This window comes from Oceanisphaera avium (genome assembly GCF_002157875.1).
GTDB classification, from domain to species: domain Bacteria; phylum Pseudomonadota; class Gammaproteobacteria; order Enterobacterales; family Aeromonadaceae; genus Oceanimonas; species Oceanimonas avium.
The window spans coordinates 2,755,515-2,813,185 of the sequence record NZ_CP021376.1; the positions used below are offsets into that span (position 1 = coordinate 2,755,515).

Sequence of the window (57,671 nt, forward strand, 5' to 3'; positions counted from 1 at the left end):
ATCAAGCGGAAATCGATCAAATTATGATCGACTTAGATGGCACAGATAATAAAGCTAAGCTTGGCGCGAATGCCATTTTAGCGGTTTCTCTGGCGGTAGCTAAAGCGGCGGCGCTGTCTAAAGATATGCCTTTGTATGCATGGATTGCCGAGTTATACGGCACTCCAGGTAAATACTCTATGCCGTTGCCGATGATGAATATCATTAATGGCGGCGAACATGCCGACAATAACGTCGATATTCAAGAGTTTATGATCCAGCCAGTAGGCGCGAAAAACATTAAAGAAGCGCTACGCATGGGTGCCGAAGTTTTTCACAGCCTCGCTAAAGTATTAAAGTCAAAAGGCTTAAGTACCTCTGTAGGTGATGAAGGTGGCTTTGCGCCAAACTTAGAGTCTAATGAAGCAGCATTAGTGGCCATTAAAGCCGCCGTTGAGCAAGCTGGCTATGAGCTGGGCAAAGACATTACCTTAGCCATGGACTGTGCGGCGTCTGAGTTTTATGACAAAGCGAAAGGTAATTACAACTTAAGCGGTGAGGGCAAAGTCTTTAGCGCCAATGAGTTTACTCATTATCTTGAAGATCTAACGCAGCGCTACCCCATCGTGTCTATTGAAGATGGCTTAGATGAGTCAGATTGGGAAGGTTTTGCTTACCAAACTAAAGTGCTGGGCGATAAAATCCAACTGGTGGGTGATGACTTGTTCGTGACCAATACCAAGATTTTAAAAGAAGGTATCGATAAAGGCGTTGCTAACTCAATCCTCATCAAGTTCAACCAAATTGGTACCTTAACCGAGACGCTGAACTCCATTAAAATGGCACAAGATGCGGGCTACACAGTGGTTATTTCACATCGCTCAGGCGAAACGGAAGATACCACCATTGCTGACTTAGCAGTGGGCACCTGTGCCGGTCAAATTAAGACTGGCTCTATGAGCCGCTCAGATCGCGTTGCTAAATACAACCAGCTGATCCGTATCGAAGAAGAGCTAAACGGCCAAGCCCCGTTTAATGGCTTATCTGAGATTAAAGGCCAAGCGTAAGCTCTTTGCTTAGCTAAAGGCATAGCGGTGCTTAATAAAGCCGCCAGAATAACAAACCCCGCCATGTGCGGGGTTTCTTTTGTTCAGCGCTCGAATATGGGAAACTAGCCGGCTATTCGTGGAGGAATAATGCGCACTCTTACCCTGATCCTGCTCGCCGTGCTCTGCAGTTTGCAATATCACTTATGGTGGGGCAAAAATGGTTTAGCCGAATACCATGAGGTGCAAGCTTCTGTCGAACGGCAAATGGATGATAATGAACAATTAGTGAGTCGCAATGCCTTGTTATATAGAGAAATTGAAGACTTAAATAAAGGGTTAGCGGCCGTGGAAGAGCTAGCGCGTAATGATCTGGGCATGATAAAACCCGGTGAAACTTTTTATCGCCTGCTATTAACAGAAAAGCTTAAGCCATGAGTGCGCCTAATTTCAGCGTGACTGCTATCGTACCGGCCGCCGGCATTGGTAGTCGCATGCAAGCAGACCGCCCTAAGCAATACTTAACGCTCGCCCAGAGTACAGTTATTGAGCATACCCTCACTTGTTTATTAGCCGAGCCTGATATCGAGATGATTATTGTGGCGCTTGCTGCCCACGATAGGTGGTTTGCACAACTGCCCTTGGCTACACATCCTCGCATTAAGACAGTAGTAGGCGCAGCTGAGCGGGCTAATACGGTACTCAATGCCTTACAAGAGGTCACCAGTGAGTGGGTGCTAGTACATGATGCCGCGCGTCCTTGTTTACATGCTTGTGATTTAGCGGCGGTGCTTAAGGCCGGGCAACAAGCAGACGGCGCCATCTTAGCCAGTCGCGTGGTCGATACCATGAAGCGCGGTGATGGCGAGGGGCTCATTGCTGAGAGTGTTAGCCGTGAAGAGCTATGGCATGCCCTAACGCCTCAATGTTTTGCAACGCAGACACTGCTAGAAGCGTTAAGTGCGGCGCTGGCCGCTGGCGCCACCATTACTGATGAAGCCTCCGCTATGGAATGGGCCGGTTTTAAACCACAGTTAGTCGCGGGGCGAGCCGATAATATTAAAATTACCCGCCCAGAAGATTTAAGCCTAGCGCAGTTTTTTTTAGAGAAAAAATAACAGCCTAGTTGCATGCTGCTTAGTTAGTGACAAGCACCAAAGTAATATAAAAATTAAACTGAGATAAAAACGCTCAGTGACTAAACACACTGAAAAGTGTTGCTAGTTGCCTAATTAGAATAAAAGTTTAGCTTTTAATCAGTAACGTGAGTTTTACGTGAAGCAGTCCTACGGTGCGCTTTGGTCTGACTTTGGTACTAAGAGGCGCGGCAAAAGTTGTTTAGCGGGTCTTTAAAAGATAAGCGCGCCCTGCTTAATAAATAAAAGAGAACACAATTATGATGCGAATTGGACACGGTTTTGATGTACATAAATTTGGCGGCGAAGGGCCTTGTATTTTAGCCGGCGTGGCCGTGCCCTACGAGCAAGGCTTGTTAGCGCACTCTGACGGGGACGTAATTTTACATGCGCTCACCGATGCCTTGCTCGGGGCCATTGGCGCGGGTGATATTGGCCGCCATTATCCTGATACCGATGCTGCCTATAAAGGCGTTGATAGTCGAGTATTGCTGCGCGATGTAGCTAAAAAAGTGACCGCGGCGGGATTTTCTCTTAATAATGCCGATGTGACCGTATTAGCCCAAGCTCCTAAGTTATCGCCTTTTATTGACGCTATGGTGGCGAATATTGCTGCGGATCTGCAAGTGTCAGCTGAGCAAATTAACGTAAAAGCTAGCACCACTGAACAATTAGGCTTTGTCGGGCGAAAAGAAGGCATAGCGGCAGAAGCGGTCGTGTTGCTCACTAAAAATACCTAATAAAAGCGAACCATAATGACAGAACAAGACGCCAATATTTCTCAAGAACACTCTGCTCATTCTGAGAGTGCCGCTAAGATAGCGACGCCTGAGTGGGCGTATTTACACGGTGAGCCCAGTGCTTATGGCGGCTTAAAAAGGACGCCTGAAGATTTTAAAGTGCGAGAAGACTTAGGCTTTGCTCCGTGCGGCGAAGGAGAGCATATTTTTTTAAATATCCGAAAGCGTGGACAAAATACTCAGTGGATCGCACGCGAGCTGGCAAGAGTCGCTAAGGTTACGCAACGAGAAGTGAGTTGGGCGGGCTTAAAAGATAGACACGCGGTCACTGAGCAGTGGTTTGGCGTGCATTTGCCTGGCAAGGCGGAGCCGGATTTTTCGAGTTTAGAAAATAGCGATGTACAAATATTAGCGCGGGCTCGTCATAACAAAAAATTAAAAATCGGCGCCCTAAAAGGCAATTGGTTTGAGTTGGTGATCACGGACTTATCTCACACTGCTGACTTAGAAACACGTTTAAACGCCATTGCCAGTCGAGGTGTGCCTAACTATTATGGCGACCAGCGCTTTGGTCATCACTTTGGCAATATTACTCACGCACGCGCCATGTTTAATGGGCGCAAAGTAAAAGATCGCACTAAGCGCTCACTTTATTTATCGGCGGCGCGCAGTTATTTATTTAATTTAGCCGCTAGCCACCGTTTAAGTGCAGGTTTAGGCGAGCAATTATTAGCGGGCGATTGCTTAATGCTGGCCGGAACTCAATCATTTTTTACCATTAATGAAGACAACCCCCTTGATGCCACCTTACAAGCGCGTTTTGCGAGTGACGATGTGCGCTTAAGTGCACCACTTTGGGGGCGGAGCCGCTTACCAAGTATAGAGACTGCTGCACAGCTGGAGCTCAGTGCGCTTGCTGAACACGCTGATCTTTGCCAAGGATTAGAAAACCAAGGACTCAAACAAGAACGTCGCCCTTTATTGCTAAAACCTCAGCAGCTTACTTGGCAGCTAGCAGAGGATCGCTTGTGTTTAGCCTTTTGGTTGCCAGCAGGCAGTTATGCAACCAGTGTGGTGCGTGAGCTGGTTAAAGACGGGGTAGGTAATGAAGATATTAGTAAGTAATGATGATGGGGTGAACGCGCTAGGCATTCATACTTTGAGCCGAGCGCTGGCTGAGTTTGCTGAAGTGGTGACAGTCGCGCCCGATCGCAATCGCAGTGGTGCGAGTCACTCCTTGACGCTTGAAGTGCCGCTGCGTATCGATAAAATTGATGCTAGTGGCTTTTATTCGGTTAAGGGTACCCCGACCGATTGTGTGCATTGGGCGGTCAATGGCTTATTAGATCCCGATCCCGATCTGGTGGTGGCAGGCATTAATCATGGTGCCAATTTAGGGGATGATGTGCTTTACTCGGGCACGGTGGCAGCGGCAACCGAGGGGCGCCATCTTGGTTTACCCTCTTTAGCAGTGTCTTTATGTGGACAACGCTACTTTGAAACGGCCGCACACTACGCTTGTTTATTAGTACAAGGGCTGCTGCGGGCCCCTCTGGCTACCAACCAAATACTGAATGTCAATGTTCCCGACTTGCCCTTAAGCGAAATTCAAGGTATCAAAGTGACTCGTTTGGGTAATCGTCATCGCTGCGATCCAGTATTAAAAGAATTTGATCCTCGAGGGCGCGAAATTTATTGGATAGGCCCCCCCGGTGCCATGCAAGACGCAGGAGCAGGGACCGACTTTGATGCAATAGAAAGGGGATATGTGTCTATTACCCCGCTCACCATAGATATGACTGCCCATGGCAAGATGGCGGCGCTCGCCTGCTGGATAAAGGAAGTAGAGTAAAGGTGCTTACGTTAGCAGGACAGCGGCTTTATGATTTGCTGCAACAACAAGGAATTAGTAACGAAAAGGTGCTGCATGCTATTGCCAGCTTACCGCGTGCGCAATTTGTCGATGAAGCTATGTCCCATAAAGTCTGGGATAATAGCGCCTTGCCCATTGGTTTTGGTCAAACTATTTCGCAGCCTTATATAGTGGCGCGCATGACGCAAACCTTGCTTGAACAAACTCCCTATCCTAAGCGGGTGTTAGAAGTAGGCACCGGCTCTGGTTTTCAAACGGCGGTGTTAGCGCAATTAGTAGAGCAAGTCTTTACTATAGAGCGGATTAAATCTTTACAATACCAAGCGCGGCGGCGCTTACAGCGACTGGACTTATACAATGTCGCCACCAAACATGGTGATGGCTGGCAAGGTTGGGCAAGCAAAGCTCCCTTTGACGCTATTATGGTGACGGCGGCAGCCCAAGAAACACCACAAGCGCTGTTATCACAGTTAGCTGAGGGAGGACGCATGGTGATCCCTGTTGGCCAAGCCCAACAATCATTATGGTTATATCAGCGCCATGGCCACCAATTTACCCGTACCGAGCTTGAAGCGGTGCGTTTTGTTCCGTTAGTGAAAGGCGATCTTGAGTGAAAATTTTTTCTCGGTTATATCAACAGGTGATGATTTGGGCTTTGCATCGTCACGCGCCTGTGTATTTATCCGCTAATAGTTTTATTGAGTCTATTTTTTGGCCGATTCCTGTGGATGTAATGCTAGCGCCCATGACGCTCGCTAAACCACAACGAGCTTGGTTTTACGCCGCTTTAGCTACTTTTTTCTCGGTATTAGGCGCCGGCTTTGGTTATTGGCTGGGCTATGCCTTATGGGATCCGATTGTGGCGCCTTTTATTACCTCTATGGGTTATGAAGAAAAAATTGAGTTAGCAAAAGCGTGGTTTAATGAGTGGGGCATATGGGTTATTTTTATCGCCAGTTTCACCCCTATTCCTTATAAAGTGTTTACCGTTACCGCCGGTATGCTCAGCATGGCGTTTTTACCCTTTGTGTTAGTGTCTTTAGTGGGACGGGGCTTGCGCTTTTTCTTAGTGGCGGGCTTGATGAAGTGGGGCGGCGTTAAGATGGAAGCAAAGCTTATCCGCTATATCGATATTTTAGGTTGGCTATGTTTAATTGCCGCCGTGGTTGCTTACTTGTTGCTACGAAACTGATGGGTAAGCAGGGCCGCATTTTCACGCTATTGGGTATCAATGTCTTGTTGATCACCTTGCTGAGTGCGTGCTCTGCTTCTCGTCCTGCGCCGGTAAAAGGCGTGCACGCCAGAGGCCAAATTGCCGCTAATGGTAATCAATATGTGGTTGCTAAAGGCGATACTCTCTATTCTATTGCTTGGCAAGCCGGCACCGACGTACTAAGCCTAGCGCGTCATAATCGTATTCACCCCCCTTATTCCATCTACTCAGGGCAAACACTGCGCATCGATGTACCCGGAGCTAAACGTGCTCACTATAAAGTACGCCGTGGCGATACGCTTAATAGCATTGCTCGAAAAACTAACCACAAGGTGGCTGACTTAGCGAGTTTAAATGGCTTAAGACCGCCTTATCGTATTTATGTCGGGCAAAGTTTAACGCTGCATGGGCATGCTAGTCCTGCAACTCGCGCGCCCACTCGCAAAATAACAGTCGCGAGTACTACTGGCGCTCCCACCGCTAAAAAGACTGAGATCGCAAAACCTAAGACCTCGGTTGCACCTAAACCCGGAAAGGTATACGTTGGATCTGCTGCTCAAAAACAAGCAGCTACTAGCGGTGCCATTCAATGGCAATGGCCCACGAGTGGGCAAGTGATATCAGGCTTTTCATTAGCGGAAACCGGTAATAAAGGCATTGATATTAAAGGCAGTAGAGGGCAAGCCATCAAAGCCTCTGCAGCAGGAAAAGTCGTTTATGCAGGAAGCGGGCTACGTGGCTACGGCAATTTAATCATTATTAAACACAATGACGATTATTTGTCTGCTTATGCTCACAATGAGGTGCTTAAAGTAAAAGAGCAGCAAGTGGTGAGTGCAGGGCAACACATAGCAGATATGGGAAGTAGTGACACCACAGATGTACGGTTACATTTTGAAATCCGTCATCAGGGTTCATCGGTGAATCCAATGAGCTATTTGCCAAAAAGATAACACCCGGGAGACAGGTAGTCCCCGGAACTAGGGAGAGTTACCATGAGTCACAGTAAAGCATTAGCCCAAACAGATGACATGGAATTTCAGATTAATAGCGCAGTGGAAGCGAACATTAATCCGGATAAGCAAAGCATTGAAGCACCCGAAACCTCAAGTGCGACCAATAATCGAGCCCTTGATGTGACTCAGCTATATTTAGGGGAAATAGGTATCTCCCCTTTACTAACTGCCGAAGAAGAAGTGCTTTATGCTCGACGCGCCTTGCGCGGGGATTTAGTGGCGCGAAAGCGCATGATAGAGTCTAATCTGCGATTAGTGGTCAAGATCTCTCGACGCTATAACAATCGCGGTTTAGCGCTGTTGGATCTGATTGAAGAGGGCAACCTTGGTCTGATCCGCGCCGTAGAAAAATTTGATCCTGAACGCGGTTTTCGTTTTTCTACCTATGCCACTTGGTGGATACGCCAAACTATAGAGCGTGCCATCATGAACCAAACTCGCACTATTCGCCTGCCTATACATGTTGTTAAAGAGCTTAATGTGTATTTACGCACCGCCCGCGAATTAGCACAACGCCTTGATCATGAACCCACCGCCGAAGACATTGCCGCTGCGCTCGATAAACCAGTAAGCGATGTCTCTCGTATGCTAAAGCTGAATGAAAAAGTGAGCTCGGTAGACACGCCTATTGGGGGTGAGGGTGACAAGGCGCTGTTGGATGTGATTGCCGATGAGAATGACAGCAATCCCGAGACTGAGCTGCAAAATAACGATATTAATAATAGCTTAGTAGACTGGTTAGGTGAGCTGAATGCGAAGCAGCGAGAAGTGTTAGCGCGCCGCTTTGGCCTATTAGGCTATGAAGCTTCCACCCTTGAGCATGTAGGCCAAGAAATTGGTCTAACTCGTGAGCGAGTGCGCCAAATTCAAGTAGAAGCGCTGCGTCGTTTAAAAGAAATAGTGACCCAGCAAGGGCTGTGTGTAGATACTCTCTTTTATACAGAGTAATGCACTTCCCCTTTTAGCCTAATATTAAAAAGCCCATCCTAGTGAGGGGCTTTTGCTGTAATGGCGTTGAGTTTTTAAGCTAATTTGCGCTGTTCTTTTAATTGATAAAGTAAAGTGAGCGCTTGGCGGGGAGATAAGTCATCCGGCTCTATGTCATCGAGCAAGGCCAGTGCTGCATGTAGCGGTGGCTCTTCAAATAATGCTAACGAGCCTTGAGCTGCGGTTGCGCCACCTTTTTTACTTGGCTGTACTTTCTTTGCCTTAGTGTGTTCAGCCGCGACTAAGTGGGTGCCTGTTTCTAGTTCCGCTAACTTAGTGCGTGCTAAAGCCAGCACTTTTTTGGGCACACCGGCCAGTGCCGCTACTTGTAATCCATAAGAACGACTAGCTGCACCCTCTTGTACTGTGTGCATAAAAGCAATGCTATCTTCATGCTCTAATGCATCCAAGTGGACATTAACCACGCCTGCCCACAGTCCCGCCAGCTCAGTAAGCTCAAAATAATGAGTCGCAAACAGAGTATAAGCATGCAACTGATTAGCTAAAGCATCCGCACAAGCCCAAGCGAGTGCTAGGCCATCGTAAGTGCTGGTGCCTCTGCCAATTTCATCCATTAATACCAAACTGTCTGCAGTGGCGTTATTTAAAATATTTGCCGTTTCGGTCATTTCTACCATAAATGTAGAGCGACCAGAGGCGAGATCATCCGAGGCGCCAATACGGGTAAAAATTCTATCTATATTACCAATGCGCGCTTGCTCTGCCGGTACAAAAGAGCCCATATAAGCCATTAATACGATCAGCGCAGTTTGGCGCATATACGTGGACTTACCACCCATATTAGGACCCGTGATCAGTAGCATCTTGCGTTGCTCAGACATCTGCAAGGGGTTAGCAATAAAGGGTTCGCTCATCACTTGCTCCACCACAGGGTGGCGACCAGCTTGAATATCAATAACGCGCTCTGTGGTCAGTGTGGGTCGACAGTAGCCTAAGTTTTCGGCGCGCTCGGCTAAGTTAGCAAATACATCCAGCTCAGCGAGTGCATGAGCTGTGTGCTGCAAGGGCTTAAGCTTGGCTAATAAGGTGTCTAGCAGTTGCTCGTAAAGCTTCTTTTCTAAGGCTAATCCTTTACCCTGAGCATTAAGTACTTTGTCTTCATATTCTTTTAATTCGGGAATAATAAAGCGTTCGTTATTTTTTAAGGTTTGGCGACGGACATAATGCAGCGGCACTTGCTCGGCACTGGCGCGACTCACTTCAATATAAAAGCCATGCACGCGGTTATAGGCCACTTTTAAAGTGCTGATACCGGTGGCGGCTTTTTCTCTGGCTTCTAAGGCGGCTAAATAACGGTGGGCGCCGGCGGCTAATTCCCGTAATTCATCAAGCTCTGCATTAAAGCCATCGCGGATCACGCCGCCATCGCGAATTAATACCGGCGGCGTGTCTACTATGGCGTGTTCTAATAATTCGGCTAAGTCAGGATATTGGCTAATAGTGTGAGCGAGAGCCGTTAAGCAGGCGCCATTGGCGCCGATAAGTTGCTGTTGAATATCTGGCAGTGCTTGTAGTGCACTGCGCAAGCGACTTAAGTCCCTAGGGCGTGCTGAGCGTAGTGCGAGTCTTGCCAAGGCACGTTCCATATCACCCACTTGGCGAAGTGGCGCGCGCAAGTCTTCAAAACGGGCTTGTGCTATTAATAATGCAATGCTGTCTTGGCGGCGAGTGAGGGTGTCTAAATTACGACTGGGTTGATGGATCCAGCGTTTTAATAACCGACTGCCCATTGGGGTGGCGGTATTATCTAAAACTTCGGCCAGCGTATTTTCTAGAGTGCCTGAGAGGTTGAGAGTCAGCTCTAAGTTGCGGCGTGTTGCGGCATCCATCACCACCATATCTTGGCTGCGCTCTAAACTAATGTGGTTAATATGGGGCAGGGCGCTACGTTGGGTGTCTTTAACATATTGCAACACACAGCCTGCCGCACCCAGCGCACTACAGGCTTGCTCGACGCCAAAGCCAATTAAATCCCGAGTACCAAATTGTTGGCATAACAGCGTGCGTGCCGTCTCTAAATCAAACTCCCAAACGGGTCGTCTGCGTAAGCTTTTTCGACTTTCTATGGTGCTAAAATAGGCAAAATCTTCTGGGTATAAGAGCTCTGCGGGCTGAGTGCGTTGTAATTCTGCGGCTAAGGCTTCTACTGAGCTAAATTGATTTAGTACAAAGCGCCCCGTGCTCACATCTAATATGGCATAACCAAACTGCTGACCATCGTGATAGATAGCGGCTAAGCAATTATCTTGGCGCTCAACTAATAATGCTTCATCTGATAGCGTGCCCGGCGTAATAATGCGCACCACCTGGCGTTCCATTGGTCCTTTACTCGTTCCTGGATCGCCAATTTGCTCACAAATAGCCACCGACTCACCCATTTGTACTAGCCGTGCTAAATAGCCCTCGGCGGCATGGTGAGGCACGCCTGCCATAGGAATTGCTTGACCACCGGATTTACCCCGCTGAGTGAGCGAAATATCCAGTAAGCGTGAGGCTTTTTTTGCATCATCAAAAAATAACTCATAAAAGTCACCCATGCGATAAAACAGCAAAATATCCGGATGCTGCGCCTTTAAGGCGAGGTATTGCACCATCATGGGAGTATGAGTAACTTTTTCTTGATTCATATTAAAATCAATGCCTTATATCTTGATGATTCGAACATAATGACTAAATTTTAAATTGTTTTTTAGTCGATAGCATCAGCCAAACGAGTGCGCATTGTAGCAGTAACCGAGTTTGAAGGCATAGCCAGTCCAAGGCGCTAACACAACCTCGTCTCTCTCATCATTTACTATTGCGAGCGATGCTTTTAAAAAGTAGTATCCATAATGCATGATATAAGTGGTGAGTCCTCTTACTTTATTGCTGACACAGTGGGTTCATCTTCTTTACTTCGCTTTAAGGTATCGCCATGACTATCGAAACAGATTCCCCTGAATACGATTTTTATCCGTTTGATGCTCGCGCTATTAGTCCTCGTTTTCGCCACGCCGCTATTTTCGGTGCGCTAGAAGCCTTGCAACAAGGTGAGGCGATGCGCTTTGTTAATGATCACGACCCCATTCCCTTGCTTGGACAAATGAAGCAGCGCTATGGCGATGCCGTACAGGTGATTTATCAGCAGCGAGCCCCGGTGCCATCATGATCGATTTTTTAGTAGTCGGTAACGAGGAGGCAAGATGACAACTCCCGCGTTTTTGCACAGGTCCCCCCCCTTCGCGTATATGATGGCCTAGCCCAACTACTGGGTGCATCCAGTGATGGGGTGCTTGAATATTGCTATCTTGATGCCGTGCGACTCGCCGGACATTCTTGTCCAACGGTGGCCGGGGCTTGGTTGTGTACGGTGGCCGCATTAAAAAATTTATATGGTGAGCAGCTGCCAGAGCGTGGCGGTGTTAGTGTATATATGGATGAGGTAGAAGACGCAGGCGTGACCGGTGTTATCGCTCAAGTTGTTACTCTGCTTACTGGGGCCACGGCTGCTAATGGCTTTAAAGGCTTAGCCGGTCGCTATGCCCGTAATAATTTATTGCATTACGCCAGCGAAGGCGTGCAGGGCATGGTATTTCGTCGTAACGATACCGGCCAACAAGTGGCCGTGAGTCTAGATCTTAGCTCAGTACCTGCCGAGCCTGCACAACACACTTTGATCCCCTTAATCCTCTCGGGCCAAGCCACCAGCGAGCAAGAACAAGAATTTGGCCGACTCTGGCAAAATAGAGTCCAGCGGTTACTGCTCGAACACGCCAATGATCCTGAAGTGGTACAAGTCACAGCACTCGCTTAATCGCTCAACGGTAACCAAGACGCTCCCGCCACTAGTTTGTACGCCACCTTATTTAGCGTGGCGTGCAGCATCAGCCAATACTCAAATTTAGGTGTTAGCGCTGTTAGTTTTTAGCTCGGTGCTCTCATACAGCTCGCGCATTTGCTGCGTTTGCTCGATGATAGCCTCGCGCCAGCTACTGGGTTTCAATACTTGAATGCGCGCACCAAAGCCTAAGATCCACCATTGGGTTTGTTGATCGTTGGGCACAGTGGCGGTAAGAGTGACCCAGCCGTTAGCGTCAGGTTTAGATAATACTTGCTGTTGGCTAATGGGCGTTTCTGCTAATAGCCATGCCATTGCCTTATCAATTTTTGCCACTAGTTCAGTAGCTTGCTCTGCTAGCGGGTAACCAAAAGCGCCTTCGGCAATATACTTTTCCACACTAAAGTTAAGCTGGTTGTTATAGGGCACAGCGCTAGCACTTAGCGCTTGAATACGATGCAGTGCGAATTGACGAACATCGTCATAATCATTCACGGTCGCTAATAAATAACTGACACTATGGCGTACCACTAAGCCTTGCGGGTGTAGGGTAAATGATTTCACTTCCTCTTGCTGGCGGCTTAAATACTGTACCTCTATAGCATGGCGCTCTAGCAGCGCATCGCTCACGCCTTGCCAGATAGCGGGCAAGATAACGGCGGGTAATAATGCTTTGCCATTAGGAATAGCGCGCACTTGGTGAGGCCAGTTAGCGTAGCCATTTTCTTGGAGACCATTAAGTAGTTTACGCGCACCTTCAAATTGCGCGCTCAAACGGTCAATGGCAATTTGGGGCAAAAGGCTTTTTAAATATTCTTCAGCTAGCACCAAAGTGAGTGCTGTGGCCGTATCGAGCGCAGGTAAATTACTTTTGTAGTTGGCATCAAATGACCAGCGATAAGGGCGCGACTGGTCGTTACATTGCAACGGAAAATAGAGCGACATTTTGTCGAGATCGCGCTGAATTGAACGTAAATTTACTTGAAATCCGCGCTCAGCGAGTAAGTCACGCAGTGTGGTGGTGGCTTTAAAATGCGGTGCTCGTGGGATCAGCTGCAACATAGTGATATAGCGAATGAGCGTGTCGTGTTGCGAGGCCATCATTTTCCTTAGACAAGCGTGAAGGGGAGCGCGCTTTTAACTATGAATAGTCACTATTGCTTTGGGGCTCGAACTTATCGGTGTTCTTCTGTGACCCACATAATAAAGCTGCGCAGCAAACAGGTGTTTGGCTGTAGTTATCTTTAATACTGCGTTAGATTTTGGCTTAAGCTCTTTGCTGCCCATTATTTAGACTAGAAAATCTAGCGATTTATTTTGAGTGACAGTTTTTAAGCTGTGCTCTTGTTGTAAACCCGCCAATAAGCTCTCTGGGCTAAGGGGTTTACCTATAAGCTGATGCTGGTGCACTACTTTGGCAAAATCTCTAGGCGTTAAATTTCTTAATGTTTCTAACGTACAATAAAGATGGCTGACCCTTTGCTCATAAAAGTGTTGCTGCAAACTCAAGCCAAGTTGCATATTAAAATAGCGCCATGCTTGTTCTGCATTAAAGTAATGAAAGCCAATCTTAAAATCAAAGCCAGATAAAAGGGCGCTATTTATCGACGTCATATCATGAGCCGTCATTACTACCACAGTGTTAGTTTGCGCTACTTGTATTAATAACTCGTTGATCTGGCTCACTGTATCGTGACCACTTTGACTCGCATAATTAAATAAACATTCTGCTTGCTCAATTAACAATAAAGCATCGCTTGCTTCAGCTAGTGCCATAGCGAGTTTTTCCACGCCTGCGCCTAAGTGAGGTTCAATAAGAGTAGAAGCATGTTTAGTAATAAATGGCGTATTAAGAGCGGCGGCTAAATGATGAGCCAAGGCCGTTTTGCCAGAGCCAGCAGCGCCAAACAAACAGAGTCGCCCCCTCTTACTACGAGTGATGTGCTCTATCATAGGAGCTAATGGCATATCTGTGGCACACAGTGCGGGATTGAATAAGCAAGGCGTAATGGACTGATTTAAACGCCGCCAGCGAAAACCTAGTGCCTGATATAAATTAGCTGATAAGTCTTTCATTACCACCTCTTGTTTGTGATTTGCTAACTGGGTTGCTAAAGCCTTAACGGTGCCCTACCTGAATAAGGCAAGGTGCGTGTAGTCAATATTTAGCAAGGGTGATGGCGTTAAGCATTGATGAGCGCCAGTGAGTGAAGCTATTACCATACCGCCTCATGCGACAGCTGGTGTCGCCAGTTAATATGAGCAAACTCACTGCTAGGGGAGGGGGCTGCGAGCGCAAAAGAGAGTGAGCAATGCTAAACTGACGCTTTTTCACGGGATAACCAGATGCTGTATTCTTCGCTCGATATATTGGCGCTAGTGATCGTTACCGTCAGTATTATGGTGCAGGCGTGGGTAGGGATTGGCTTTGGTTTGCTAGCCGCCCCTTTATTATATTTAATTGATCCCGCCTATGTGCCTGGGCCTGTGCTGGTACTGGGATGGTTGTTATCCTTGGTGGTAGTGTTTAAACGTCGCCACAGTTTAAATTTCTTACGCGTGCTGCCTGCTATTTTGGCGCGCCTGCCAGGCTCGTGGTGTGGCGCTGTATTATTATTAAGTATTGCCTCATGGCAGTTAAGTTTATTTTTTGGAGGCGCCTTATTATTGGCGGTGTGGTTGAGTTTACGCCGTTATTCCTTGCCCCTAAATTCTCTGAACTTAACACTGGCCGGCTTTTTATCAGGCGTACTGGGCACCTCTACTTCGGTGGGCGGCCCGCCACTGGCGCTGTTATATCAACATCAAGCCCGCTTGACCGCGCGTGACGAAATTGCGGCTTTTTTCTTAGTCGGCACTCCTATCTCGCTCTTAATGTTGGTCTGGCAGGGGGGAGCGAGTGTGTTAGCGCTAGGCTTAATTGTAAAAATGCTGCCTGGTGTAATGTTGGGTTTTTGGTTATCGCGCCATGTGGAGCGTCGATTTAACGTAGACAGTGCTCGTCCGGCTATCTTATTTATTTCAACACTCTCAGCGTTAGTGGTATTAACCCAAGGCATTATTGGCGGGGTGGCGGCGTACTAATGGATAAAGTGCAACACAAGGAAGCATCAATGAATACACAACAAGAAATTCTGCAGTTAGCACACCAATTGGGTGAGCGCTTAATGGCGTTAGATTGCACTATTACTACCGCTGAGTCTTGTACTGGTGGCGGCATTGCCTATGCCATTACAGAGGTAGCGGGGAGCTCAGCTTGGTTTGAACGTGCCTTTATTACCTACTCAAATGGCGCTAAAAACGAGCTAGTCGGCGTCAGTAGCGAGCTTATTGATCGCGAAGGGGCGGTGAGCGAAGCGGTAGTGAAAGCCATGGCGAAGGGAGCCTGTGCTCAAGCGGGGGATCAATTAGGGGTGGCGGTAAGTGGGGTGGCGGGGCCAAGTGGCGGCAGTCCAGAAAAACCAGTAGGCACGGTATGGCTCGCCTGTTATTTCGCTAAACAAGATAAAATGCATACGCGCTTATTACACTTATCAGGAGATCGCTTTGCTATACGCCAACACACTATCTTGGCGGCCTTAAGCGATTGTGTGCGCATTTTAAGTTAATAACCGCGCAAATTTGCACTATTATTGTATTCTTATGAGTCTAAAATTTACGCTGTTAACTCAATCACTGAAGGTGATTGGCTAGGGTTGTTCTAGCTCACTCAACTATCATCAGGCGTTGCAGTGCAGCGGATTAACTCCTAGCCTCACAGATTAAGTTATTAGCGAAACAGTGTTGATACTGTACGAATAACCAGTATAATCGCGTTATCAGTTTTTAAACGCATTAGCATACCCTGCGGAGCAATTATGGATCCAAATAAAGAAAAAGCCCTCGCCGCCGCCCTTGGCCAAATTGAAAAGCAGTTTGGCAAAGGCTCCATCATGCGCTTAGGGGATAATAAGGCGTTAAACATTGAGTCTGTGTCTACTGGCTCTTTATCACTGGATATAGCACTGGGCATTGGCGGCCTGCCCATGGGGCGAGTGGTAGAAGTTTACGGCCCAGAGTCTTCAGGTAAAACCACACTTACGCTACAAGTGATTGCAGAAGCACAGCGTGCTGGCAAAGTGTGTGCGTTTGTCGATGCCGAGCACGCCTTAGATCCTCTTTATGCCGCTAAGCTAGGCGTTAATGTTGACGATTTGCTTATCTCTCAGCCTGACACCGGTGAGCAAGCATTAGAAATTTGCGACATGCTAGTGCGCTCTGGTGCAGTTGACGTCATTATCATTGACTCGGTAGCAGCCTTAACGCCGCGCGCTGAAATTGAAGGCGAAATGGGTGACTCCCATGTGGGCTTGCAAGCTCGCTTGATGTCACAAGCACTACGTAAGTTGACCGGCAATATTAAAGCAGCAAATTGCTTAGTTATTTTCATCAACCAAATTCGTATGAAAATTGGCGTCATGTTTGGTAGTCCAGAAACGACGACCGGCGGTAATGCACTTAAGTTTTATGCCTCTGTTCGCTTAGATATTCGCCGTATTGGCGCCATTAAAGAAGGCGATGAAGTAGTAGGTAATGAAACTCGCGTGAAAGTGGTGAAAAATAAAGTGGCACCGCCTTTTAAGCAAGCAGAGTTTCAAATTATTTATGGCGAGGGCATTTCTAAAGAAGGTGAATTGATTGAACTTGGCGTTAAGCATAAGTTTGTTGATAAAGCCGGAGCTTGGTATAGCTATCAAGGTGAAAAAATTGGCCAAGGTAAAGCCAACTCTATTAAGTATTTGTTAGAGCATAAGCATATCTCAGATGAAATAGAGGCTAAATTGCGTGAGCAGCTACTATTAAAACCTGGTGAAGAAAAAGTGAAAGTGGATGAAGCGCCCGGCGCCTTAGGTAATCCTTTACCTAAAGATGACACAGAAGAAGACTTCTAAGCTTCTTTATTATATTCACTATTGAAGGTCGGGATTTCCCGACCTTTTTTATGGGCCTGAACTGCGTGAAGGCGCGGTGCTTGGCTCTTAGCTATAATGCGCTTAGTTTTTCAGGCCTGCTCCCTCTTTCTCCATGTTCTTTTGTGGCAAAAAATAGCTCTAGCTTTATCTTGAGCGTGGCGCTGTTTTCTCCTTCATTCTTTGCGGTTCAGCCCTTACACTTTAATGATGCAAAAAGATCCAGAAAAATTAACCCCCCAAGCGCTGTGGCACAGTGCACTAGGTCTGTTATCTCGCCGTGATCATAGTCGTCTTGAGCTTGCGCAAAAGCTGCGCTTACGCCAATTTGATCAAGCGCTTATTGAAGCAGCACTTGATAAATTAGTTGAACAGCAATGGCTGTGCGATGCGCGTTTTGCGCGCGTTCAAGTGCGCCAGCACGTCTTTAAACGCCATGGCCCCATGCGCATTCGTATGGAGCTAAAACGCAAAGGGGTAGCCGAAGCGCTGATTGAACAGGCGCTGGAGGAAGAGGAAACCGATTGGTTTTCTTTGGCCAAAGACTGTTACCAGGCGCGGTTTAGAAACTCTGACATTAGCGATATTAAAGACAAGGCGAAGCGCGTGCGTTATTTACAAAGTCGCGGCTTTAACAGCGATCAGGTGCGCTACGCACTAGAAGAATAGCGCGTAAGCAGCCAGTAAATTATAGGCAACCCAGCGAGTATTCTAGAATAGCAGTGCCGATAAACCGCACAAGACTGGAGCTTTTTGGCTGATGGTGTTGAGGGCAATGTTGAGCTTACTATTTGGGCTTAGCCTATGGCGCTGCTATTGTGGCTAATTTCTTAAATCCCAGCAAAAGCGCAGCGTCGTTTTACATTAGCGCCAATACCTTTTAAATTAGCTAGCTTAACGCCTATGAACCCAGTGATAGAACAGGATTCCCCATGCAGATGAGCACATCTGAGTTACGCACCGCGTTTCTCGAGTATTTTCGCCAACAAGGCCACCAAGTGGTGAGCTCCAGCTCACTGGTTCCCCATAACGATCCTACCTTGCTGTTTACCAACGCCGGCATGAACCAATTTAAGGATGTGTTTTTAGGAGTAGAGCAAAGAGCTTATACCAAAGCGACCAGCTCGCAGCGCTGTGTGCGTGCCGGTGGTAAGCATAATGATTTAGAGAATGTGGGTTATACCGCTCGCCATCATACTTTCTTTGAAATGCTAGGTAACTTCAGCTTCGGTGATTATTTTAAGCAAGATGCGATTCGCTTTGCGTGGGAGTTTTTAACTGAGGTCGTCAAGCTACCTAAAGATAAACTGTGGGTGACCGTCTACGCCACCGATGATGAAGCCTTCGAGCTGTGGTCAAAACAAATAGGTGTGCCAGAGTCACGTATTGTGCGTATTGGCGATAAAGGCGGTGAGTTTCAATCTGATAATTTCTGGACCATGGGCGATACGGGTCCTTGTGGTCCTTGCTCAGAGATATTTTACGATCACGGTGAGCATATTTGGGGGGGCCCACCGGGCAGCCCAGAAGAAGATGGCGATCGCTACATCGAGATTTGGAACCTAGTGTTTATGCAGTTTAACCGTCATAGCGATGGCACCATGGAGCCACTGCCTAAACCCTCAGTAGATACCGGCATGGGCTTAGAGCGCATCGCCACCATTTTACAAGGTGTGCATTCTAACTACGACATCGATTTATTTCAGGCACTGATCAAAGCGGCTGCGCAAGCGGTGGGTACCACCGACCTTAGCAGCCAATCTTTGCGTGTTATTGCAGATCATATTCGCTCTTGCTCATTTTTAATTGCCGATGGCGTTATGCCCTCTAATGAAGGTCGTGGTTATGTGCTGCGCCGTATTATTCGCCGCGCCGTACGCCATGGCCGTAAACTGGGAGCGGAGCAGTCGTTTTTCTATACTTTAGTCGGTGCTTTATGTGAGCAAATGTCTGATGCTTATCCGGAGCTTAATAGTCAGCGCGCCATTATTGAAAAAGTATTGCGCTTAGAAGAAGAGCAATTTGCGCGTACTTTAGGCCGAGGCTTGCAGTTATTAGAAGAAGCGATTGCTGAGCTAGGTGATGCCAAAGTATTACCCGGCGAGGTGGTATTTAAGCTTTATGATACTTATGGCTTTCCGGCAGACTTAACGGCCGATGTATTGCGCGATCGCGAGCTAAGCATCGATGAAGCTGGCTTTGAAGTGCTGATGCAGCAACAGCGTAATCGTGCCAAAGAAGCGTCTAACTTTGGGGTGGATTACACTAAAGCCATTAAAATAGACGGCGAAACGCAATTTACGGGATATGAGCAATTAGCTGAGCCGGCAACGATTAAGGCTATTTATAAAGAAGGCGAGTCGGTAGCGGCATTAATTGCCGGAGAAGAAGCGGCGCTAGTACTGGATAAAACACCTTTTTATGGTGAGTCTGGCGGACAAGTAGGAGACAGTGGCGTCATTAAATTAGAAAATGGCCTGTTTGTCGTCAAAGATACTAAAAAAGCGGGTAAAGGCGTATTGCACTTAGGTATGCTGGAGCTGGGGACACTGGAAGTGGGCGAGACTGCCACTGCAGCGGTAGACAGTTATCGCCGCCAAGCGATTGCCCTTAACCATTCGGTGACCCACCTTTTACACGCTGCGTTACGAGCATTGCTCGGTGAGCATGTGACGCAAAAAGGCTCCTTAGTGGATGCGGAGCGCTTGCGCTTTGATTTCTCTCATTTAGAAGCCCTTACTGCGGCTGAGCTGCGTGAAATTGAAGACAGAGTAAATAAAGATATTCGTGCTAATTACTCAGTCGCCACTGAATTAATGGATTTAGAGGGCGCAAAAAACGCCGGCGCCATGGCCTTGTTTGGTGAAAAATATGATGATGAAGTGCGCGTAGTATCTATGGGTGAGGCTTCTACTGAGCTGTGTGGTGGAACCCATGTGCAGCGCACTGGTGATATTGGCTTATTTAAAATCCTCTCAGAAAGTGGCATTGCCGCCGGTATTCGCCGTATTGAAGCGGTGACCGGTGAGGCGGCACTGACTTACTTACATCAACTTAATAATGAATTAGGGCAAACTGCCACTTTGGTTAAGGCTGATGTGTTTTCGGTGGCGGATAAAGTAAAGCAGGCGCTAGAGCGTAACCGTCAACTAGAAAAAGAAGTAGAGCAGCTTAAAGCCAAATTAACCGCTCAAGCAGGGACCGCCTTATTAGAGCAGGTGGTCGAGATCAATGGCACTAAGGTGTTAGTGGCTGATTTAGGGGGGGCTGAAAGTAAGTCATTACGTGGCTCACTTGATGATCTAAAAATAAAACTAAACTCTGGCATTGTGGTATTAGCCACCGTTAATGAAGGAAAAGTGAGCCTTATTGCAGGAGTCACTAACGATCTCACTGTTAAGGTGAAAGCAGGGGAGTTAGTTAACATGGTGGCTCAGCAAGTGGGCGGTAAAGGCGGTGGCAGACCCGATATGGCACAAGCGGGGGGCACTGAGCCTCAACAATTAGCCTCGGCTCTGGCTTCAGTAGCGCCTTGGTTAGCAGAACGCTTATAAAATTCAACTGTTTACCCTAAATTTGTAACATTCAGAGGCCTGTCAGTGACAGGCCTCTTGCTTTTGTAACAAATACCGCCAATTGCTAGGTAAGCAGGCTAGGTTTTTGCCCCCTTTAGCGGATAATAAATAATGATATTTTCTATATACATAGACCGACACAGGAGCAGCTAGATGCTGATATTGACCAGAAGAGTAGGTGAAACCTTAATGATAGGCGACGAAGTGACTGTGACCGTGTTAGGAGTTAAGGGAAACCAAGTTCGCATTGGGGTAAACGCGCCTAAAGAGGTGTCTGTGCACCGTGAAGAAATTTATATGCGTATTCAGGCCGAAAAAGGCAATGCCGGTGATGAGAGCTACTAAGCTAGTTCGGTGCAATTTTCGTTCGACTTGCTGGCTTTAGCCGCACAATGCACAAAGTCTGTGCAAACGAACAAAACAGATAAGAAAAGGGTTTGACTTATTTTGGGCGGACGGTAATATGTGCCCCACAAACACGGTGAGGTGGCCGAGTGGCTGAAGGCGCTCCCCTGCTAAGGGAGTATGCGTTTATACCGCATCGAGGGTTCGAATCCCTCCCTCACCGCCATATTTAGCATCCTTAGCTCAGCTGGATAGAGTACTCGGCTACGAACCGAGCGGTCGGAGGTTCGAATCCTCCAGGATGCGCCATATTATAATCAGCAATCTAAGTTGGTGGTTATCGTAGCGTAAGATGTTTCAGAATTGCACCCTTAGCTCAGCTGGATAGAGTACTCGGCTACGAACCGAGCGGTCGAAGGTTCGAATCCTTCAGGGTGCGCCATCTGAAGCCCATAAATATCAATACTTTCACGCATCCTTAGCTCAGCTGGATAGAGTACTCGGCTACGAACCGAGCGGTCGAAGGTTCGAATCCTTCAGGATGCGCCACTTTTAAAAAGCCTGCTTAATGCAGGCTTTTTATTTGCTAGTAAAAAATTCTCCGTAATTTTTAACCTCTCCTTTTTAATGAGTCGTACTTTTGCTCACCGTACCTAAAGCAAGCGACTGCCCTTGTCTTAGCATCCAAGTCACACGTTTACTCTCAATTTTACTTAACGTAGACTAGCCGCTCTAAATTTGTGAACGTTAATATTAAAGCGCGATATTGTTTAAAATAAATTTGTTTTACTTATTAAAAGTTGAGCAAATAATTTATCTATCGAGCGTCATTGGTAAATAGCAATATAAACGTCGTTGAGTGTCTTATATTAATTAAGAATAACTCTGTATTAGCGCCTACAAATAATTGCCAACATGGCTGCAAGTTGCTCTAAATGAGTACTTGTATTACTCTAGCTGCTCTTTAAATTAGGACCTTCTAAGTAACGGAGTTTTAAGTTAAATAAAAGTTAAATCTTATTGTGCTAGATTTCTTATATTTTTTAACACCAATATTTAGGATAAGGCAAATAGGGACTATGATGCTGTTCACTTTTAAAAGAAAAGTTTCGCTAATATTTTGCTTAGTAGGCAATGCTTTATATTGTAATTCAGCGATTGCAATCACCCCTAATGCCGTCGATTTAAATGGTGTTTATTTCACACCTATTTTGACGCTCAATGAAACCTACGATGATAATATTTGGAACGCCTCAGGGATTGAAGGCGACCCTGTGCAAGCTTCTTGGGTAACGACGATACAGCCGCAACTCAATTTGTCCGCCATTGATAGACTAAATGTCTATGAGATCGACTATAGGTTGAAGCACAGTGAATACCATTCCAAAGACGACGAAAACAAAACCGAGCACTTTTTAAGTACCAGTGCCGATATGGAGTTTACCACTCGTCATAGGTTAAAACTCAGCGCCAAGCATACTAAGCAGCAAGAAGATAGAGACAGCACTAACCGTAATCCTCTAAATAATGAGTCAGCGAACAAATACCAATACAGTGAGTTAGCGGCTTTATATGGCTTTGGTGCTAAAGCTGCCAAGATGTATATTGATCTTGGTCTAGAAGGCCAAAACTATAAGTACCTTAATAACCGCTATAGCGCATCGCAGACCCATTTAAGGGATCACGACACCCTCTCCGCGCTGATCCGTGCTAACTACAACTACAGCGCTAAGACGCGATTCATTCTAGAAACGCAATATAGTGATTACAGCTATAAAAGCAGTAATCTCGATAATGAGGTATGGCGCTATCTTGCCGGCGTTAATTGGCAGCCCTCGGCTAAGCTTGGCACCTTAGCTAAGTTTGGTGTGCAGGATAAAACCTTCTCTGACGCTGGTATTGATGATGCTAGTAATCAGGTGTGGGAAGCCGCGATTAACTGGAGCCCTAAAACTTACAGTCTCTTTACACTAAGTACGAGTAATAAGACGGAGGAGGGCAGCGCGACTGAATCTTTCATTAATACCGATCAATATAATATTGCTTGGCAACATGAATGGCTGACAAGACTTGTCACTAACCTTAAATATACCTTTGAAAAAAATAAATATGGCTTGCTTAATGATCTAGGCACAGCCAGACAAGATGATGTGAATAAATACTTAGTGAGTATTAGTTACGCATTTAGAAATTGGTTAGGGTTTGAATTAGGTTATGAGTATGTTAATCAAAATTCTAATTTTGATATAAATAGTTATGACAGAAATCAGATTTACCTTAATACTAAAATGAGCTTATGAAAATGAACAAACGAAATAAAATTTTACAGATGCTAAGTGCCATGTTCAGAATGTGCTTGGTGTTTGGATTATTATCGTCTAGTGCAGCCATGGCCGAAGTGGACTCAAGTTACACACTCGATGCCGGTGACTTATTAAAAGTCAGTGTCTACGGTGAGCCTGATTTGAGTTTTGATAAAATTCAATTAAACGATGCCGGTACTTTCTCTTTTCCTTTTATCGGAACGGTAAGAGCAAAAGGTCAAACTGCCGCTGCAGTAGAGCGCCAAATTACTCAAGGGCTAAAGGGAGATTATCTGGTCAATCCTAGAGTAACGGTCAGTATCTTAGAATATCGTGGCTTTTATATTAATGGCGAAGTGAGAAGTCCAGGCGGGTATCCCTTTATCCCTGGGATGACCTTGCGCAAAGCCGTTGCCTTAGCCGGTGGCTTTACGGAGCGCGCCTCTAAGCGCAGTTTCAATATCATTCATGAATCAGACGCCAATAAAGTACCCAATAAAGCAAATTTAAATACCAATATTATGCCGGGTGACATTATTACCATCGAGCAAAGTTTCTTTTAAATGTGATGACTATGAAAAAATATGACAAGTTTGAACTGGTTGAAAATAACCACGCTGATGAGGCAAACGTATTAGCTTTATTGAAAAGCATCTTCCGCCACAAGTGGAGCATAGCAGCATTTGTGTTTGTGGTTGCCTTATTCACTACCTTGATTGTAAGTAATATACAAACTACCTATCGTGCAAGTAACACCTTATTGATAGAGCAAAGTTCTAATAACTTACTCTCTATTGAGCATATCTATGGCACGGAAGTGACCAGTACTGACTATTTGCAAACTCAGTTTGGGATTTTACGCTCTCGCAGCTTAATTGAGCGAGTGGTAAGAGAGCTCGATCTCACTACGCATCCAGAGTTGGATCCTCGTCAAGAGCAAAAGCCGCTCATTGATTGGAAAGGCATGTTTTCCTCAAATAAAGAAGCAGAGGAAGACAGCCAAGATGTAGTGGCAACATTACCCGAGCCTACGGGTGAGCACATTATTCATGAAGGTTTCACGCGTACCAACGAAGAAGTATTTGATGACGTAGTTAATAACTTAAGCAATAAAGTCTTTATTAGCCCAGTGACCAAGACTCAGCTGGTTGAAGTACATGTAGAAATGCATGATGCAGCTGCCGCTGTTGAGATCACTAACGCCTTAGCCAAAGCGTATATCGAGAGTGAGCTGGATGCTAAACAGGCCACTGCTAAAACCGCCACTATTTGGATGGAAGCGCAGCTTGAAGAGCTTAAAGAGCACTTGCACGACTCAGAGCAGGCGTTACAAGACTTTTTAGAAGAAAAAGGCTTAGTAAATCTAAACGGTATTACCACTATTAGTGCGGATCAGTTAACGAATAACAGTACTCGTTTAAGTGATGGTCGCCGTGCTTTCTATGAAGCGGAAAGCATGTATCGCCAAGTCGCTAATATTAGAAAGTCTGATTATATGCGCCTAGCAAGTGTGCCGGCGGTGATGGCAGATCCGGTAGTAACGCAATTTAAAGCTGCAGAAGCGACGGCTAGCTCTAAAGTTGAAGAGTTAAAAAAGCGCTACGGTAATCAGCATCCATTAATGATTGCTGCTACTACTGAGCTGGCGTCAGCTCAAGCTAATTTGCGCGCTCAGGTTGAGCAAGTGGTTGCCAGCATTGAAAATAGCTACCAATTAGCTAAGGCGAATAATAATGCCCTAACTAATACTTACGAAGAAAACAAAGACAATATTCAAGATATTACGCGTAATGAGTTTAAGGTTCGTGAATTACAACGGGAAGTGGAAACGAACCGTAGCTTATACGACACCTTCTTAACGCGCTTAAAAGAAACCACGGCTCGTCAAAGCTTAGAAACGGCCGGTGCGCGTATTATTGATGAAGCGGTATTTCCTAAGTACCCGATTAAGCCTAAGAAAAAGCTGATAGTGGCATTAGCTTCTGTGGTGGCGCTAATCATAGGTATTGGCTTTGCACTGCTCATTGAAGCACTAAGCAATCGCTTTAGAAGTACGGCAGACTTAGAAACTAAGTTACGTCGTCCTGTGATGGGCGTGTTGCCAGCGGTTAAAAATAAGCGTAGCGGCATTTACCATGCTTATTTAGACCCACAAGAAACTAGCTTTGCCGATGGCATAAGAAATATCAGAACCAATCTGATCTTATCTCAAGCCAAAGAAGCCTATAAGACGATATTTGTCACTTCCACGGCGGTGAATGAAGGTAAGTCGACGGTGGCCAATAACTTAGCTATCGCCTTAGGAAGCATGGAGCGGGTACTTCTGATTGACAGTAATTTACGCGACCCCATTGTTGCTAAAAATTACCAAATCAGCGCCAATCATGCCGGCTTAATAGATTTAATTAGCGGTAAAACAGCACTAGAAAACTGTGTCGTTAAGCACGATGGCATCGATATTATGCCAACGGGTGTGATGCAAGCTAATGCGCTAGATGCCTTGTCTTCCCCGCGCTTTGTACAAGTGCTAAATGCACTGGCCGCTCAATATGATCGCATTGTGATCGACGGCCCAGCTGCTCAAGAAGTAGGAGATGCACTCATTCTTAGCCGTAATGTGGATGCGGTTATCTATGTGGTTAATCCTGATGATGTTCGTATGTCACAAGCACAAACATCACTCGATAAGCTCATCCAAATAGGAGCGCCAGTAAAAGGTGTGGTAATGAACACCTAACAGCTCGTCCTTTTATAGCGCTTAGTTACTTTGACTCAGTGTGCGTGCGTGGAATTAACGTACGCACACCTTACTTTGAGTGAATGGTGAATAAGTATTGTTATAAAGGCGTGCTTTACATTTACTAGCGATAGCATAGATATGTTGGAATTTACCTTGGCTCAAGAGAATCTAGTCGTATGAATCTCATTCCTATTTTAATATTTTGGGGGCTCGCTATATGGGGAGTATCCGGCCCTCCTTATAGGCTCTTATATTTGTTTTTTGGTTCTTTAGCATTTGGTTCTTTTGCTGTTGTCAGCCCCTCTCTTACGGCAGGGTTAACGCTAACGCCGACTTACATCATAATGCTGATGACCATAATTAAAGTACTCCTTAATAAAGACGGTATGGTGTTTTTTCTTGCTCAAGCAATGAAAAGAAATCGCTTGTTGCTGCTGTTTTTATTTTGGGTCGTGGCCGTGGTCATCACTTTGTTTATGCCGCGATTATTTGCCGGTGAAGTGAGTATTATCCCGGTGCGATTTACAGGTTTTACCTTAGGTGATCCGCTTACTCCTACTAGTCAGAACTTTTCGCAATTAGCCTATCTTTCTATCTCAATTGCGTATGTGTTCGCCACTTTCAGACTGCTACGAAACGCTGAGTACTATGGGTATCTTATTAAAGCCATTTTGCTGGGTGCTGTTTTAGTAGTGGTAACGGGTGCGCTAGATTATCTGGATTACTTTGTTGATATTGACCCCCTATTAGCGCCCTTTAGAACGGCAAGTTACGCCTTATTAGTAGAAGTTGAGATTATGGGTGGCAAAAGGGTGGTGGGATTAATGCCCGAAGCCTCGGCCTATGGCTCACTGTGTGTGTTTTTCTTATGTTTAGTGCATTTCTTTCGAGATGCGATTCCACAAACGTGGGTAAGAGAAAGATTAGCTCCGGCTCTGGTCTTGTTATTGATTTTGTTTATTTGGATGTCTACTTCCTCGGCAGCGTATGTGGGACTGGCGGCGTTTCTGTTGGTCGCGGTCAGTGAGTGGTCCGGTAGAAGAAGCACCCTTTATTTGAGCATGCACAAAAACCGCCGCTTTGGTTTTGAATTTTGGACCGCGTGGTTATTACTGAGCATGTTGGGGATGATTGTTTTATTTAGTCCAGATTCACTGGATCCTGTAGTCGATAAAATGGATCAGCTGGTTTTTAATAAAACAGAGACCAGTTCATATGAAGAAAGAAGTATGTGGACCGCGGTAGGTTGGCAAGCGCTAAGAGACACCTGGGGATTAGGGGTGGGCATGGGCGCGACGCGAACCTCGAGTTTTATTGCGGCGGTATTTAGTAACGTAGGAATATTAGGCGGCGTATTATATTTTGGTTTTGTTGCTCAAATATTGCTGCGTAAAAAAACGCTTTCTACCGATAAAAAATATAGCATTTTACTCCGAGGGGTCAGATATGCTTACATACCCAGCTTTATTGTGGCCATTCTCGTGGGGACCACGGCGGATTTTGGTAGTTATAACGCCATTCTTTATGGATTAGCGCTCGCGTTAGTCTCCATCCCCGATAAAAAAGAAAATGCGGTTAGGGAAAATATATATCACCAGATATAAATTTTATTTGAATAAATAATTGGAATAACATGGCAGCCTCAGCTTCAATTGATAAAAAATCACGTGGCGATTTAGTCTTCGTCTATGCAGCCTATACCTTACGGTATTTATATTTATTACTCTTAATCCCTTTTTATGGGCGAGTGTTAGGTGTAGAAGGCTATGCCGTAGTACTGGCTGCTATGTCGTTAATGGCGATTGTATGGCGGTTTGTTGACTGGGGCTTTTCTACGGTGGGCATGCGCTCTATAGCGGTGCTTAAAAATTCGCAATACGCGGATTTATTTGGTGAGCATTTCGTCGCTAGGGTGATGCTGAGTATTTTAGCCATCATTGGCGGGGTAATCGCCGTATTTTCCTCGCCATTATTACTCGCTAATCCTATCGCATCCGGTGCAGCCGTGATGTTAGGCGCCTTATCTGCCTTTAACCTAGGTTGGTATTACACAGGCAGTGGCCGAGCGCGTAATGCGGTTAAATTAGAAGTGATTGGCTTTATCGTTAGCCTAGTGTTGATCTTAAGTTTAGTAAGAGACTCTGATGATTCAGATATTGTCTTACTTTCTTTGCTGATGTCCTCCATCATTTCTCTTGCCTTCGCCCATTTTTGGATTAGAGCAGAAATACGAGGTGCAAAGTACAGCGCTAAACATGGCGTTAAATTAATAAAAACCTCCAGTGTGGTGTTTTTATATACGGGGAGCTCTGCCTTACTCGTTTCATCTTCTACTTACATATTAAGTATTCTGGCAAGCTCTTCTGATGTGGGTAATTTTGGTGCCGCTGAACGCCTAGTGTCGGTGGGCTTAAGTTTAATGGGGCCTGCCGGACAAATATTTTTACCTCGCATTACCGCCTTATTTTTAGAAGATAAGGCCTTGGCCTATGAGCTTATTAGAAAAGTCATGGTTTATATGCTTGGTATTGGCTTTATGGGCTTAATTTGTAGTTTAGTGATTGGTGACTTTGCGGTTACTTTAATATTTGGTGAAGGCTTTGAGGAAAGTATTTATATTTTAAAATGGCTAGCCTTACTTTTTCCTTTAAAAGCGCTCAGTCTTATTTTAAGTAGCTATGTTTTATTCCCTCAGCATCAAGAAAAAATACTCGCTAAAGTGGTCCTAGTGTGTGCCTTAATCAGTTTAGTCGTGTCTATCCCCCTAAGTTATCAATTTGGGGCTATGGGCATGGTTTCTTCACGATTAATTGGCGAAGCCTTAATATGCACATGTCTTCTTTATTCATGTTGGAAGCTCGGATTTTTAGCACAAGTTTTTAAATTTACTAATGGGTTACATAAATGAAAGCATTTGTAGTAGTGGCGACAAAAGGAAGAGCAAAAGAAACATTTGTGTTGTTAGATTACTTACAACAACAAAGCTTACTTCCTAGTTATGTTGTTGTTATTGGTAGTGAAGAAAGCGATATTGCCGGGCTAAATGAGCACCCTCTGATATTAAGTCAGCAAGGCGAGTTGGTGGTGACCACCGCCGGCTCATGCCACCAACGAAATGTGGGACTGGATGTCATCCAGCAACGTACCTTAGAGCTGGATGCTAGCCAGTGGTTTGTCACTTTCTTTGATGACGACTTTAGGCCCGCTACCGATTGGTTAGCTAAGGCTGGCGAATTTTTAAGGGCAGATAGTTCGGTAATGGGCGTTACCGGTCATGTATTGGCGGATGGCGTGGGCACTGAATTTGGTATCTCAGAGCTAGAAGCCCAGCTTTATCTCAATGGTAGCCGCGCTTGTGAGCCGCACTGGTCTCATGTTGATAAGCCACAAGAGCTTAATGGCTTATATGGCTGCAATATGGTGATCCGTGGTACGTCTGCTAGCCATGTACGCTTTGATGAAAACTTGCCTTTATATGGCTGGCAAGAAGATTACGACTTTGCTAATCGCTCTAAAGAAGCGGGCCATTTATATGTTATTCCTGGATGTAAAGGGGTGCACTTAGGGACCAGCTCTGGCAGAACGAGCGGTGTTAAGTTTGGTTACTCACAAATAGCTAATCCTATTTATTTGGCCAAAAAGGGCACTATGCCTTGGCATTTTGCCAGACGAATGATGTTTAAAAATATCGCGGCTAACATATATAAGTCTCTTACCTTGAATAAAATAAAGGACTACCCAGGACGATTACGCGGTAATCTTAAGGCCTTTGGTCATCTTATTCTCAATAAGTTGTCGCCCACTAATGTGCTTAATATTTAATAATTTAATGGAAGTAAATTGTGCCAGGTTTAAATAAAATAGGAATAGATGGGGATGCGCTACGTAAACCCTTATCTGGAGTAGGGCAATATATATATAATTTGTGTTGTGAGTTAGATACCCTCTTGCCCAATACGGAATTTTTTATTTATACCCGTCTGAGTGCTGAAGAGGTAGCGATTCCTGCAAGTCGTTGGCATTTACGCAATGAAAGTAACGGCTTAGCGCGCAAGTTACCGTCTTTTTTATGGATGAAAACCTTTGGCTTGGCCTTAGCCAAAAAAGATAACTTGGATGTATTTTGGGCGGGGCGCACCATACATCCGGGTCTGAGTGCGGCTAAAGAAGTAGTGATTACGGTGCATGACCTTAATCATAAACTGGTGCCAGAAACGATGCAGTTAGCTACTCGCTTATCTCATAAATTATGGTTTGATAAAGACGTAAAGAATGCCACTAAAGTCTTCACTAACTCTCAAGGCACCTCTAACCGTTTACAAGAATGGGTAGGGCGCGGCGCTGATCTTGTTATTCATCCTGGTGTCAGTGCGAATTTTCACCCCTTGGATGAAGCAAGCCAAGCCAGCGCTACGGCTGCGTTAGCGCCGCTGGGGATTAGCGCTCCGTATCTGCTGGCAGTCTCTACGTTAGAGCCGCGTAAAAATATGAGTGTGCTCATTGATGCGTTTGTGCAATTAAAGCACCAAGGTGCTATTGCCCAGCATCAGTTGGTATTAGTGGGTGCCCGAGGTTGGCAAAATAACGAACTGGCCGAAAAAATCGAAGCCAATAAACAATTTGGCATTGTGTTGCCAGGCTATGTCGCAGATGAGTTGATACCAAGTATTTATGCCATGGCAGATATTTTGATCATGCCCTCTAAGTATGAAGGTTTTGGTATGCCGGTAGTGGAAGCCAGAGCGGTGAAGACGCCCGTTATTATCTCTGATGTTGCTGAGCTTATTGAAGCAAGTGCAGGTGAGGCGACCATTATTAAGGCCGAGGTCGACGCTCTTCAGCAGGCAATATTGGCGGTATTAGATACGCCTGAGGCAAATTTGCCTATTCAAACTCGACCTGCAAATTGGCATGATTCAGCGCAAATATTAACGACCGGTCTGGTGACCACAACCTTTGACAGAGAGTAGGGGCGTTAAGTGATATATGTAAATGCAAGATTCTTAACTCAGCCTATTACAGGTGTACAGCGCTACTCAATAGAAATAAGTAAAGCGTTAAATAAGCTGGTGCCAAACGTGGTTTTTTTAGCACCCAATAATATTATTCACCCTGAGTTAGCTAAAGAACTGAATGTCAAAGTAATAGGTAAGCGCAGCGGCCACTTATGGGAGCAGCTCGATCTTCCTCGCTATTTAAAATCAGTTAACTCCCCGTTGCTGGTTAACTTGGCTAATACGGCGCCTTTATTTTATAAAAATAAAGTGTCGACTCTGCACGATATTGCCTTTGTACGTTATCCAGAAAGTTTTTCACGCTCATTTAGATACTCCTATCAGCTGGCTATTCCTTTTATATTAAGAAGTTCGAAAAAGGTCATCACGGTCAGTGAGTTCTCTAAGCAAGAGATATGCGACGTCTATCAAGTTGCTAAAGATAAAGTGAGTGTGATTTATAATGCGGTATCTGATGTATTTAATGAAAATACCCTCTCACCAGTAAGCTCCGATACTGAAGAGAAATATATTATGGCAGTTTCTTCTATTAATAAGCAGAAGAACTTCCATGGCCTGATTGAGGCGTTTAACTTACTTAATCAAACGAGTCATCAGCTTTATATTATCGGCAGTATTAATAAAAACTTTGCAGATCCTGAGCTGATTAATGCCATTGATAAAGACCCAAGAATTAAACTGCTAGGTCGCGTCAGTGATGAAGAGCTCACTAACTTATATGCGGGCGCGAGTGCCTTTGTTTATCCTTCTTTTTATGAGGGCTTTGGCATACCACCCTTAGAGGCCCAAGCCTGTGGTTGTCCAGTGGTGGTCTCCAATGTGGCCAGTTTACCCGAAGTCTGTGGTGATTCTGCACTGTATTGTGCACCGGATAATATTGAAGATATTGCGAATAAAATACAAATGATGATCTCCGATAAAGATTTACGTAGCGACTTTATCGAAAAAGGTTATCAAAATATTAATAAATACAGTTGGGAGGCTTCAGCCGCTAAGCTGAATGCACTCATTCAGGAGATATAATGAAAGTTGCAATTGTACATTACTGGTGGTTAAGCAATAGAGGGGGTGAAGCAGTTTGCACCGCCCTATTTGAGTTATATCCTGATGCCGACTTATTTATTCATGTCTGTGATGAAGAGGTGGTAAGAAAGGCGCTGCCAAGTAACTTTACCGGTAAGATCCATAAAAGTTTTATTTCACGCCTGCCGGGTGCTAAAAAGCATTATCAAAAATACTTACCCTTTATGCCGCTGGCTTCTGAGCAATTAAATCTCACTGAATATGATCTCATTCTAAGCAGTGAGTCAGGTCCGGCAAAAGGGGTGGTTACTCGCCCTGATGCAATACATATTTGTTATTGTCATTCTCCTATGCGCTATGTATGGGATATGTATCATGAGTACTTATCAGGCGCGGGGCGCATGATCCGCACCTTATTCCCCTTTATTGCTCATTGGTTAAGAGTGTGGGATCGGTTATCGGCCGACCGAGTGGATTATTTTATCGCCAACTCTAAATTTGTGGCAAATAGGATCCGCAAATTTTACCGCCGTGAAGCTGAGGTTATTTATCCTCCGGTTTCCACCGATGAATTTAGTCCTAATGTCGAACGAGGTGATTTTTATCTCTGTTTAGGCCAGCTCGTGAGTTATAAGCGCGCCGATTTAGCGGTGGAGGCATTTAATAAATTAAACTTACCGCTGGTTGTGATTGGTGAGGGTGAATTAACTAAAAAACTCACCACCATGGCCGGTCCCAACATTACGTTAATGGGGCGCCAACCCTTTCCGGTTATTAAAGACCACTTACAGCGCTGTCGTGGTTTAATTTTTCCAGGTCAAGAAGACTTTGGCATTGTGCCTGTAGAAGCGATGGCTGCCGGTGCACCTGTGGTCGCTTTTGCTAAAGGCGGTGCCTTGGAAACTGTCATTGATGGTAAGACAGGGGTGTTATTTGAAGAACAAACCCTGGAGTCTTTAATTGGCGCTATTGAGAAAATAGAGAAGCAAACCCTGATTTTTGACCCGCTGGTATTACAAGCACATGCCGCAACTTTTGATAAAAAGGTCTTTAAACGACAGATACAGGCGTTTGTTGAAAGTAAAATAAATTTATAAGCAAAATAAATGCGATAGTGTGCCTATCGCATTTTTGAAATTTTTCCCTTTTAATTAATTTCTAAATATTTACGTCAGAGGAACTTATGTTAACTCCTATTATTATGGCCGGCGGTACTGGCTCACGTTTATGGCCCTTGTCTCGTCAGCTGCATCCTAAACAATTTCTATCTCTGGCTGATGATAAGTTATCTATGTTGCAGGCGACCATCGCCCGTTTGGCTGATTTAGATGCCCAACCCTTGCAACTAATTTGTAATGAAGAGCATCGTTTCTTAGCCGCCGAGCAACTTCGACAGCTAGGAATGGACGACTCAACGATTTTATTGGAGCCAGTGGGTCGTAACACGGCACCCGCTATTGCTCTTGCTGCCCTACAGGCGGTGAATAAGGGTGAAGACCCCACCTTATTAATTTTGGCAGCGGATCACCTTATTCAAGATACCGAAGCTTTTCATGACAGCATCGCTAAAGCCTTGCCCTTAGCTGAGGCCGGCAAATTAGTCACTTTTGGTATAGTACCGACCCAACCAGAAACCGGTTACGGTTATGTAGAACGTGGCGATGCCCTTGATGGTGGCGGCTTTACCGTTCGCCAGTTCGTGGAAAAACCTGATCTGGACACGGCGAAAAGCTATCTTGAGCAAGGTAATTACTTCTGGAACAGCGGCATGTTTATGTTTAAAGCCAGCTGCTATTTAGAAGAGTTAGCTCGCCACCGCCCCGATATTTTTGAAGCCTGTAAGCAAGCCTTTGCTAATGGCAGCCAAGATATGAACTTCGTACGTATTGATGGCGAGGCATTTGCCAACTGTCCTGACGACTCCATCGACTATGCGGTAATGGAAAAAACTGACCACGCCGTGATGGTGCCCTTAGATGCGGGCTGGAGTGACATTGGCTCTTGGTCGGCGCTTTGGGATGTGAGTGAGAAAGACGATAGCGGCAATATGCTTAAAGGTGACGTGCTTAATCACGATAGCCGTAATAACTATGCGGTTGCCGAAAGTCGCTTAGTGGCATTGGTGGGCGTAGAAGACTTAATCGTTGTGGAAACTAAAGATGCGGTATTAGTGGCTCATCGCGATCAAGTACAAGAAGTGAAGAAAATTGTTGAGCAGTTAAAAGACGCTGACCGTAGTGAACATATCAATCATAGAGAAGTATATCGTCCTTGGGGTAAATACGATGGCGTTGATAATGGCTACCGTTACCAAGTAAAGCGTATCACAGTTAAACCTGGTGCTAAGTTATCAGTACAAATGCACCACCACCGTTCTGAGCACTGGATTGTGGTAAGTGGTACCGCCAAGGTCACCATTGGCGATACGGCTCAGTTAGTGGGTGAAAACCAATCTGTCTATATTCCGCTCGGTGAAGTTCACGCCTTAGAAAACCCGGGTGTGTTGCCCCTAGAGCTGATTGAAGTGCAGTCCGGTTCTTACTTGGGCGAAGACGATATCGTTAGATTTGAAGACAAATACGGTCGCGCTTAAGTTTTAAGTGCTCAACTAATACTGAGAATGAATGATGAATTGCGCTGTAATATTTGGCGGCTCAGGCTTTATCGGCGTTACGCTCGCACAAAGCCTGCTTGCTCAAAATGAAGTAGATAAAGTCTATTTGTATGATATCGAACAGGTATCTGCTAAAGGCTTTAATTACCGCACCCGTTTGGTGTTAGATGATCCTCGTATTATTGAAGTGCCCGGTGATGTACGACAAGTCATTACTTGGCAGCCTGAAGAGACCGTGACGTTGGTGGCGAATTTCGCCGCCATTCACCGTGAGCCAGGGCACGAAGATTATGAATATTATGAAACTAACTTACTTGGCGCCGAGCACGTGTGTGCTTGGACTGAACAAGTAGGCTGTAATGATTTGCTCTTTACGAGTTCAATCTCGCCTTACGGCCCAAGTGAAAAGCAAAAAGATGAACGCACTATTCCGGTGCCGGCGACGGCCTACGGTGGCTCTAAGCTTGCCGCTGAAAAAATTCACCAAGTATGGTTAGCGGCTAACCCACAACAGCGTCATTTGGTGATTGTACGCCCAGGGGTGGTATTTGGCCCCGGCGAGGGCGGTAACGTTTCTCGCTTAATTAAGGCGGTGATTAAGCGTTATTTCTTCTATATGGGTAATCAGGGCACGCGTAAAGCCGGCACCTATGTAAAAGAGTTATGCTCCGCCTTGCTGTGGGTGTTAGCTCGACAAAAAGCAGAAAATAAAAACTTCACGCTATTTAATATGTCGATGAACCCAGGCCCTTCTATTAAAGAGTATGTGGATACCATTTGTGAAGTGGCACAAATAGAGCGCAAGGTACTCGCGGTGCCTTATCCTCTTATGTTGGCGGCTTCTTATGGCATTGAAGTGATCGCTAAGCCCTTAGGCATTAAACACCCTTTTAGTCCGGTAAGAATTAAAAAGTTAGTGCGTTCTAATAATATTTTGCCGACTTATTTAGTTGAAAACGGATATCCCTATCAATATACCTTAGCCACGGCTTTGCAAGACTGGAAAACAGTGTGTCCTGAGGAGTGGGTAAAATGACCACTAAATTTGATGTCGACTTTTCACTGGCGCTGCATAATAGAACCGGCAAATATTTTATTGGCCGTGACTTAATGGACGGCGCACCGGAATTTTTTAATAAAGTGTATTACTGGTGGTTTAGCTTGCCTAAGCCGGCCACCGGCTTAAGCGCTAAAGTAATTGGTCGTTTACAACATTTACACACCCGGGATCATGCATTAGGAGGGCCGTTTCGCTTATTACCGAAACGCCAATCTCAAGCGCCGGTATTGCACCTGGATCCTTTTACGATCCTGAGCACCGAGTTAGATCGTAATGATGTGGTGTTATGTCATGATGTGGGGCCGTTAACGCATCCTAACTTATTTGATCCCACGATATGCGAAATTTACGAGCATATTTATGACATCTTGGCAGAAGTTAATTGCCACATGGTTTTTGTCAGCCGCGCTTCGAGAGACGCTTATCTAAAAGCGCGTCCTCAAGCAGCAGCCAGTAATCAACATGTGGTTTACCCCGCTATTCGCCAAGACGTAGATCCTAGCGGCTCGACAAAAGCGGTGGCAGGTGTGTCGGGTCCTTACTTGTTAACCGTAGGCAGCGTGGGGACGCGTAAAAACCAATTAGCCTGTATTCATGCCTTTGCGCAAAGTAAACTCGCCGAGCAAGGCGTGAGCTATGTTATTTGTGGCGGCCCAGAACCTGGCTTTGAAGCGGTAGCAGAAGTAGCGGCTGTGACTCCTGGTGTCGTGTTACTCGATTATGTGGATGATGATGAGCTGAACTGGTTATATGATAATGCGTCCGGTTTTGTATTAGCCAGCTTATTAGAAGGCTTTGGTATTCCAGTCGCAGAGGCGATTAGCAAAAAGCTCATTCCTATCGTTACCCAAGACAGCGTTCTTTATGAAGTTGCAGGCGATGGCGCATTATTAGTTGATGCTGAAAGTCATCACAGCATAGCGCAAGCGATGACTCAGCTTATTAATATGAGTGAAGAAGAGCGTGCATCTCGGCTGCTTAAATTACAGCAAGCTATTGAGCGCTTTACACCCGAAAAATTTATTCGCGACTGGAAAATTACCTTAAAAAATATACAAAACCATAATAGTAAATATGAAACAGGGTAGTATATGATTCCTAAAATTTATGTCGTGTCCGAGTCAGCAGATAACCCAAGACTTGATCAGCTTTATCAGCAATTTCCGCTAAATAAAAATAATTTTACCGTCACTCCCGCCGTTATGGGGGGGACCTTATTAGCAGCAGAATATTATAATTATGTATGTAAAAATTATAATCAAACGCAGCGTATATTAAGTCCTGCCGAAGTGGGTTGTGCTTTAAGTCATTTTAATATATATCAATCTATTATTGCTGACCAAGCGGCTGCGATTGTTTTTGAAGATGATATCATGGGCAATGATATTGCCCTTGAACAAGCTAAAGAAATAGCCCAAAATATAGCGCCTCACCAAGTGGTTATTTTGGGTGGGATGAATGGCTTGCCTGAAGAAAAATTACTTAAATTTATTAATAAAGATCCCAATCCTACTTTTGGTAGCGTCACTGGCGTTAAAAAAATAGAGCCGCTTGCTTATCCTTATTTAGGGCGCACCTGTTGCTACGTACTGGGTCATGAAGCCGCTGCTATTATCGCCAGAAAACAAGAGTCTTGCTTATTTGTGGCGGACGCTTGGGGACAGTTCTCTAAAGGCACAGCCCTAGATTTTTATTACATAAATTTATTTGACCATCCCATTCTTGATGAGCATGCCAATAGCTATATTGAACAAGAAAGAAAAGGGTTAATTTATATTCCTAGTTACAAGTTGGCCATGCGCAACATGGTGCGACTGGTAAATAAAAAGGTTAATCAATTCCAGTTATCAAGACGGTAACATTAAACTTATTTTAATTATTTAAGAGTCATCAGTATTATGAGTAAATTAAGCTGTTTTAAAGCGTACGATATTCGTGGTCGTTTGGGCGATGAATTAAACGAAGATATTGCTTATCGCATTGGTCGCGCCTATGGCGAAATCATTAAACCTAAAAATGTAGTGGTAGGTGGCGATGTACGCTTAACGTCAGAGTCTTTAAAATCTGCCGTTGCCAAAGGCTTGATGGATGCAGGCGCTGATGTATTAGATTTAGGACTAGCAGGAACCGAAGAAGTCTACTTTGCCACCTCGCACTTAAAGCTAGACGGGGGTATAGAAGTGACGGCTTCGCATAATCCTATTGATTATAACGGCATGAAATTAGTCCGCGAAGACAGTAAGCCAATTTCTGGTGATACTGGCTTAGGTGAAATAGAGCAATTAGCCATTAGCCAAGACTGGCCAGAGTCTAGCGTACAAGGCAGCCTGAAGCAGATCGATCTTAAGCAAGAGTATGCTAAGCATATCGTTTCTTATGTGGATACCAATAATCTAAAGCCACTTAAGTTAGTCGTGAACTCAGGCAATGGCACCGCAGGTCCGGCTCTAGATGCTATTGCCAAGGAGCTTGATGCACTAGGTGTTAAGTTTGAGTTTATTCGGGTTCATCACCAAGCGGATGGCACTTTCCCCAATGGTATCCCTAATCCTTTGCTGCCAGAAAACCGTGCCGCTACTCGCGATGCCGTATTAGAGCATAACGCCGATATGGGTATTGCTTGGGACGGTGACTTTGATCGCTGCTTCTTATTTGATGAGCAGGGCGAATTTATCGAAGGCTATTACATTGTTGGTTTATTAGCTGAAGCGTTTTTGCGCAAAGAGCCCGGCGCTAAGATCATTCACGATCCTCGCTTAGTGTGGAATACCACGGATATCGTAGAGAGCAATGGAGGCTTACCCATTCAATCAAAAACCGGCCATGCCTTTATTAAAGAGCGCATGCGCGGTGAAGACGCCATTTATGGCGGAGAAATGAGTGCTCACCACTACTTCCGTGATTTCTTTTATTGTGACAGTGGCATGATCCCTTGGTTATTGGTCGCTGAGCTGATTAGCACCACGGGTAAGTCGTTGTCGCAGCTAATGGCTGAGCGCATGGCTGCGTTCCCCTCTTCAGGTGAAATTAATAGCACCATCGCCGAGCCCGCGAAGGCCATCGAGCGAGTATTAGCGCGCTATCAAGCCCAAGCGCTCAATGTGGATAACACAGACGGTATTAGCTTGGATATGGGAGAGTGGCGCTTTAACCTTCGCAGCTCAAACACTGAGCCTGTGGTGAGATTAAACGTAGAAAGTCGCGGTGACGTAGCGTTAGTGGACGACAAAACCGCTGAGATATTAGCGTGTTTACGAGCATAAAGTGGAGTAGTAAATAATGGCTCGTCCGATTAAAGGCGTTATCGACCGCCACCCCACCCAAATACTGGTGCCTATCTTTGATATGGTCACGCTGGTGCTGGGGAGCTTAATGGCTCACTTGTTGGTCTTTGGGAATGGAACCCTTGCCGAGCACCAAGTATTATCTGTGGGCATTATGGCTTTGCTGCTGGTGGTGCTAAATGCCGCCGGCGCTGGCTATCAGCGCTGGCGGATACAGCGTATAAACCGACTGTTATTGCGCTTAACGGGCATTTGGTTGGGCAGCGCTGTGATTTGTTTAGTGGTGATTTTTGCGCTAGAAGTCACTGAGCGCTATTCACCACTTTGGGTCTTCCTGAGTATTTTGCTATCGCTTTTTATCGCGGGAGCAGGGCGCATCGTGGTGCAGCTAGCGATTCGACATGCCTGGCTAAGTGGCTTATCCACTAAGAAAGTGTTCTTAGTGGGCCCCGGTGACAAGGTAGTAGCAATGGGGCGCAGAATGCGCAATATGCCCGAAGCCGGTTATATTCTAGGTGGCGTGGAGCGGATCCCGGGTGCCCCTAGTGAAAAAGACTTAGCGACTCTCGCCAGACGCGTTGAAGAAGCCAATATCGATGAAGTGTGGCTGTGTATGTCACTGGATATGGGTAAGTCTATTCGTACCATCTTGTATGCACTGCGCCATTCCACAGTAGAAGTTCGCTTTATCCCCAGCTTTTCTGATATGCAATTATTGCATTACAGCATGGGTGAAGTGGTGGGGCGAACCAGTATTGACTTAAGTGTGTCACCCATAAAAGGCATGGCTTGGCTGGCTAAGCGTACCGAAGACTTAGTGGTAGGCACGCTGATTAGTATTTTAATTGCGCCTGTGTGCTTGGTGATTGCGGCGGCGGTGAAATTAACCTCTCCTGGTCCTGCGCTCTTTAAACAGCCCCGTACCGGAGACAATGGTGAGAATTTCAATGTGTATAAATTCAGATCCATGAAAGTACACCAAGAAAAGTCTAACCAAATCACTCAAGCGACTAAAGGTGATAGTCGTTTAACGCCTATTGGTGGTTTCTTGCGTCGCACTTCGTTGGATGAATTGCCGCAATTCTTAAACGTATTGCAAGGTAATATGTCTATTGTAGGGCCTCGTCCTCATGCCTTAGCGCACAACGAACATTATAAAGAGCTGGTTGAGCTTTATATGAAGCGCCATAAGGTGAAACCCGGCATTACCGGTTGGGCGCAAGTGAATGGGCTGCGGGGTGAAACGGATACGCTAGATAAAATGGAAGCCCGAGTCCGTTACGATCTCTGGTATATTAATAATTGGAGTGTCTTTTTAGACCTTAAAATTATTATTGCCACCGTGTTTAAAGGCTTTATTAATAAAAACGCCTATTAAACACCGTGACTAAGTCAACTGAGTCAGTGACTGGCGGGGAGTAAGCTTCTCGTTGGTCACTGACTTTTTTCATTCAGGTACCTGTTGTGCAAATATTTACCGTGATCTATAAACTAAGGTGGTTGCTGTTTGTGACCTGCCTAAGTGTCCTATGCTATGGCTTATTTCGGCCACAAGCACCGCCCAATCCTTTTTCACATTCGGATAAGGTGCTGCATTGCTTAGCTTTTTTTGGCTTTAGCTTAGTGGCTCGCTTTGCATTTTTAAAGCGCGCGAATAGTCTTATTTGGCTGGTAGTTTTGGCACTGGCGCCGGCTTCTGAGTATTTACAGCACTATTTACAACCCCATAGAAGCTTTAGTTGGCTCGATATTTTAGCTAACTCTACAGGCGTGATATTAGGCTTATTAGTGTGGTTAGCTCTGCAAGAGCATATTAAAAATCGCTTATAAATAGTCAATACGAGAAATAAAAAACGCCCAATCCTATGATTGGGCGTTGTTATTGATTTACTTAAGAGGAGTATCTTGGCTTAGGCGTTGTCTTCAATGCCCACAATCAACCAAGGTGCATTGTCTTGGGTTAAGTTGCGCTCTAAATGCCACACTTCTTGAATATCTTGCTCTATGGCTTCATGGCTGTCGCGATAACGACCGCTAAACTTCAAGCTCACTTGGGCATGATAAGAAGTGTGATCGGCGCGTACCAGCTCCGCATCTACAAACATCACTTCCGTATGCTGGTCTCCAGTTAAGGTCGCGCGCTCTTGGCTTAAGTCCGCAAACATTTCAGGTGAAACATACTCACGAATTTTTTCTAAATCGTTAGTATTCCACGCCTCTTGTAAGGTGCGGTAATGTTCGCGAGAGCCTTGTAAGAAGGCTTGCATATCAAAGCCTGGCGGCAAGTTAAAAGGGACGTCGCTGGGTGCAAATCCACCACTGCCACCTTGACCAATAGGCGTAGGTGAAAAGGGCTTAGCGGCTTCAAATTGCTGCGGGCCGCCAAAGGCCGGCCGTTGAGTTTGCGCTTTACCTTTGCGAAGCGTGCTAAAGATTTTAAAGGCGACAAAAGCGAGGCCCGCGATGAGCAAAAAGTCCATCATCTTAACGCCTTCAAAAGCGCCTGAGCTAAATAAGGCTGCCAATAAGCCGCCCGCTAACAGCCCGCCCAATAAGCCGCCCATCATGCCGCCAGATTTTTTAGGCGTGGAATTTTGTCCTGCTTGATTAGGGGCACTTTTCTTCGCAGGTTGTGCAGGGGCGGTTTTAAATGATTTTCCAAATGAGCGCCCGCTGCCCATTTTACGAGCTTCGGCATCAAATGCGGTAGCGGTAAGGCCTATCGCAAAAATAAGAGTAAATAATGTAAGCAACTTACGCATTGTTAACTTCCTTGAATGACAGACAGGCACATCCTAAAGCAGAGGTGGGTTATGTCAACCGATGGCTAAGTAGCCAACCAGTAACCCAACATAATAACATCGAATGCGTTGGCAGGGGCAGATATCCTTGAATGGCAAAACAATGTTATTGCGCGGCTATCACAGTACAATACCCCCACATGACTAACATTCAGGCTTTGGTCATAGCTTATTAGCAGAGAGAAGTTAATGAACGAGAAAACCGTCACTAAAATCGATCATGCGGTCGCCCAGTTAAAGATGCCACCTCATTCTTTTGAAGCCGAGCAGTCGGTGCTGGGTGGCTTATTACTGGATAATAATGCGTGGGATAGAGTGGCGGAAAAAGTGGCCGAGCCGGATTTTTATAGCCGGCCCCACCGCTTAATTTTTCAAGCTATGCAGCGCTTAAGTCAATTAAATAACCCCATCGACTTAATTACGGTGCAAGAAGAGCTAGAGCGTCATGAGTCTTTAGACACAGTAGGCGGCTTTTCTTACTTAGTTGAGATTGCTAAAAATACGCCCAGTGCCGCAAACATTGGTGCCTACGCCGACATTGTGCGCGAGCGCGCTTTAGTCAGAGAAATGATTGCAGTCGCCAATGATATTGCAGAGTCAGGCTTTGATCCCCAAGGACGTGATGCGGGCGCATTAATTGACTTAGCCGAAAGCAAAGTCTTTAAAATTGCTGAAAGCCGTACTAATGCCAACGAGGGGCCGCAGCCGCTGCGCAGCTTATTAGAAAAAACCGTGGGTAAGATTGAAGAGCTTTATAATAATCCTCACCAAGGTATCACGGGAATTTCTTCTGGCTATAAAGACTTAGATAAAATGACCGCCGGTTTTCAATCCTCCGACTTGATCATAGTCGCGGCGCGTCCTTCGATGGGTAAAACGACTTTTGCGATGAATATCTGTGAGCATGCCGCCCTTACCAGTGATAAACCGGTGCTTATCTTCTCGTTAGAAATGCCCTCCGAGCAAATTATTATGCGTATGCTGGCATCGCTTGGGCGCATCGACCAAACTAAAATTCGTACCGGCCAACTAGATGATGAAGATTGGGCGAGATTATCTTCCACTATGGGCATGCTATTAGAAAAAGGGCAGCTCTATATAGATGATGCCTCCGGCCTAACCCCCACCGAAGTGCGCGCTCGTGCGCGACGTGTGGCCCGCGAGCATGGCGGCTTAAGTATGATTATGATCGACTATTTGCAACTCATGTCGGTACCGGGCTTGGCAGAAAATCGAACTTTAGAAATTGCTGAAATATCTCGTTCACTTAAGTCCTTGGCTAAAGAGTTAGAAGTGCCGGTAGTGGCACTTTCACAGCTAAACCGTAGCCTAGAGCAGCGCGCCGATAAACGCCCTATTAACTCTGACTTGCGTGAGTCGGGCTCTATAGAGCAAGATGCCGACTTAATTATGTTTATCTATCGAGATGAGGTTTATCACGATGACAGCACAGAAAAAGGCATCGCCGAGATTATAATAGGTAAGCAACGAAATGGTCCTATTGGACGGGTGCGCCTGACCTTTCAAGGGCAATATTCGCGCTTTGATAATTATGCCGGCCCGGCGTTTGATGATGACTACTAAGGAGCAAAGATGGATGCACACGGCGCAATTGCTCGCATCAGTCTGGCTGCAATAAAACATAATTTAGCGCAAGCTAAACGGCTTGCCCCGTACGCTAAAGTGATAGCGATAGTGAAAGCCAATGCCTATGGCCATGGCGACTTAAAGGTGGCGGCTGCCTTAGAAGATGAAGCGGATATGTTTGGCGTCGCTCGCTTTGAAGAAGCGCAAAAGTTGCGTGCCGCTGGTATACGCCAGCCTATTTTATTATTGTCGGGCTTTTTAAATGCTAAGCAGCTGCAAGCGTGCGCCCATCAACAATTTCACGTTTGTATTCATCAATTTGAGCAGCTCGCGCTATTAGAAACCACGCCGTTAAGCGCGCCTATTACGGTGTGGTTAAAAATTGACACCGGCATGCATCGAATAGGCATTAGTCCAGAACAAGTCGACTTAGCGCTGAGTCGATTAAGTAAGATTAAACAAGTCATACAGCCGGTTAATGCCATGAGCCATTTTGCCCGCGCCGATGAGCCAAAGCAGCGTGCCATTACCGAGGCGGCCATTACTTGTTTTAATCAAGCCACTCATGGCAAAGTGAACGACCGCGCGTTATGTAATTCAGCTGGAGTACTGGCCTTTCCTAAGGCCCATAGCGACTTTATTCGCCCTGGCATCATGCTCTATGGCATTACGCCTTTTAGTGAGCAACAAGGCAGTGACGTAGGTTTGCGCCCGGCCATGGATTTAGTCAGTAGTCTCATTGCGATACGCCAGCATAGTCGTGGGGAGCCGGTGGGCTACGCAGGCACTTGGGTGAGTCCTAGAGATACGCGAATTGGAGTGATTGCGATTGGCTATGGCGATGGTTACCCACGTATGGCGCCCAGTGGTACGCCGGTGCTGATCAATGGGCGGCGCTATCCGCTGGTAGGGCGAGTGGCGATGGACATGGCCACCGTAGACTTAGGACCAGAGGGGGATGAGCAAGTTGGCGATGAAGTTTTATTGTGGGGCCAAGGTTTGCCTGCAGAAGAGATAGCTCGCCATGTTAATACCATTGCTTATGAGCTAGTTACCCGTTTAACGTCGCGCCCGCGTTGGGAATATATAGAGTAGTTTGCTAGGCAAAGCGCTGAGAAAAAGTCCTCGTTTTAGCGCAAGTAGCGGATGTATTTTACCCTTACTCAGCACAGCTATGGCATTGGCCATGGGCTTCAATAGACTGATTAGTGATAGTAAAGCCATTAGCCTCGGCTTGTTGCTCAAAGGCACGATTAATAGCTTCATCATGTAACTCGATAACTAAGCCGCAGCTATTACAAATTAAGAGTTGCATGGGATGGTGCTCATCAAAATGCTCACAGAATAAAAACGCATTCAGTGACTCTACTTTGTGTACGAAACCCTGCTTTAATAAAAAATCCAACGCCCGATACACAGTCGGTGGCGTGGCGTTAGGCTCGCGCTCTTTTAGCCTATCCAGCAAGTCATAGGCGCTAACCGCGCCCTGATACTCAGCTATTAGCATAAACACATTACGCCGAGTGGGAGTAAAGCGCACGCCGCGCTGTTTACATAATAAATCGGCACGCTCCAGCTGGTGGGGAATAGACATAGTTGATGACATCCTCAGTAATAGCAGCGCACATCTTAGCACAGTCCCCTTTAGGGTCACCTAAACAAGCATTGGCTAGTGGGTGGCCTTAGGTATAATAGCGCCCTTAGTTTACAAACAGATGCTATTTTATGACTCCTTATCCCAGTGCTCGCTTTTCAGTTGCTCCGATGCTCGATTGGACGGATCGCCATTGCCGTTACTTTCATCGCTTAATGAGTCGCCATACTCAGCTCTATACGGAAATGGTGACCACGGGGGCTATCTTGCACGGTAAAGGAGATTATCTGGGCTTTAATCAACAAGAGCAGCCGCTCGTGTTACAGCTCGGTGGCAGTGATCCCGTAGCCTTGGCTGAGTGTGCGCTACGCGCCGAGCGCCAAGGCTATAATGAAATTAACTTAAACGTCGGTTGCCCCTCGGATCGGGTACAAAATGGCATGTTTGGTGCCTGCCTGATGGCAGAGCCACAGCGAGTCGCTGCTAGTGTAGCGGCCATGAAGGCGGCCGTGGCCATTCCGGTGACGGTAAAAACTCGTATCGGTATAGATGAGCAGGATAGCTATCAGTTTTTATGCACCCTAGTAGATAGTTTGGTTGAGGTGGGTGTGGATGCTTTAATCGTTCATGCCCGTAAGGCGTGGCTGAAAGGCTTAAGCCCTAAGCAAAATCGTGATGTACCACCGCTTGATTATGAACGTGTTTACCAGCTTAAACGCGACTATCCAGACTTGGTCATTGCCATTAATGGCGGCATTAAAAGCCTAGCAGACGCCAAGCTGCATTTAAGCCATTTAGATGGCGTTATGCTTGGGCGAGAGATTTATCAAAACCCTTATCTATTAGCACAAGTTGACGCTGAGCTATTTGGTGATAACTATGAAGTGCCAAGCCGCCATGAAGTGATCCGCCGCTTGCTGCCTTATATAGAGAGTCAGCTTAGCCAAGGGACTTATCTGGGCAATATTACCCGCCATACTCTGGGTATCTTTCAAGGTTTACCGGGGGCAAGGGGCTGGCGCCGTCATTTAAGTGAAAATGCTCATAAAGTGGGTGCAGGCCCCGAAGTCGTTGCGGCGGCGATGGCAAAAGTACCGGAGTTTTGTTACATAGACTAATACCATCAGCGGTCTTTATTCTAAAGTTTGACTGATAGTTAAAATCTATCAATTAAATAGGAAATAACGTTTTCTCTTAAAGGACTAAGCTAGGCATACTGAGTCTATTGCAGTGGCGAGCAGTGATAAACGCCACTTATCCAGCAGATACCCTCGTTAAGGAGTGAGTTATGTTAGAAGATAAAACAGGTCAGGCCGTACCCCAAGTTACTTTTAGAACCCGTAATGGGGACGAGTGGTGTGATGTTAGCAGCGATGAGATTTTTAAAGGCAAAACAGTCGCCGTATTTTCGCTGCCGGGTGCTTTTACACCTACTTGTTCTTCCACCCATTTACCTCGTTATAACGAGCTAGCCGGTGTGTTAGCAGAAAATGGCGTCGATGAGATAGTGTGTATCAGTGTCAATGATACTTTTGTAATGAATGCCTGGTTGGCAGATCAAGAAGCGGAGCATATTCGTGTATTGCCTGATGGTAATGGTGAGTTTACCGATGGCATGGGCATGTTAGTCGATAAGCAAGACTTAGGATTTGGTAAGCGCTCTTGGCGTTATTCTATGCTGGTGAAAGACGGCATTATCGACAAGATGTTTATTGAACCTAATAAACCAGGTGACCCGTTTGAAGTGTCTGATGCCGACACTATGTTAGCTTATATTAACCCTGAGGCGGCTAAGCCCTCGGCCATTAGTATTTTTACCAAGCCAGGCTGTCCGTTTTGTGTGCGCGCTAAGCAATTATTGGCCGACAAAAATCTCCGTTACCAAGAAGTGGTGTTAGGCAAAGACATTAATAGTGCCACTTTAAAAGCAGTATCGGGTCGTAGCACAGTGCCGCAAGTGTTTATTGATGGCCAGCATATTGGTGGCAGTGAAGAGTTAGCCGCCTATTTCGCTTAAATTGCTGATGTTTTAAGCTGTTAACTTTGCTAATAGCGGTGCCGAACTAGTTCGGCGCCGCTTTTTTATGGCTGTGTTAGTTAAAACATCTGGGTTAACACGCCTTTTACTAATAACGCACTTGTTAAAAATAGGCCGAGCAAGATTTGAGCAGAGGCAGGCGGTTTATCGACTCGATTTAAGCTAACGTTAAGGCGAGTTTCATTATTAAGGAGTCTCAATGCCTGAACATATTCAAGTTGATGTCGCCATTATCGGCAGCGGTAGCGCGGGTTTAGCGGCGTGGCGCACTGCGAGTCAAGCGGGTAAAAAAGTCGTTATTATTGAGTCTGGCCCTATTGGCACTACCTGTGCTCGAGTGGGCTGTATGCCCTCTAAATTATTAATTGCCGCCGCCGATAGTGCTCATGCGGTACGCCAAGCGCCTTTATTTGGTATTCAGTCTGGCAAGATGAAGATAGATGGCAAAAAAGTCATGAAACGGCTGCAAGATGAGCGCGATCGCTTTGTAAAGCTTGTTATTGACTCTATCGACTCTATTCCTGCCACCAATAAAATAAGCGGTCGGGCGCGCTTTATTGACGCTCATACTTTGATGGTGGATGAGCACACTAAAGTGAGCGCTAACAGTGTCGTCATCGCTACCGGCTCTCGGGCAAGCTATCCCTTTGACTGGCAAGCACTCGGCGATCGATTAGTGATCAATGATGATGTCTTTAATTGGGATAAGCTGCCGCAGTCGGTGGCGTTATTTGGCCCCGGCGTGATTGGCTTAGAGCTTGGCCAAGCCCTGCAGCGCTTAGGTGTTAAGGTATGGATGTTTGGCCGAGGCGGTCAGTTAGGGCCCTTTAGCGATGAAAAAGTGCGCCACTACGCGAACCAACTCTTTGCTAATGAATTTTATTTGGACCTAGATGCCAAGGTACAGGATATGCACCGCGTAGATGAGCAGGTTGCTATCACCTTTACTCATCTTGAAGAGGGTAATAAAAACATTGCCGTCGATTATGTGATTGCCGCGACTGGGCGCCGGCCTAATGTGGATCAGCTGGGTTTAGAAGTGTTGGATTTAGCGCTAGATGACAAAGGCGTGCCGATTACCGATCCCCACACCATGCAAACCAGTATTAAGCATATTTTTCTGGCAGGTGATGCCAGTAATCAACTGCCTCTTTTACATGAAGCTAATGACCAAGGGCGCATTGCTGGACATAATGCGGCACACTTTCCTAAGGTAAGCCCAGGGTTAAGACACAGTGCCTTAGCGATTGTTTTTACCGCACCTCAAATCGCTTTGGTAGGCAGCACCTATGCCCAGCTGCAAGCCAAAACAACAGCAGAACGCCACTTTAACTTTGCAGTAGGAGAAGTGAGCTTTGAAAACCAAGGTCGCAGCCGATTAATGGCAAAAAACCAAGGGCTGCTACGAGTTTATGGCGAGCATGGCACGGGGCGTTTTTTAGGAGCAGAAATGCTGGCCCCCGATGCTGAGCATATAGCGCATTTATTAGCTTGGGCGCATCAAAGTAAGATGACAGTCGCCCATATGCTGACCTTACCTTTTTATCATCCGGTAATCGAAGAGGGCTTAAGAACGGCGCTGCGTGACTTAAATGCTAACTTAGCACTGGGCGCGCCGATTGAAGATCACTGTATGGAATGTGGGGTAGGGGACTAACGCCAGCTCCGTTTTGGTTTGCGCTATCTGCTTGGCTCTCATACTAAACAAGGGTAGCAAAGGGCTTTAAAGCCCCCTCTACTTTATGCAGTACTGCTACAGATAGCGCCTTGTTTAACTTGGCGCTCAGCGCTGTTTTAAGGATCTATATGAATTTACGGGATCTTGAATACTTAGTAGCGCTCTCACAAGAGCTGCACTTTCGCAAAGCGGCAGAAAAGTGTTTTGTGAGTCAGCCCACCTTAAGCGGGCAGTTACGAAAATTAGAAGAAGAGCTAGGTGTGATCCTCATTGAGCGCACTTCTCGCTCCGTATTGTTGACTCCTGCAGGGCTGGCGGTCACCGCACAAGCGAAGCGAATTTTGGCGGAAACTAAAGAGTTAACAGATATTGCGCGTACTTATCGTGATCCTATGTCGGGTGAGCTGCATCTTGGGCTTATTCCTACTGTAGGACCCTATTTACTGCCCCATATTATTCCTAGCTTAAAATTACACTTTCCAGAGTTGCAGCTTTATTTACATGAAGCACAAACTCATACCTTACTTAAGCAATTAGCAGACGGTGAGCTAGATTGCCTGATGTTGGCAGAGCTTGATCATATGGAAAGCTTTGCTAGCGTGCCTTTATATCATGAGCCTATGCTATTGGCGCTGCCCAGCGATCATGCGTGGGCAAAGCGCCAGTCTGTCTCGTTAAGCGAGCTAAAAGGCGAAAAATTACTGATGTTAGAAGATGGCCATTGTTTGCGTGATCAAGCGATGGGCTATTGCTTTGCCGCTGGTATAGGTGAAGACACCCACTTTAAGGCTACTAGCCTTGAAACCTTACGTAACATGGTGGCCGCAGGCTCGGGTTTAACCTTAATGCCTGAGCTGGCTATTACTGCTCAGCATCTTGATGGCAATATATGTTATATCCGCGTTATAGATCCTGAGCCAAGCCGAGCGATTAGTTTGCTCTATCGTCATCACTCAGTACGCCGCCCCTGCTTTAATGAAATTGCCAAGCGAGTGCAAGACAGTTTGTCTTTCTTAGTTAGGCCTAGCGCTTAAGCCAGATAAAAAAATCCACGCCGTAGCGTGGATAATAAAGGCATGATAGAGAATTAAAATAAGTCATCTGTGACGCTAGTGCCGCCAAACGACTGGCGTGTTTCTGGCAGGCTGTAATATTTAGGCTCACTACCTGGCACAAAATATTCAGTAATGCCCTCGCCATTGGTCTTTAAGCCGGTATTGGGATCGATAGTGGTGGTGTATAAGCCCTCGGGCATGTCTTTAATATGCTCGGGAAAATCCGCCAGTGCCGCTTTCATATACGCAATCCAAATGGGCAGCGCTGTACTTGCGCCAAACTCGCCTCCCGCGACTTGACTGCCATCTAAGTTAGCATTGTAAGCGGTGCGCCCTAAGGGCCGTGCAAAGTCATCAAATCCTACCCAAGCACTGGCTACCCGATCTGGGGTAAAGCCAGAGAACCAAGCATCACGCGAGTCGTTGGTGGTGCCAGTTTTGCCGGCGATATCTTTTCTCTCTAGTGCTTTACCAGCACGCCAGCCGGTGCCATTCCAGTGGCGGCCATTACTGGTGCCCCCCCAAATAGCTGAGCTTAACGCTTGGCTGATTAAAAACGCTGTTTCTTCACTGAGTACCTGAGTGGTTTGCGGCTGAGCTTCATATAAGGTAACGCCTTGGCTATCTTCGATGCGTTCTACGATATAAGGCGTGACTTTTTTACCGCCATTAGCAAAGGCGGCATAACCGGTAACCATCTGTAAAGGCGTGGCTGAGGGCGAGCCTAGTGCTAAACTGTCGGTGGCCGGAATACGCTCAGTATCAAAGCCTAAGTCATTAAGGCGTTGTAATGCCGCAGGAATGCCGGCGCCTTGTAGTAGGCGAATAGATACCACGTTTTTAGAACGTGCCAATGCTTCTCTAACTCTAATAGGGCCATCATACACATTAGGCGAGTTACGAGGGCGCCAGCTTTTACCACTGCCCGGATCCCAGTGGTTAATAGGCGCATCGTTGACCATGCTCGCTAGGCTATAGCCATTATCCAGTGCTGCAGAATAAATAAAGGGTTTAATATTAGAGCCCATCTGGCGCTCAGCTTGCTGAGCACGATTGAATTTATTTAAAGTAAAGTTAAAGCCGCCTACTATGGCAGTAATGGCGCCGTTATTAGGATCAAGGGCGGCCAATGCCCCATTAATTTCTGGCAATTGCGCCAGCATCCACTGCTCACCTTGGGGGCGGATCCAAATTAGATCTCCTGCCTTAAGGGCCGCACTGGCTTGGCGCAGTGCATGGCCTTGGCGAGCGTCAGAAATATAAGGGCGTGCCCATTTTAAGCCGTCCCAAGCGAGTGTTTGCTCACCTTGATTTTTTGCGATAACAGTGGCGCTCTGTGCGCTAACCTCTGTCACTATGGCAGGCTCTAACGGCCAATAACTGGGTTGCCCGGCTAAATATTCTTCAATTTTATCCAAAGACCATGGCGAGTCTTGCCATAAATGATCGGTCGCACCACGATAGCCGTGGCGTAAATCATAGGCTAATAAGCCATCCACTAAGGCTTGAGTGCCGGCTTGCTGCTCCTTGGAGTCAATGGTGGTATAAACTTTTAAGCCCTTGGTATAGGCCTCTTCACCAAACATACTCAGCGCAAATTGATGCGCCATTTCTGCGACATAAGGTGCATTTAAGGTGATTTCAGCGCCGTGGTAGCGCGTGGCTACGGGGGCTTCCATGGCTTCATTGTATTGCACGCGATTAATTTTACCGGTTTCTAACATGCGCCCTAACACCACGGCTCTGCGCTCAGCGGCGCGCGCTGGGTTACTAATTGGATTTAATACTGAAGGGCCTTGGGGCAGGCCGGCGATCATGGCTGACTCAGCTAACGTTAACTCCGAGACTTCTTTGCCGTAATACACCTGTGCCGCAGCGCCCACACCATGAGAGCGATGACCTAGGGGGATTTTATTTAAGTACAAGGCCAAAATTTCATCTTTGCTTAACAAGGACTCAATATGCAGGGCCAGAAAAATTTCTTTAATTTTGCGGGTAACGGTTTTTTCTCGGCTTAAAAAGAAGTTGCGTGCCACTTGTTGGGTGATGGTACTGGCGCCTTGGCGCTTTTCACCCGTAGTAAACCACACGGTAGCGGCCCGGCTGATACCAATGATATCAATGCCAGGGTGTTCATAAAAACGAGCGTCTTCTGTGGCTAAAACCGCGTCAATAAGTTGTGAGGGCATATCGGCAATGGCGATAGGGGTGCGTCTTTGTTCGCCATATTGTGAGATGAGCTCATTATCTTGACTGAAAATACGCATGGGTATTTCAAGGCGGATATCTTTCAGTTCAGAAACATCGGGCAGCTCAGGCTTAACCTGCTGATAAAGCACAAACACACCGGCGACGGCGCAGAGTGCCAAGAATAAGCCCAATAAAAAGAGGCGGGTTAGCCATTTAAGCATGAAGTAATAACCTAGAATTTTTTAATAATCATTAAGGCTACAAGTATATCCTGTGTCGGGCTATTTATTCGAGCGCTTTGTTTTTAAGCACACCCATTCTCACTCACTAAATGCCGACTATTATTAAGCCATGACCCTCAACTGCATGGATGCGTATGTTGAAATCAGCGAATACTAAGTCGTTAGCTAATGACTTATCTTATTCTTTAGTTACTAGATTTTACTCAACTCTGAGCGTCATCTGGCAACTACCTATTTTTGCTAGACAAAGCAGCGCGCATGCCCACTTAATTGGGGTCGATTTTAATGCGCACTCTATTTATGGCGTGGCCTTAAGTTATCAAGAACAAGCCACGGGTTGCGACTATCAGCTACAGGCACTGGCTAAAGTATCGCTGCCAAGCGGCGCCATTATCGATCATCAATTGCATAATCACCTACAAGTGTTCAGCGCACTTAAACAATTGCGTCGTCGTTTAAAAATAAGCACGCTTGAGGTCGCCACCGCCGTGAGAGGGCATGGCGTATTAACAAAAGTATTTGATGTACCTAATGATTTGGCGCCGGACTTAATGGCCCATCATGTTAAGCAGTTAGTGGCTGAGCATCTGACTGAGTCAGCTGACGATATTTATATTGATTATGAAGTGCTAGAAGCCAGCGACGCTGCCGCCAGCCAGCAGCGCCTGTTACTAAGTGCAGCACACCGTGCTCAAGTTAAAGCCAGAGTGGCATTACTGCGCCAAGTGGGTTGGCGCCCTCAAATTGTGGATATTAACTATCATGCGCTGGCACGCGCGGTAGATTTTTTATTAGCGCCTCGGCAAGGGCAAAGTGTACTGGTCTTAGAGCTCAGCCATGAGAGCTTATTGTTTATGGTGCTTCTCGATGGCCAGATTATCTACCAGCGATTACAGTTCTTAGCACTTGAGCGCGAACTGTCGATAAATACTGATGCTGTGGTGCATCATGCTAAGCGCCAATTGCAACTTTTTATGAGCCAGTCTGCTCAGGCTCTGCCAAGCTTAGGCGTGCTGTGTGGCACTGTGGCTGGGCTTTCTCAGCTAATTTCACCTTTAAGCACCCAGCTTGACTTTAAACTGCAAGTCTTAAGTTTTGCTCACGCTTTTGGACAGGATGCGCCCAGTGATCCCGCTTCCCCAGAATTTGCTACCGCGCTGGGATTAGCGTTAAGAGTAGCCAGTTACCGGGTGGCGCCATGTCGAATATAAATCTATTACCTTGGCGAGAGTGGCAACACCTGCGCCACACACGCCATTTTATGGCTCTTGCGTTTGGTGTCGCCATATTAAGCCTAATGGCCGCTTGGATTAATAGTGGCTTGGTTAAACGAAAAGTTATCCTTGTACAGCAACGTAATCAGCAGCTACAACAAATGAGTGATGAGCAAGGCGCGCAGTTAGTTACGCTAGAGCAACAGCACAAACAAATTAACCAGCTTGCTTGGCAAGATAATTTTATTCAGCACATTCGCTTTAATAATCGCCCTGTAGTGCAACTGATTAATGACTTACCGCTGTGGCTGCCCACGGGCGTAAAGCTTAGCTCTTTGCATTTTTCACCTCCTCATCTGGAGTTAAAGGGTGAGGCACACACTTATCAGCAGCTCTCCTTAACTTTACAAGCCATAGAAGCTTCGGCTTGGGTACACACTCCTTTATTGACCACTCAAGCCTTATCCGAGGAGCGCAATACTCAGTTTGTACTGCGCGTAAGCATGTTATCCGCTACTCCAGAGACCACGGCTTTAATATCGCCACAGCAAGCGTTTGCAAGGCTGACAAAGAGAGGGTCACCACATATATTTGCAAGCAAAGAGGTAAGTGATACTCGAATGTCTAGCGACTTACAGGTGCAGCCATGATCAGAGGCTTGCAAGAGCTTGAACTGAGTCATGTGGCCAGTTGGCCATGGCCGGCCAAGTTAATGCTGTTAAGCATGGTGGGAATGTTGGTGTATGGAGTAGCGCATTATGGCTTGGTAAAAGAGCCTAGGCAGCAGTGGCAACAAGTAAAGTCACACCAACAAGTTCTTAATCATAAACTAAAGATGCAGCAAGCTCAGGCTAAGCAGTTAACCTCTGAGTCTTTGTCTAGCGCGTCATTCGCGGCTCAATTAATATTCGTTGAGCAAAGTCTCCCTAAGCAAAAACAGACCGCTGTATTACTGGAGAAGCTCAGTCATGTAGCGGCTCAAGAAGGAGTGATTTTACAAGGCATACAATGGCAGGGCGAGCAGGTATTAACACAAGTAACAGCACTGCCATTACAGTTAACTGCGCTCGGAAATTATGCACAATTAGGTCATTTTATCGCCGCGCTAGTGGCCTTTCCTCGGCTCTTAGAGATTGAGCAGCTCGCCATACAAGGTGAACCTCAGAGTACTAACCATCAGCAAAGGTTGAGCCTAAAAGTATCTGCTCGCGCCTACGTAGACTCACAAGGAGTCATGCCATGAGCGCAATAAAGTACAAACAAGGGCGTCAATTACTCGTGCTAATGGCTATCTTGAGCAGTGTGTTAAGCGGTGCTAATGCTATAACAGCGCCTAGCTATGCTAATGCAAAGTCCATCTCAGCCACGGGTCTTATTCGCGAGTCTGATCCTTCCCTTGAGTTTTTACCGCGCTCAACGCGTGACCCTTTTAATTGGCCAGTAGCGCCAGAACAAGCAGCCCCACCACTTAAAGAGCCTACTTCTCTTTCTTTAACTATGTCCGACTCTCCTTTAGTCTCCTGTGTACTGCCAACCCTGCCGCCATTAACGCTAAAAGCCACCTTTATTAAACAAGATGTGGCTGGGCCTAGGGCGCTTGCCTTAATTCAAATAACCAATGAGCCGCCGCTATCGGTAAGCATAGGGCAGGTGTTGAATATGGATAAAGACAATCAGACGCTAACTATTAGCTCAAATGCACAAGGGGGAACCAATGTAATAGGGCGCGTAGTAAAGATAGAGGCGCAAAGTTTAACCTTGCAGCGCCAAGCAATAAGCGAGTTTCAAGCAAATAACGCGCCCTGCTTAGCCACCACTGAAGTTAAGGTATTAACGCTATATGATTAATAGTGTCTTAGAGTGCACAACAGTGAGAAGTAGGGCCAAATGAGCGGTTAATTGCTTGATGTAGGTCAGTAAATTAATTAGCTTTCGTTTTTAAGTCGAGTTGATTATCTGCGCTTTGATCCGTATTGTGCGAGCTAGTATTTGATTTTTAGTATGTCTATGCCCTGAATAACAGCGGCTATATTTACCGCCAACAGACCTAAAACGAGAAACGGAATGCCAGACATGAGACCAGCCTCAAGGCCTCTTTGATCCTCAATGATCGTTGTCGCTTGCCAGCGACCGGTTCAGTTGCGATAATCCGGCGTCCAATTTCAGAAAGTTAAGGTTAGGTCCATCGTCGACCCTGCGGTGTTCGTGGGGCGCATTTGTTTGTGAGAATTTCGTGTAACATGGCTGAGAAACGCAATATCTTCCTTGTAGGGCCTATGGGTGCGGGCAAGAGCACCATCGGTAAATACCTAGCGCAACAACTGCACATGGAGTTTTACGACTCCGATCATGAGATTGAGCGCCGCACCGGTGCCGATATCAGCTGGGTATTTGATGTAGAGGGCGAAGAAGGCTTTCGCGACCGTGAAGAAAAAGTCATCAATGACCTAAGTGAGTTACAAGGCATTGTGTTGGCAACAGGCGGTGGCTCAATAAAAAGCAAAGAAAGCCGCAATCGTTTATCAGCGCGCGGCATAGTTGTTTATTTAGAGACCCCAGTAGAAAAACAGCTGGCGCGCGTACAAAAAGATAAACGTCGTCCGTTATTGCAAACAGAAGAAGCCCCCGAAGATGTGCTCAAGCGATTAGCTGCAGAGCGTAATGAGCTGTATTTAGAAATTGCCGATTACGTGGTGCGCACCGACGAACAAGGTGCCAAGCTGGTCGCCAATCACATTGCCGAATTGATCGGCCTGTAAGGCCAGGAGATCCATGGAAAGGTTAACTGTAAGTTTGGGTGAGCGCAGCTACCCCATCCTCATCGCTGAACACTTGCTTATTCAAGGCGAGCAACTGCGCAGCGCCATCTCGGGTAGCAAAGTCATGGTGGTCACTAACGATGTCGTGGCTCCTTTGTATCTTGATACGCTGTTAACGTCCTTAGCGCCGTTACAGGTTGAAACGCTTATTTTGCCCGATGGCGAGCAGTTTAAAAGTGTGGAGACCTTTAACCAAGTCATGAGCACTTTGCTGGCGGGTAATCATGGTCGCGATACCACACTGATTGCCTTGGGCGGAGGCGTGATTGGCGACCTGACCGGTTTTTCTGCTGCTTGTTATCAGCGGGGCGTGCCTTTTATTCAGGTGCCCACCACCTTGTTGGCGCAGGTAGACTCTTCCGTGGGGGGGAAAACGGCAGTTAACCACCCGCTTGGGAAAAACATGATAGGTGCTTTCTATCAGCCCCAATTAGTATTGATAGACACGCTTTGCTTACAAACTCTGCCTGAGCGCGAGTTTGCTGCCGGTATGGCTGAGGTCATTAAATACGGCATTATTTGGGATGCCGATTTTTTTGCTTGGTTAGAGCAAAACATTGAGCGGTTACAACAGCTTGACCCTGAGGCGCTGAGCTATGCCATTCGCCGCTGCTGCGAGATTAAAGCAGATATGGTGGCCTGTGATGAGCGCGAGCATGGAGTGCGTGCCTTATTGAACCTAGGTCATACCTTTGGTCATGCCATAGAAGCTGAAATGGGGTATGGCAATTGGTTACATGGTGAAGCCGTGGCTGTGGGCACCCTGCAAGCCTGTTATACGGCGCGCCTGCGCGGTGACATGACGGAACAAGAAGTGGCGCGTGTGAGAGCACTCTTACTGGCCGCTAAGTTGCCCGTGGTGGGCCCAAGTTCGATGAGCCTTAGTCAGTATTTGCCGCATATGATGCGTGATAAAAAAGTATTAGCTGGCCAATTACGCTTAGTTTTGCCCCAAGGCATTGGTAAGGCACAGGTAGTGAGCGATGTCAGCGAGCAACAATTAGGCGTGGTGGTGTCGGAATCATTGGGGTGAGCCAAACCGTTAGTTTACCTTTCTCTTCTCAACAGCAGCTGCTGGCGCGGCTGCGCCATCTCTCTCGGCTTGAAACTGACTTTATCTTGCTAACGGGCCCAAAAGGGGCCGGTAAAAGCCATCTAGCACACCAATTACTCGAGCAAACTAGCTTGAGTTACCCAGTATTGTTAGATGCGAAAGCACTTGATAGTCATGAAAAATTTCGTGAAGCTTTATTAAGCCAGTGGTTTGCTGGCGCCATTTTTGATGCTCAAGATTCGCTTACCATTTCTATGACGCGCTTGTTAGCGAAAAGTTTACATAAACGTTTGCTGATAGTAGACAATGGCGCTTGGTTAACTGATATTCAATTACAAGAGCTAGTGGAGCTCTATGCAACGTTGCCAGCGGCGATCCGCCCCTTTATGGTATTGCTGGGCACACCCGAGTGGGCACAACAAGTCCGGGCGCAAATAGATGAATTATCACCCAGCCAAGTGCTTGAAGTTGAGGTGCCACCGTTAACGGCTAGCGATCTTGAGCAACTTTGGCACGCGTTAAAATTTCAGCCCCCCTAGATGCGGCTCGTGATATCCAGTATCCGGGTCAAGTCATCGATATGATGGAGCCACCAATGAAGATTAATGATTACCGCTACTTATTAGAACAAAAATCCGTTAAAGCATTGCTGACTATATTAAT

At 46.2% G+C, this 57,671-nt stretch carries 54 protein-coding genes and 4 tRNA genes (2 of these 58 cut by a window edge); 52 read left to right on the forward strand and 6 right to left on the reverse strand.

The genetic code is table 11. The features are described from left to right. From eno to rpoS, 10 genes are all read left to right on the forward strand, one after another. Positions 1-1,046, forward strand: partial view of a phosphopyruvate hydratase gene (gene eno / locus CBP12_RS12715; RefSeq protein ID WP_086964972.1) — the 3' portion only. It extends 256 nt beyond the left edge of the window; the window shows 1,046 of its 1,302 coding nt (coding positions 257-1,302); the start codon falls outside the window, past its left edge; the stop codon is at positions 1,044-1,046. A gap of 129 nt (positions 1,047-1,175) precedes the next feature. Continuing rightward, entirely contained in the window at positions 1,176-1,463 is a 288-nt protein-coding gene (gene ftsB, locus CBP12_RS12720) for a cell division protein FtsB (protein WP_086964974.1), read from the forward strand. Next, the gene (gene ispD, locus CBP12_RS12725; RefSeq protein WP_086964977.1) at positions 1,460-2,143 is read left to right on the forward strand and encodes a 2-C-methyl-D-erythritol 4-phosphate cytidylyltransferase; all 684 of its coding nucleotides are present in this window, start codon (positions 1,460-1,462) and stop codon (positions 2,141-2,143) included. Before ftsB ends, ispD begins: the two co-directional genes overlap by 4 nt. A gap of 278 nt (positions 2,144-2,421) precedes the next feature. Beyond that, positions 2,422-2,901, forward strand: coding sequence for a 2-C-methyl-D-erythritol 2,4-cyclodiphosphate synthase (gene ispF / locus CBP12_RS12730; protein WP_086964979.1), 480 nt, complete (start codon positions 2,422-2,424; stop codon positions 2,899-2,901). Between the two features lie 15 nt (positions 2,902-2,916). Beyond that, the gene (gene truD, locus CBP12_RS12735; RefSeq protein ID WP_086964981.1) at positions 2,917-4,026 is read left to right on the forward strand and encodes a tRNA pseudouridine(13) synthase TruD; all 1,110 of its coding nucleotides are present in this window, start codon (positions 2,917-2,919) and stop codon (positions 4,024-4,026) included. After that, positions 4,007-4,753 (forward strand): 5'/3'-nucleotidase SurE, encoded by a 747-nt coding sequence (surE, locus tag CBP12_RS12740; protein ID WP_086964983.1) that lies wholly within the window; start codon positions 4,007-4,009, stop codon positions 4,751-4,753. The genes truD and surE overlap by 20 nt, the downstream gene beginning before the upstream one ends. Before the next feature lie 2 nt (positions 4,754-4,755). After that, entirely contained in the window at positions 4,756-5,388 is a 633-nt protein-coding gene (locus CBP12_RS12745; RefSeq protein WP_086964985.1) for a protein-L-isoaspartate(D-aspartate) O-methyltransferase, read from the forward strand. Continuing rightward, positions 5,385-5,966 carry a YqaA family protein gene (locus CBP12_RS12750; RefSeq protein ID WP_086964987.1) on the forward strand — a complete coding sequence of 194 codons (582 nt, stop codon included), beginning with the start codon at positions 5,385-5,387 and terminating at the stop codon, positions 5,964-5,966. The genes CBP12_RS12745 and CBP12_RS12750 overlap by 4 nt, the downstream gene beginning before the upstream one ends. Further along, positions 5,966-6,940, forward strand: coding sequence for a peptidoglycan DD-metalloendopeptidase family protein (locus CBP12_RS12755; RefSeq protein WP_086964989.1), 975 nt, complete (start codon positions 5,966-5,968; stop codon positions 6,938-6,940). Before CBP12_RS12750 ends, CBP12_RS12755 begins: the two co-directional genes overlap by 1 nt. A 42-nt stretch (positions 6,941-6,982) precedes the next feature. Beyond that, a complete protein-coding gene (gene rpoS, locus CBP12_RS12760) occupies positions 6,983-7,951 on the forward strand; it encodes an RNA polymerase sigma factor RpoS (RefSeq protein ID WP_086964991.1) in 969 nt (322 codons plus the stop codon). Between the two features lie 74 nt (positions 7,952-8,025). On the opposite strand, the gene mutS is transcribed toward rpoS, so the two are convergent. After that, positions 8,026-10,638, reverse strand: coding sequence for a DNA mismatch repair protein MutS (gene mutS, locus CBP12_RS12765; RefSeq protein WP_232455080.1), 2,613 nt, complete (start codon positions 10,636-10,638; stop codon positions 8,026-8,028). A gap of 287 nt (positions 10,639-10,925) precedes the next feature. Between mutS and CBP12_RS12770 the strand changes: the two genes are divergently transcribed. Both CBP12_RS12770 and CBP12_RS12775 read left to right on the forward strand, forming a co-directional pair. Next, positions 10,926-11,159 (forward strand): DUF2249 domain-containing protein, encoded by a 234-nt coding sequence (locus CBP12_RS12770; RefSeq protein WP_232455081.1) that lies wholly within the window; start codon positions 10,926-10,928, stop codon positions 11,157-11,159. Between the two features lie 120 nt (positions 11,160-11,279). After that, positions 11,280-11,804 (forward strand): FmdE family protein, encoded by a 525-nt coding sequence (locus tag CBP12_RS12775; RefSeq protein ID WP_198341816.1) that lies wholly within the window; start codon positions 11,280-11,282, stop codon positions 11,802-11,804. 87 nt (positions 11,805-11,891) lie between these two features. On the opposite strand, the gene CBP12_RS12780 is transcribed toward CBP12_RS12775, so the two are convergent. Then, positions 11,892-12,932 (reverse strand): helix-turn-helix transcriptional regulator, encoded by a 1,041-nt coding sequence (locus CBP12_RS12780; RefSeq protein ID WP_232455082.1) that lies wholly within the window; start codon positions 12,930-12,932, stop codon positions 11,892-11,894. Positions 12,933-13,118: 186 nt separating this feature from the next. Continuing rightward, positions 13,119-13,904: an AAA family ATPase gene (locus CBP12_RS12785; RefSeq protein WP_086964997.1), complete on the reverse strand. Its 786-nt coding sequence runs from the start codon at positions 13,902-13,904 to the stop codon at positions 13,119-13,121. Between the two features lie 270 nt (positions 13,905-14,174). Between CBP12_RS12785 and CBP12_RS12790 the strand changes: the two genes are divergently transcribed. The 26 genes from CBP12_RS12790 (at position 14,175) to CBP12_RS12915 (ending at position 40,566) form a co-directional block, all read left to right on the forward strand. Beyond that, a complete protein-coding gene (locus CBP12_RS12790) occupies positions 14,175-14,912 on the forward strand; it encodes a sulfite exporter TauE/SafE family protein (protein ID WP_086964999.1) in 738 nt (245 codons plus the stop codon). Between the two features lie 29 nt (positions 14,913-14,941). Beyond that, positions 14,942-15,436: a CinA family protein gene (locus tag CBP12_RS12795; RefSeq protein WP_086965001.1), complete on the forward strand. Its 495-nt coding sequence runs from the start codon at positions 14,942-14,944 to the stop codon at positions 15,434-15,436. Between the two features lie 249 nt (positions 15,437-15,685). Beyond that, positions 15,686-16,759, forward strand: a complete 1,074-nt coding sequence (gene recA, locus CBP12_RS12800; RefSeq protein WP_086965002.1) for a recombinase RecA — start codon at positions 15,686-15,688, stop codon at positions 16,757-16,759. 225 nt (positions 16,760-16,984) lie between these two features. After that, positions 16,985-17,446 (forward strand): regulatory protein RecX, encoded by a 462-nt coding sequence (locus CBP12_RS12805; RefSeq protein ID WP_232455083.1) that lies wholly within the window; start codon positions 16,985-16,987, stop codon positions 17,444-17,446. A gap of 263 nt (positions 17,447-17,709) precedes the next feature. Then, on the forward strand, positions 17,710-20,331 hold the full coding sequence (alaS, locus tag CBP12_RS12810) for an alanine--tRNA ligase (RefSeq protein ID WP_086965006.1): 2,622 nt from the start codon (positions 17,710-17,712) through the stop codon (positions 20,329-20,331). Positions 20,332-20,505: 174 nt separating this feature from the next. Further along, on the forward strand, positions 20,506-20,697 hold the full coding sequence (csrA, locus tag CBP12_RS12815) for a carbon storage regulator CsrA (protein WP_086965008.1): 192 nt from the start codon (positions 20,506-20,508) through the stop codon (positions 20,695-20,697). A gap of 135 nt (positions 20,698-20,832) precedes the next feature. Beyond that, a tRNA-Ser gene (locus CBP12_RS12820) sits at positions 20,833-20,923 on the forward strand. 6 nt (positions 20,924-20,929) lie between these two features. Further along, positions 20,930-21,006, forward strand: a tRNA-Arg gene (locus CBP12_RS12825). 56 nt (positions 21,007-21,062) lie between these two features. Beyond that, positions 21,063-21,139 (forward strand) — tRNA-Arg (locus tag CBP12_RS12830). Between the two features lie 30 nt (positions 21,140-21,169). Beyond that, positions 21,170-21,246 (forward strand) — tRNA-Arg (locus CBP12_RS12835). 473 nt (positions 21,247-21,719) lie between these two features. After that, positions 21,720-22,997 carry an outer membrane beta-barrel protein gene (locus CBP12_RS12840; RefSeq protein WP_157420109.1) on the forward strand — a complete coding sequence of 426 codons (1,278 nt, stop codon included), beginning with the start codon at positions 21,720-21,722 and terminating at the stop codon, positions 22,995-22,997. Between the two features lie 2 nt (positions 22,998-22,999). Further along, positions 23,000-23,563: a polysaccharide biosynthesis/export family protein gene (locus CBP12_RS12845; protein WP_086965012.1), complete on the forward strand. Its 564-nt coding sequence runs from the start codon at positions 23,000-23,002 to the stop codon at positions 23,561-23,563. An 11-nt stretch (positions 23,564-23,574) separates the two neighbouring features. Then, a complete protein-coding gene (locus CBP12_RS12850) occupies positions 23,575-25,737 on the forward strand; it encodes a GumC family protein (protein WP_198341817.1) in 2,163 nt (720 codons plus the stop codon). A 347-nt stretch (positions 25,738-26,084) separates the two neighbouring features. After that, on the forward strand, positions 26,085-27,344 hold the full coding sequence (locus CBP12_RS12855) for a hypothetical protein (protein WP_198341818.1): 1,260 nt from the start codon (positions 26,085-26,087) through the stop codon (positions 27,342-27,344). Between the two features lie 29 nt (positions 27,345-27,373). Continuing rightward, a complete protein-coding gene (locus CBP12_RS12860) occupies positions 27,374-28,648 on the forward strand; it encodes an oligosaccharide flippase family protein (RefSeq protein WP_086965018.1) in 1,275 nt (424 codons plus the stop codon). Next, the gene (locus CBP12_RS12865; protein WP_086965020.1) at positions 28,645-29,562 is read left to right on the forward strand and encodes a glycosyltransferase family 2 protein; all 918 of its coding nucleotides are present in this window, start codon (positions 28,645-28,647) and stop codon (positions 29,560-29,562) included. Before CBP12_RS12860 ends, CBP12_RS12865 begins: the two co-directional genes overlap by 4 nt. Positions 29,563-29,582: 20 nt before the next feature. Beyond that, positions 29,583-30,710, forward strand: coding sequence for a glycosyltransferase family 4 protein (locus tag CBP12_RS12870; RefSeq protein WP_086965022.1), 1,128 nt, complete (start codon positions 29,583-29,585; stop codon positions 30,708-30,710). A gap of 108 nt (positions 30,711-30,818) precedes the next feature. Next, entirely contained in the window at positions 30,819-31,778 is a 960-nt protein-coding gene (locus CBP12_RS12875) for a glycosyltransferase family 4 protein (protein WP_232455084.1), read from the forward strand. Continuing rightward, positions 31,778-32,875, forward strand: a complete 1,098-nt coding sequence (locus tag CBP12_RS12880) for a glycosyltransferase (protein ID WP_086965026.1) — start codon at positions 31,778-31,780, stop codon at positions 32,873-32,875. The genes CBP12_RS12875 and CBP12_RS12880 overlap by 1 nt, the downstream gene beginning before the upstream one ends. 86 nt (positions 32,876-32,961) lie before the next feature. Continuing rightward, a complete protein-coding gene (locus CBP12_RS12885; RefSeq protein ID WP_086965028.1) occupies positions 32,962-34,371 on the forward strand; it encodes a mannose-1-phosphate guanylyltransferase/mannose-6-phosphate isomerase in 1,410 nt (469 codons plus the stop codon). A 31-nt stretch (positions 34,372-34,402) separates the two neighbouring features. After that, entirely contained in the window at positions 34,403-35,428 is a 1,026-nt protein-coding gene (locus CBP12_RS12890; protein ID WP_086965030.1) for an NAD-dependent epimerase/dehydratase family protein, read from the forward strand. Beyond that, positions 35,425-36,540: a glycosyltransferase family 4 protein gene (locus CBP12_RS12895; RefSeq protein WP_086965032.1), complete on the forward strand. Its 1,116-nt coding sequence runs from the start codon at positions 35,425-35,427 to the stop codon at positions 36,538-36,540. Before CBP12_RS12890 ends, CBP12_RS12895 begins: the two co-directional genes overlap by 4 nt. Positions 36,541-36,543: 3 nt before the next feature. Next, a complete protein-coding gene (locus CBP12_RS12900) occupies positions 36,544-37,311 on the forward strand; it encodes a glycosyltransferase family 25 protein (RefSeq protein WP_086965034.1) in 768 nt (255 codons plus the stop codon). 39 nt (positions 37,312-37,350) lie between these two features. Next, positions 37,351-38,715, forward strand: a complete 1,365-nt coding sequence (locus CBP12_RS12905) for a phosphohexomutase domain-containing protein (protein WP_086965036.1) — start codon at positions 37,351-37,353, stop codon at positions 38,713-38,715. Between the two features lie 16 nt (positions 38,716-38,731). Further along, positions 38,732-40,114 (forward strand): undecaprenyl-phosphate glucose phosphotransferase, encoded by a 1,383-nt coding sequence (locus CBP12_RS12910; RefSeq protein ID WP_086965038.1) that lies wholly within the window; start codon positions 38,732-38,734, stop codon positions 40,112-40,114. 86 nt (positions 40,115-40,200) lie between these two features. After that, positions 40,201-40,566, forward strand: a complete 366-nt coding sequence (locus CBP12_RS12915) for a VanZ family protein (protein ID WP_198341819.1) — start codon at positions 40,201-40,203, stop codon at positions 40,564-40,566. An 80-nt stretch (positions 40,567-40,646) separates the two neighbouring features. Here CBP12_RS12915 and CBP12_RS12920 read toward each other — a convergent pair whose 3' ends face one another. Next, entirely contained in the window at positions 40,647-41,498 is an 852-nt protein-coding gene (locus CBP12_RS12920; protein WP_086965043.1) for a Tim44 domain-containing protein, read from the reverse strand. Between the two features lie 228 nt (positions 41,499-41,726). On the opposite strand from CBP12_RS12920, the gene dnaB reads away from it, so the two are divergent. Beyond that, complete coding sequence (gene dnaB, locus CBP12_RS12925) at positions 41,727-43,121, forward strand: replicative DNA helicase (protein WP_086965045.1); 1,395 nt, start codon at positions 41,727-41,729, stop codon at positions 43,119-43,121. A gap of 9 nt (positions 43,122-43,130) precedes the next feature. Further along, the gene (alr, locus tag CBP12_RS12930; RefSeq protein WP_086965046.1) at positions 43,131-44,219 is read left to right on the forward strand and encodes an alanine racemase; all 1,089 of its coding nucleotides are present in this window, start codon (positions 43,131-43,133) and stop codon (positions 44,217-44,219) included. Positions 44,220-44,283: 64 nt separating this feature from the next. Here alr and zur read toward each other — a convergent pair whose 3' ends face one another. Continuing rightward, positions 44,284-44,718 (reverse strand): zinc uptake transcriptional repressor Zur, encoded by a 435-nt coding sequence (zur, locus tag CBP12_RS12935; protein ID WP_086965048.1) that lies wholly within the window; start codon positions 44,716-44,718, stop codon positions 44,284-44,286. A gap of 131 nt (positions 44,719-44,849) precedes the next feature. Here zur and dusA point away from each other — a divergent pair, with 131 nt between their 5' ends. The 4 genes from dusA (at position 44,850) to oxyR (ending at position 49,468) form a co-directional block, all read left to right on the forward strand. Beyond that, the gene (gene dusA, locus CBP12_RS12940; RefSeq protein WP_086965050.1) at positions 44,850-45,836 is read left to right on the forward strand and encodes a tRNA dihydrouridine(20/20a) synthase DusA; all 987 of its coding nucleotides are present in this window, start codon (positions 44,850-44,852) and stop codon (positions 45,834-45,836) included. Positions 45,837-46,006: 170 nt separating this feature from the next. After that, on the forward strand, positions 46,007-46,735 hold the full coding sequence (locus tag CBP12_RS13915) for a glutathione peroxidase (RefSeq protein ID WP_086965052.1): 729 nt from the start codon (positions 46,007-46,009) through the stop codon (positions 46,733-46,735). Between the two features lie 220 nt (positions 46,736-46,955). Next, entirely contained in the window at positions 46,956-48,413 is a 1,458-nt protein-coding gene (locus CBP12_RS12950) for a dihydrolipoyl dehydrogenase (RefSeq protein ID WP_086965054.1), read from the forward strand. Positions 48,414-48,562: 149 nt separating this feature from the next. Beyond that, entirely contained in the window at positions 48,563-49,468 is a 906-nt protein-coding gene (oxyR, locus tag CBP12_RS12955; RefSeq protein WP_086965056.1) for a DNA-binding transcriptional regulator OxyR, read from the forward strand. A 53-nt stretch (positions 49,469-49,521) separates the two neighbouring features. Here oxyR and CBP12_RS12960 read toward each other — a convergent pair whose 3' ends face one another. Next, positions 49,522-51,900 carry a penicillin-binding protein 1A gene (locus CBP12_RS12960; protein ID WP_086965058.1) on the reverse strand — a complete coding sequence of 793 codons (2,379 nt, stop codon included), beginning with the start codon at positions 51,898-51,900 and terminating at the stop codon, positions 49,522-49,524. A 155-nt stretch (positions 51,901-52,055) separates the two neighbouring features. On the opposite strand from CBP12_RS12960, the gene pilM reads away from it, so the two are divergent. The 8 genes from pilM to CBP12_RS13800 all read left to right on the forward strand — a co-directional run. Beyond that, complete coding sequence (pilM, locus tag CBP12_RS12965) at positions 52,056-53,132, forward strand: type IV pilus biogenesis protein PilM (RefSeq protein WP_157420115.1); 1,077 nt, start codon at positions 52,056-52,058, stop codon at positions 53,130-53,132. After that, positions 53,120-53,785 carry a PilN domain-containing protein gene (locus CBP12_RS12970; protein ID WP_086965062.1) on the forward strand — a complete coding sequence of 222 codons (666 nt, stop codon included), beginning with the start codon at positions 53,120-53,122 and terminating at the stop codon, positions 53,783-53,785. Before pilM ends, CBP12_RS12970 begins: the two co-directional genes overlap by 13 nt. After that, on the forward strand, positions 53,782-54,378 hold the full coding sequence (locus CBP12_RS12975) for a type IV pilus inner membrane component PilO (RefSeq protein WP_086965063.1): 597 nt from the start codon (positions 53,782-53,784) through the stop codon (positions 54,376-54,378). Before CBP12_RS12970 ends, CBP12_RS12975 begins: the two co-directional genes overlap by 4 nt. Next, on the forward strand, positions 54,375-54,983 hold the full coding sequence (locus tag CBP12_RS12980; RefSeq protein ID WP_086965065.1) for a hypothetical protein: 609 nt from the start codon (positions 54,375-54,377) through the stop codon (positions 54,981-54,983). Before CBP12_RS12975 ends, CBP12_RS12980 begins: the two co-directional genes overlap by 4 nt. Positions 54,984-55,375: 392 nt before the next feature. Next, positions 55,376-55,894, forward strand: a complete 519-nt coding sequence (gene aroK, locus CBP12_RS12985; RefSeq protein WP_086965067.1) for a shikimate kinase AroK — start codon at positions 55,376-55,378, stop codon at positions 55,892-55,894. A gap of 13 nt (positions 55,895-55,907) precedes the next feature. Continuing rightward, entirely contained in the window at positions 55,908-56,987 is a 1,080-nt protein-coding gene (gene aroB, locus CBP12_RS12990) for a 3-dehydroquinate synthase (protein WP_086965069.1), read from the forward strand. Continuing rightward, complete coding sequence (locus CBP12_RS13795; protein ID WP_232455085.1) at positions 56,984-57,547, forward strand: ATP-binding protein; 564 nt, start codon at positions 56,984-56,986, stop codon at positions 57,545-57,547. Before aroB ends, CBP12_RS13795 begins: the two co-directional genes overlap by 4 nt. 56 nt (positions 57,548-57,603) lie before the next feature. Further along, positions 57,604-57,671, forward strand: partial view of an SPOR domain-containing protein gene (locus CBP12_RS13800; RefSeq protein ID WP_232455086.1) — the 5' portion only. 712 nt of this gene lie beyond the right edge of the window; only the first 68 of its 780 coding nucleotides appear in the window; its start codon is at positions 57,604-57,606; its stop codon lies off the right edge, out of view.

What these genes read in the sequence shown, in the direction of transcription:
- recA (WP_086965002.1), top strand. Translation starts at nt 15,686, where the DNA reads ATGGATCCAAATAAAGAAAAAGCCCTCGCCGCCGCCCTTGGCCAAATT.
- CBP12_RS12805 (WP_232455083.1), top strand. Translation starts at nt 16,985, where the DNA reads ATGATGCAAAAAGATCCAGAAAAATTAACCCCCCAAGCGCTGTGGCAC.
- CBP12_RS12905 (WP_086965036.1), top strand. Translation starts at nt 37,351, where the DNA reads ATGAGTAAATTAAGCTGTTTTAAAGCGTACGATATTCGTGGTCGTTTG.
- CBP12_RS12920 (WP_086965043.1), bottom strand. Translation starts at nt 41,498, where the DNA reads ATGCGTAAGTTGCTTACATTATTTACTCTTATTTTTGCGATAGGCCTT.
- CBP12_RS12865 (WP_086965020.1), top strand. Translation starts at nt 28,645, where the DNA reads ATGAAAGCATTTGTAGTAGTGGCGACAAAAGGAAGAGCAAAAGAAACA.
- pilM (WP_157420115.1), top strand. Translation starts at nt 52,056, where the DNA reads ATGTTGAAATCAGCGAATACTAAGTCGTTAGCTAATGACTTATCTTAT.
- csrA (WP_086965008.1), top strand. Translation starts at nt 20,506, where the DNA reads ATGCTGATATTGACCAGAAGAGTAGGTGAAACCTTAATGATAGGCGAC.
- truD (WP_086964981.1), top strand. Translation starts at nt 2,917, where the DNA reads ATGACAGAACAAGACGCCAATATTTCTCAAGAACACTCTGCTCATTCT.
- rpoS (WP_086964991.1), top strand. Translation starts at nt 6,983, where the DNA reads ATGAGTCACAGTAAAGCATTAGCCCAAACAGATGACATGGAATTTCAG.
- oxyR (WP_086965056.1), top strand. Translation starts at nt 48,563, where the DNA reads ATGAATTTACGGGATCTTGAATACTTAGTAGCGCTCTCACAAGAGCTG.
- ispF (WP_086964979.1), top strand. Translation starts at nt 2,422, where the DNA reads ATGATGCGAATTGGACACGGTTTTGATGTACATAAATTTGGCGGCGAA.
- dnaB (WP_086965045.1), top strand. Translation starts at nt 41,727, where the DNA reads ATGAACGAGAAAACCGTCACTAAAATCGATCATGCGGTCGCCCAGTTA.
- dusA (WP_086965050.1), top strand. Translation starts at nt 44,850, where the DNA reads ATGACTCCTTATCCCAGTGCTCGCTTTTCAGTTGCTCCGATGCTCGAT.
- CBP12_RS12850 (WP_198341817.1), top strand. Translation starts at nt 23,575, where the DNA reads ATGAAAAAATATGACAAGTTTGAACTGGTTGAAAATAACCACGCTGAT.
- CBP12_RS12860 (WP_086965018.1), top strand. Translation starts at nt 27,374, where the DNA reads ATGGCAGCCTCAGCTTCAATTGATAAAAAATCACGTGGCGATTTAGTC.
- CBP12_RS12755 (WP_086964989.1), top strand. Translation starts at nt 5,966, where the DNA reads ATGGGTAAGCAGGGCCGCATTTTCACGCTATTGGGTATCAATGTCTTG.
- CBP12_RS12855 (WP_198341818.1), top strand. Translation starts at nt 26,085, where the DNA reads ATGCTGATGACCATAATTAAAGTACTCCTTAATAAAGACGGTATGGTG.
- aroK (WP_086965067.1), top strand. Translation starts at nt 55,376, where the DNA reads ATGGCTGAGAAACGCAATATCTTCCTTGTAGGGCCTATGGGTGCGGGC.
- CBP12_RS12770 (WP_232455081.1), top strand. Translation starts at nt 10,926, where the DNA reads ATGACTATCGAAACAGATTCCCCTGAATACGATTTTTATCCGTTTGAT.
- mutS (WP_232455080.1), bottom strand. Translation starts at nt 10,638, where the DNA reads ATGAATCAAGAAAAAGTTACTCATACTCCCATGATGGTGCAATACCTC.
- aroB (WP_086965069.1), top strand. Translation starts at nt 55,908, where the DNA reads ATGGAAAGGTTAACTGTAAGTTTGGGTGAGCGCAGCTACCCCATCCTC.
- CBP12_RS12975 (WP_086965063.1), top strand. Translation starts at nt 53,782, where the DNA reads ATGATCAGAGGCTTGCAAGAGCTTGAACTGAGTCATGTGGCCAGTTGG.
- CBP12_RS12880 (WP_086965026.1), top strand. Translation starts at nt 31,778, where the DNA reads ATGAAAGTTGCAATTGTACATTACTGGTGGTTAAGCAATAGAGGGGGT.
- CBP12_RS12785 (WP_086964997.1), bottom strand. Translation starts at nt 13,904, where the DNA reads ATGAAAGACTTATCAGCTAATTTATATCAGGCACTAGGTTTTCGCTGG.
- CBP12_RS12960 (WP_086965058.1), bottom strand. Translation starts at nt 51,900, where the DNA reads ATGCTTAAATGGCTAACCCGCCTCTTTTTATTGGGCTTATTCTTGGCA.
- CBP12_RS12780 (WP_232455082.1), bottom strand. Translation starts at nt 12,932, where the DNA reads ATGATGGCCTCGCAACACGACACGCTCATTCGCTATATCACTATGTTG.
- CBP12_RS12890 (WP_086965030.1), top strand. Translation starts at nt 34,403, where the DNA reads ATGATGAATTGCGCTGTAATATTTGGCGGCTCAGGCTTTATCGGCGTT.
- CBP12_RS12895 (WP_086965032.1), top strand. Translation starts at nt 35,425, where the DNA reads ATGACCACTAAATTTGATGTCGACTTTTCACTGGCGCTGCATAATAGA.
- zur (WP_086965048.1), bottom strand. Translation starts at nt 44,718, where the DNA reads ATGTCTATTCCCCACCAGCTGGAGCGTGCCGATTTATTATGTAAACAG.
- CBP12_RS12970 (WP_086965062.1), top strand. Translation starts at nt 53,120, where the DNA reads ATGTCGAATATAAATCTATTACCTTGGCGAGAGTGGCAACACCTGCGC.
- ispD (WP_086964977.1), top strand. Translation starts at nt 1,460, where the DNA reads ATGAGTGCGCCTAATTTCAGCGTGACTGCTATCGTACCGGCCGCCGGC.
- CBP12_RS12900 (WP_086965034.1), top strand. Translation starts at nt 36,544, where the DNA reads ATGATTCCTAAAATTTATGTCGTGTCCGAGTCAGCAGATAACCCAAGA.
- CBP12_RS12795 (WP_086965001.1), top strand. Translation starts at nt 14,942, where the DNA reads ATGAATACACAACAAGAAATTCTGCAGTTAGCACACCAATTGGGTGAG.
- CBP12_RS12950 (WP_086965054.1), top strand. Translation starts at nt 46,956, where the DNA reads ATGCCTGAACATATTCAAGTTGATGTCGCCATTATCGGCAGCGGTAGC.
- CBP12_RS12790 (WP_086964999.1), top strand. Translation starts at nt 14,175, where the DNA reads ATGCTGTATTCTTCGCTCGATATATTGGCGCTAGTGATCGTTACCGTC.
- alaS (WP_086965006.1), top strand. Translation starts at nt 17,710, where the DNA reads ATGCAGATGAGCACATCTGAGTTACGCACCGCGTTTCTCGAGTATTTT.
- ftsB (WP_086964974.1), top strand. Translation starts at nt 1,176, where the DNA reads ATGCGCACTCTTACCCTGATCCTGCTCGCCGTGCTCTGCAGTTTGCAA.
- CBP12_RS13915 (WP_086965052.1), top strand. Translation starts at nt 46,007, where the DNA reads ATGTTAGAAGATAAAACAGGTCAGGCCGTACCCCAAGTTACTTTTAGA.
- CBP12_RS12980 (WP_086965065.1), top strand. Translation starts at nt 54,375, where the DNA reads ATGAGCGCAATAAAGTACAAACAAGGGCGTCAATTACTCGTGCTAATG.
- CBP12_RS12845 (WP_086965012.1), top strand. Translation starts at nt 23,000, where the DNA reads ATGAACAAACGAAATAAAATTTTACAGATGCTAAGTGCCATGTTCAGA.
- surE (WP_086964983.1), top strand. Translation starts at nt 4,007, where the DNA reads ATGAAGATATTAGTAAGTAATGATGATGGGGTGAACGCGCTAGGCATT.
- CBP12_RS12885 (WP_086965028.1), top strand. Translation starts at nt 32,962, where the DNA reads ATGTTAACTCCTATTATTATGGCCGGCGGTACTGGCTCACGTTTATGG.
- alr (WP_086965046.1), top strand. Translation starts at nt 43,131, where the DNA reads ATGGATGCACACGGCGCAATTGCTCGCATCAGTCTGGCTGCAATAAAA.
- CBP12_RS12910 (WP_086965038.1), top strand. Translation starts at nt 38,732, where the DNA reads ATGGCTCGTCCGATTAAAGGCGTTATCGACCGCCACCCCACCCAAATA.